Consider the following 53,753-nt stretch of genomic DNA (forward strand, 5'->3'; position numbering starts at 1 on the left):
TCGCGCCCTGTCCTGAGGGACAGGGCGCGACAGGATGCTACGTCTCGAGCTCTACCGAGCTCTCACCGTGGTCAGTCCGCCGCGATGACCGGACCGCTGCCGCTGACCGTGAACGTCTGCTCCGACAGGTGGCCGAAGCCGGAGGAGGCCGTGCCCAGCAGCGACGAGCAGGAGCCCGAGCCCGTGCCCGTCTCAGGCGTGACGACCAGCGAGCTGGACGCAGTCACAGTCAGACGACCGGCCGTGCTGCCCGCCGGGTTGATGTAGTGACCGGGCGTCGAGCCGGCGATGTGGCACAGCGGCGTGCCCGTCGCAGCCAGCTTGGCCGTGCAAGTCACGGCCGCCGAGCCCGTCGTGACGCCCGACGCGAACGTCAACGGGGTCAGCGTGTACGTGCAGGCGACGTGCGTGGCCGTGCCCGAGATCGAGCAGGGGGTGAAAGTCACCGTGCCCGACACCGTCGTGAACACAGCGGCAGCCGTACCCGTCGCGGTCGCGCCCGTGCACGTCAGGTTGTTCGTCCCGCCGGATCCAGTCACCGCCAGGATCCCGCCGGGGCCCGTGGCGGCGAAGGACGTCGCGCCGGTGTTAGTCCACGTGGTGGCGCCCGCCGTCGAAGACATGACCGCGAACAGCGACGCGAGCGCCGTGACGAGCACGACGAAACGCGAGAACTTGCTCATGAGTACTACTCCTGTACCTCGTGAGATGTGCGACGCCAACGGCGCCGCCTAGGACATTGACGCGTCGTGCGCTAGGACCAGCCAGGAATCGCACGAGACCGCTCTGCCCACCGTCCACCGCGGAGGAGGAAGGGCGGTCGCTCACGCATTCGTGAGCCGTGATGGATCACACACCGACCCACGTTCAGCCACCAGAGCCAGGCGCGCAGGATGTGCCGAACGGCAAGGAAAGGCGTCCTGACCCGCCTACCCAGTCCCGCACACGGGCCTTACCAGGGAACCGGTCAGTTCGACAGCCGCGCTGTCGAACCCGCTACACCGTAGGGAGGTGCCCGCGCGATCCCGCCCCTCCCACTCTCCCCTCAAGTCCCGGAACTACCGCCTCTACTTCTCCGGGCAGCTGATCTCCGTCCCGGGCACCTGGCTGCAGACCGTCGCGCAGGCGTGGCTGGTCCTTCAGCTCACACCCTCAGGCTCAGCGTTAGGGATCACGGTCGCGCTCCAGGCGCTTCCGGTCCTGCTGCTCGGCCCGTGGGCCGGCGCGGTCGCCGACGCCACGGACAAGCGCCGGATGCTCCTCGCCACCCAGGCGATGCAGGCGGTCCTCGCGTTGGTGCTCGGCGCCCTCACCGTCACCGGGGTCGTGCAGCTGTGGATGGTCTGGGTCCTCGCGCTCGGGCTCGGCGTGGCGCGCGCGGTCGACGTGCCGACGCGGCAGTCGTTCGTCTCCGAGCTCGTGGTCGGCGACGAGCTCCCGCGCGCGATCTCCATCAACTCGACCGTGGCCGCCGCCGCGCGCATGGTCGGCCCGGCGGCCGGCGGCACGATCATCGCCGTGCTCGGCGTCGGGCCCTGCTTCCTGATCAACGGCGCGTCGTTCCTCGGGCCACTCGCCGGGCTGCTCGCGATGGACACGGCCAAGCTCCACCGCCCGAAGGTCCCGCCCCGCCGCCAACCGCGCGCCGTGCGCGAGGGCCTGCGCTACGTCCGGCACCAGGAGGACCTGCTGATCCCGCTGTTGATGATGGCGCTCGTCGGCACGCTGGCCTACGAGTTCCAGGTCACGATCCCGCTGCTGGCCCACGAGACCTTCGGCCTCGGCGCCACCGGCTTCGGCCTGCTCTACGCCGCGATGGGCGCCGGCTCGGTCGTCGCGGGCCTCACCGTGGCCGGCCGCGTCTCCCCACGCGTGCGGACGATCACGGTGGCGGCGGTCGTCTTCGGCGCCGGGCTCGCGCTCGCCGCGGCCAGCCCGACCCCTGCCGTCGCGGCGATCTTCCTGGCGCTCGCCGGCGCGGCGTCGGTCGTCTTCTCCTCGAGCACCAACGCGACGATCCAGATGCGCGCCGCCCCCGAGATGCGCGGCCGGGTGGTGGCGCTGTACATCGTCGCGTTCATGGGCTCCACCCCGATCGGCGGCCCGCTGGTCGGCGCGGTCGGCCAGGCCGCCGGCGCACGCGCGGCGCTGGCCGTCGGCGCGTTCGGGTGCGTGGTCGCGGTGGCGCTGGGCATCCTGGCCGCGGCTCCGCGCCGTCGCGAGGCGCGCGTGCCGCTCGTGCCCGTGCGCCGCCGCCGCAACCACGCGCGCCCCGACGAGCCGCGCGTCCACGCCTGACGCTCCTGCCGCCGCCGGCACGCGCGCTCACCGTCGCGGCGCGCCCTCACCGGGTCGACGCGAGCCTCGTCAAGGGACTCATGGGCCAAGTGGCAAGGGGAAGACGCGTGACGCGCTTCGAGCGGGGTAGGCGCGTCGGTGGCCCGCATTTCCTGCCTCATCGCGCGACATTCACCACCCCGAATGTCACTTCCCAGGCCGCTCCATCGTCCGGTGCGCTGAAACCTTTGCACATGTTTCACCATCTGACCGCTCAAGATCAGGCAAACTGGTCCCAGCGACTCGGACACACGCATAGGTTCGGGGCCAAGCGGAAGACAGGAGATCCGAATGGAAGCGAAGATGCAGCTCGCCGCCAACTTGCGTCGGTTGCGCAAGGAGCGGTGTTGGTCCCAGGAGATGCTCGCGCATTTCGCCGGCCTGCACCCCACGGAGGTCAGCCGGTTGGAACGAGGTCTGCGCGAGCCTCGCCTGAGGACGGTCATGCAGGTGGCGGCCGCGCTGAAGGTCCCGGTCCAGGACCTGATCGCCCCGCCGGAGACCGCCCCGGAGCCTGAGCCGGTGGCGTAAGTCCATAGGTCTTGCCGCCCTTGCGGCGGTGTCCGCTGGAGCACCAGGAGCTTGCGGCCCCCTCCGCAAGCTCCTCAAATCCCAGAACCGGTCCGTCGAGACATCAGGACGGAATTGCCATCGGGCAGGGGATTCATCGCTCCGTTCGGGGAAGCGGCGCCGCAAGGGCAGGCAAGCCGGACAACCTCCAAAGCCGCGGCTTCGGCATCAACCGGACCACGGCAAACAGCAGACCTGACATGCCCTGCCTCCGCAGGGCATGAGCCGTTTGAGGGCGCGGGCCGCACGACGCCACCCGGCCTGAGCCAAGCGTCAAGCTCGAATGCTGGTCCAGCGAACAGCGGTCGAATACTCTGACGATTCCGTCTCGTCGTCGCGAGATGGTCCTAGCGCAGCACCAAGGGAGGCCTGCCCGGATCTTCCGTGCGGGCAGGCCTCCCGCTGTGCCTAGATCGCGTCCGGCCGCGCCGCCTCGCCCGTCCCCGGTCCGGGCACGTTGCGGAACTTGAACGGCGCGGGCTCGCGGCCGGGCTGGACGAACCAGGCCTCGCCGGTCGCGCCGCCGGCGATGATGCGCAGGACGGTCCGCGCGACGGTCTCGGCCGGGATCAGCTGGACGCCCTGGGCGTCGAGGATCTCGCGGATCGGGTCGACGATCCGCGACTCCGCGAAGCCGGGGCAGATCGCGTTGAAGGTGATCCCGTCGCCGGCCAGCGCCGGGCCCATCGCGCGCGCCAGCCCGACGACGCCGGCCTTGTTGGCCGCGTAGACCGGGTCGAACGGCACGGCGGTCAGGCCCGCCAGCGAGGCGGTCGCCACGATCGCGCCGCCGCCCCGCGCCTTCAGCGCCGGCAGCGCGTGGTGGGTCCCGAAGACCACGCCGTCGAGGTTGACGCCCATCGCCCGGCGGTAGCGCTCGAGGTCGAAGTCCTCGCCGAGGCTGAACCCGCTCGCCACGCCGGCGTTCAGGTAGGCGATGTCCAACCCGCCGCAGCGCGCCACCACGAGCTCGACCAGCTCCCGGTTGGCCTCGAAGCCCGACACGTCGCCGGCCCAGAAGTGGCCGCCGACCCGCTCGGCGACCTCGCGGGCGCCCGCCTCGTCGAGGTCGGCGACGACGACCTCGCACCCGGCCTCGGCGAGCGCCAGCGCGGTCGCGCGCCCGAGGCCGGACGCGCCGCCGGTCACCAGCGCGACCTTGTCGGCCAGCTCCATCAGGCGACCTCGAGCACGAGCTTGCCGACGTTGTCGCCGCGGAACAGCATCTGCAGCGTCTCGGGGAAGTCGTCGATCCCGCCGCGCACGACGGTCTCCTTGGTCACCATGCGACCCTCGGCGATCCAGCCCGCGATCTCGGCGGCCGCCTCGCGGTAGCGCCTGGCGTAGTCGAAGACGATGAAGCCCTCCATGCGCGCGCGGCTGACCAGCAGCGACAGGTAGTTGGCCGGGCCGCGCACCGCGGTCTCGTTGTTGTACTGGCTGATCGCGCCGCAGATCACGACGCGGGCCCGCATGTTCAGCCGGGTCAGCGCCAGGTCCAGGATCTCGCCGCCGACGTTGTCGAAGTACACGTCGACGCGGTCCGGCGTCGCGGCGCGCAGCTGGGCGGCGAAGTCGTCGGCGCGGTAGTCCAGCGCGGCGTCGAAGCCCAGCTCGTCCGTGAGCAGCGCGCACTTCTCCGGCCCGCCGGCGATGCCGATCACGCGTGCGCCCTTGACCTTGGCGATCTGACCGACCATCGACCCGACCGCGCCCGCCGCGCCGCTGACCAGGACCGTCTCGCCCTCGCCCAGCGCGCCGACGTCCAGCAGCCCGAAGTACGCGGTCATCCCCGGCATGCCCAGCGCGCCGAGGTAGGTCGCCAGGGGCGCGGCGCTCGCGTCGACCTTCAGCGCGCCCTTGCCGTCGGTGACCACGTGCGACTGCACGCCGAACATCCCCACGACGTGGTCGCCGACCGCGTAGTCGGGGTGGTTGGACTCCGTCACCTCGATCACCGACCCGGCGCGCATCACCTCGCCGATGGCGACCGGCGGCACGTAGGAGCGGACGTCGTTGAGCCACCCCCGCATCGCCGGGTCCAGCGAGATGAACCTCGTGACCCCGGCGACCTCGCCCTCGCCGGGCGCACCCGCCGGCGCGTCGACGTGCTCCCAGTCGGTCGGCTTGATCTCCCCCTGCGGCCGTGCCGCGAGGCGGATCTGACGGTTGGTGGCAGACATTGGTACCAGACAGTACCAACGCGCCCGGCCCGGTGCTAGCGTCCGGTCACGCAGACCCATGCCCGCGCCCGTGCCCGCCACCGAGATCCGCTGCCGCGTCGAGAACGCGATGGCCGCGCTGACCGCCGAGAAGGGCTACGCCGCGGTGACGATCGACGACCTCGCGCGCGCCGCCCGGATCTCCAAGCGCACGTTCTACGACCACTACGCGGGCAAGGAGGACTGCCTGCTGGCCGCCTACGAGAGCGCCGCCGGCCGGGTGCTCGACGCGGCCCGGCGCGCGGCCGACGCGGCGGCGGCACGCGGCGAGGGCGCGACCGCGCGCGTCGAGGCCGTCATCTCCACCTACCTGAAGGCCCTGGCCGCCCAGCCGGAGATGACGCGCGTCTTCCACGTCGAGATCCAGGCCGCCGGCGCGGAGGCGCTGCGCCGCCATCTGGCGGTCGACCTGCGCTACGTCGCGCTGCTGCAGCGGATCGTGCGCGAGGACGGCGGCACGCTGTCCCGCGCCGGCGCGATCGCCGCGCTCGGCGCCGTCCACGAGCTGGTCCTGCACGCGGTCGCCGAGGGCCGCACCGCCCGCCTGCCCTCGCTGCTGGCGACCGTGCGCCCGATCCTGCACGCCGTCCTGCCGGCGGCGCGCGGTGCAGGAACGCGGTCTCGCGCGAGTAACTAGCCGGATCTGGGTATCGACGCCACCGCGACAGACGGGACCGCGCCGTGTTGTCACCCATAGATAGATCCAGAATCCCATCGGGAGGGACCAGTGCACCTTGAGAAGATCCGCGCAGGGGCGGCGGCCGTGGCGGCCGCGCTCCTGCTGCCCGCGGCCGCACAGGCCGCGAGCGCACCGGGGGTGAAGACCGGCGGCGTCGCCGACCTTGCCCCGCTGTCCGTGCGGCTGACCGGGACCGTCGACCCCAACGGGGGCGCCACCACGTTCCAGTTCCAGTACGGACCCGACAGCGCCTACGGCGCCGTGACGCCCGAGCAGACGATCGGCGGCGACGGCAAGAAGGCCATCACCGCCAACGTCAACGGCCTGGCGCCCGCGACGACCTACCACTACCGGCTGATCGCCCGCAACTCCCACGGGCTGACCAAGGGCGCTGACCGGACGTTCAAGACCAAGGCCCAGCCCTTGGGCGTGACGTTCGCCGCGACGCCCAACCCGCTGCTGCCCGGCGGGACGACCACGCTCTCCGGCCAGCTGACCGGCACCGGCAACGGCGGTCGCGAGGTCGTGTTGCAGTCCAACCCGTTCCCCTACACCCAGGGCTTCAAGAACGACGGCAACAAGCTGATCACCGACCCCAACGGCAACTTCAGCTTCGGGCTCAAGACCGTGCCGTTCAACACCCAGTTCCGCGTGGCGCTGCCCGAGAAGCCCTCGGTCGTCAGCCCGATCGTCGTCGTCAGCGTCTCGGTCCGCGTCTCGACCCAGCTCGGCACGCACACCGTGCGCCGCGGCCACGCGCTCACGTTCAAGGGCACGATCACGCCGGCCGCCGACGGCACCCCGATCGCCATCCAGAAGCTGAACTCCAAGAAGCACTGGGTGACGATCTCGGGCACCGCCGCCCGGCACAGCAGCAGCAAGTCGTCGTCCTACTCCAAGAAGGTGACGATCCGCAGCGGCGGCAAGTACCGCGTCTACGCCGGCGTCACCAACGGCCTCTACGTGCCCAACACGGGCGCGACGGTGACGATCCACACCAAGTAGGTCGTCGCACGAGCACGGCGCGGGCGGGCGTGAGGGGACGCCCGCCCGTCGTCGGCCCGCGACGCTAACGGCGATCCGCACGCGGTGCGACGGCATCCGCGGCGGAGCGTGCCGGTCGGCACGTCCTGCCCGGCGCGCCCGCGGCCGCGTGGGCCGAACGGCGGGGGCTTCTGGCAAGCTCTCGCCTTCGATGATCGACGCGTTGCTCGCGCACCTGGGGTTCGAGGAGACGCCGCGAGCCGACCGCGACGGGCTGTTCGCCGTCCACGAGCGGTTCCTGCGGACGGTCCCCTACGACGGGCTGACCGCCCAGCTGGGCGAGCATGCGCCGCTGGATCCGCCGTGGCTGGTCGAGCGCGTCCTGGCCACCGGCCGCGCGGGCTACTGCTTCGAGATCAACACCGTGTTGGCCACGTTGCTGGAGGGCTTGGGCTTCGCCGTCGAGCGGCGGGAGGGCATCGTCGACGAGCGCGAGGCGCTCGCCGGCGGCGCTCCGACCAACCACCTGGTGTTGGTCGTGCGCGCCGACGGCGAGGCGTTCGTCTGCGATGCCGGATGGGGAGAGGGGTTCCTGGCGCCGCTGCCGCTGGCCGCGGGGACGTACCCGCGCGGACCGCTCTCGTGGGCGGTCGAGCGCGACGGCTCGGATGGGTGGTGGATCCAGCAGCACATGTGGGGATCGACGCCCGGCTTCCGGTTCGGGGATGACGTGGTGGACCTGGCCGCGTTCGCGCCGCATCACGAGCGGTTGGCGACGAGCGGCGACTCGCACTTCGTGCAGACGCTCGTCGTGCAGAAGCCGCTGGACGACCGCGTCGTCACGCTGCGCGCCCGCACGCTGAGCGAGAAGGGGCCGCGGGTCGACGACCGGCGCGTCCTCGCCGACGCGGACACGCTGGCGGCGACGCTGCGCGACACCTTCGGCGTCCGCCTCGACGCCGGGCGCGTCGCGCGGCTCTGGGACCGCGCGTGCGCCCAGCACGAGGCGTTCGCGGCTACGCGCTCGGCATCGTCTCCGGGGTCGGCGCCGCCGGCACCGGAGCCACCTGCGTCAGCCTGAAGCCGTTGCCGAACGGATCGCGGAAGCCGCAGTCCACGCCGTAGAAGACGTCCTCGGGCTCGCTGATGAACTCGACGCCGCGCGCCTTCAGCTCGCGGTAGGCGGCACGGCAGTCGTCGGTCTGGATGATCGTGCCGTTCAGGCCGCCCAGGGCCATCAGCGCCCGGACGTCGGGCGCCAGCTCGGGCCGCATGTCCGGGTCGATCAGCGAGATCTCGAAGTCCTGGCCCGGCGCGCCGACGGTCACCCAGCGCCACTCGCCGTAGGCGACGTCGCTGCGGACCTCGAACCCGAGCTTCTCGGTGTACCAGGCCAGCGCCTCGTCCTGGTCGCCGACCTGCGCGCAGAGGATTCCGACTCGAAGGTGGTTGCTCATGGGCCCGAAGCTACGCCTCGGGCGACCCCGGCGCTTCTCGAATCCTGCGGTCCGGCACCGCGCGCGGACGCATCCACTCGCGCCGGAAGCAGCCGGGGATGCGCGCCAGCAGCGCCGCCTCCTTCTCACGCTCGCGGTAGGCCGTCGGCGACACGCCGACCGTCCGCTTGAACGTCGCGCTGAACGAGCCCAGCGACGTGTAGCCGACCGCCGCGCAGATCTCCCCGACGGTGAGATCCGTCAACCGAAGCAGCTCCTGGGCCCGCTCGATCCGGCGCGTCTGCAGGTACTGATGCGGCGTCTCGCCGAAGACCGCCTTGAACGAGCGGCTGAAGTGGGCGGTCGACGCGTGCGCGCGCCGCGCCATCGCGGCGACGTCGGTCCGCGGATCGGCGTAGGCGAGGTCCGCGTGGTCGCGGGCGCGCAGCAGATGGCGGGCGACGGGCTGAGTGGACGCGGGCGCGGACACCCGCCAAGCCTAGGTCGTCCCGCGCGGGGTCGCCACCGGCGTGGCCCCGGCGCTACCGTCGGGGCCATGGACGTCGTCATCGCCGGTGGCCATGGTCAGATCGCGCTGCTGCTGGAGCGCCTGCTCGCGGACGAGGGGCACGCCGTGCGCGGCCTGATCCGCAACCCCGATCACGCGCCGGACCTCGAGGCCGCCGGCGCCACGCCGGTCGTGGCCGACCTCGAGGAGCAGGACGTCGACGCGCTGGCGCGGACCATCGGCGACGCGGACGCGATCGTCTTCGCCGCGGGCGCCGGCCCGGGCAGCGGCCCGCAGCGCAAGTGGACGCTCGACTACGCGGGCGCGGTCAAGTTGATGGAGGTGGCCCGCCGCAACGGGATCAACCGCTACATCATCGTCTCCTCGACCGGCGCCGACCCCGAGGCCGAGGACGACGGCGCCTTCGGCACCTACCTGCGCGCCAAGGGCCAAGCCGACCTCAAGCTCACCCAGTCGGGCCTGTCCTACACGATCGTCCGCCCCGGCCGCCTCACCGACGCGGCCGCCACCGGCGCCGTCGACACGTCGACCGGCCGGGGCGAGATCCCGCGCGCCGACGTCGCCGCGGTGATCGCGGAGCTGCTCGACACCCCGGGCACCGCGAGCGTGACGTTCGACGTCAACAGCGGCAACGCGCCCATCGCCGAGGCCGTCGGCGCCCTGGCGTCAGAGTCCTAACGGCATTCGGATAGTTGCATAGTCCACCTATGTAGGATGGGCTATGCATGTCCACCAGCCCCATCTCACCCGACACCGACGCGCTCGCCGAGCAGCTCGAAGCGGCGCTGGTCGTGTTGTGGGCCGACCTGCTGGCCCACACCGCCGGCGACCTCTCGCGCACCGGCGCGTCGGTCCTGAACACGTTGCGCGACGGCCCGCGCCGGATCACCGAGCTGGCCGCCATCCAGAACGTCGCCCAGCCGACGATGACCGTCGCCGTCCAGCGCCTCGAGACGCGCGGCCTGGTCTCGCGCGAGCGCGCCGCCGACGACCGCCGCGCCACCAACGTCGTCCTCACCGACGCCGGCCGCGCGAAGCTCGCCGGCCGCCACGCCGCCCGCGCCGCCGCGCTGCAGGCGCGCCTCGCGGCGCTGAGCGACGACGAGCGCGCCGCGCTGCACGCCGCGCTCCCCGCCCTGTCCACCCTCGCCTCCTCCCAGGACGCCGCATGACCCACGCCACCGAGAAGTCCACCACCTCGATCTTCCACCAGCCCCGCTCGGTCTACGCCGTCGCCTTCGCGTCGGTCGTGGCGTTCATGGGCATCGGCCTGGTCGACCCGATCCTCCCGTCGATCGCCGAGAACCTGAACGCCAGCCACAGCCAGGTCGAGCTGCTGTTCACCTCCTACTTCGCCGTCATGGCGGTGGCGATGCTCGTCACCGGCTGGGTCTCCAGCCGCATCGGCGCCAAGCGGACGCTGCTGGGCGGCCTCGCGCTGGTCGTCGTCTTCGCCAGCCTCGCCGGCACGTCGGACACCGTCGCCCAGCTCGTCGGCTTCCGCGGCGGCTGGGGCCTGGGCAACTCGCTGTTCACCGCGACCGCGCTGAGCGCGATCGTCGGCGCCGCGTCCGGCGGCGTCGCCTCCGCGATCATCCTCTACGAGGCCGCGCTGGGCCTCGGCCTGGCCTCCGGCCCGCTGCTGGGCGGCGAGCTGGGCGCGGTCTCGTGGCGCGCGCCGTTCTTCGGGACCGCCGCGCTGATGGCGGTCGGGTTCATCGCGATCTTCGTGTTGTTGAAGGACTCGCCCAAGCCCAAGCGCAAGACCTCGCTGTCCGAGCCCTTCAAGGCCCTCGGCCACGGCGGCCTGCGGACGATCGCCCTCACCGCGCTGTTCTACAACTTCGGGTTCTTCACGCTGTTGGCCTTCGCGCCGTTCCCGCTGGCGCTCGGCGTCCACGAGCTGGGCTACGTGTTCTTCGGCTGGGGCGCGATGCTCGCGGTGTTCAGCGTCGTCGTCGCGCCGCGGCTGCGCGCCCGGACCGGCACGGTGCCGCTGCTGACCGGCGTCCTGCTGACCTTCGCCGTGCTGCTGGCGATCATGGGCGTCGGCGTCGGCTCCCAGGGCCTGCTGATCGCCGCGGTCCTGGTCGGCGGCGCGCTGATCGGCCTGGTCAACACGGTGCTGACCGAGGCGTTGATGCGCGTCGCGCCGGACATCGACCGCCCGGTCGCGTCGGCCGCCTACTCGTTCGTCCGCTTCGGCGGCGGCGCGATCGCGCCGTGGCTGGCGGGCAAGCTGTCGGAGCACGGCAACGAGGCGCTGCCGTTCTACGTCGCGGCGGTCGTGGTCGCCGCGTCGGTCGTGCCGCTGCTGGCCGGCCGCTCGCTCGTCCGGCACGTCGACGCCGACGAGGCCGCGGCCGCGCACGCCCCGGCGGCGGCGCCGGCGATGGAGCGCCCGGTCGCGCGCCGCGTCGACGAGCCCGCGCCGCTGCTGCTGGCCGTCGACGGCTCGCCGGCCGCCGAGCGCGTGACCGCCGAGGCCGCCCGCGTCGCGCTGCTGCGCGGCCGCCCCGTGCACGTCATGCACGTGCTGGAGACCGACGTCGTCGGCGACGAGGCGATCGCGCGCGAGTCCGACGACACCGCCCGCGCGACGCTGACCGCCCGCCTGGACCAGCTGCACCGCGCGGGCGTCGACGCCGACGGCGAGATCCTCTCGGTCGCCGGCCGCCACGCCGACGTCGCCTCGCTGATCGCTCACCGGGCCGGCGACACCGGCGCGGGCGTCATCGTGGTCGGCCGTCCCGCCGAGCCGGCGTCGCTGACGGACCTCGTGACGCGCGAGGCGCCGGTCAACGTGTTGGTCGTGGCCTAGTCTCCGCGGCGCTATGGCCGCCGATCGTGTGACCCTGCCGCCCGCCCTCCGCACGCTCGTGGAGGCGGGCGGCACGTTGGTGCGGAGGTCGTCGAGCGGGCGCTTCGCGCTCGGACGGACCGCCGCGCTGGTGGAGGAGGACGCGCTGCCGGGCGCCTTGCGCGCGTGGCCGGCGCGGCTGGAGCGGGCGCGGGCCGAGGTCGCGACGCCGATCGCGTTCAAGGACGTGGAGAAGGCGCTGAAGGGCGCCTGGGGCCGTCCGCCGGGCAAGGTGCTCGACGCGCTGGAGCGCGAGCCGGTCGCCGTGACGCCGGGCGCGCAGGTGCACCGCGGCGAGCGCGGCGGCGACGGCGCGGCGGTCGCGGTGAAGGTGCTGCGGCCGGGGCTGGCGAGCGCCGTTCGCCATGACCTTGCCCTGCTCGACGTGCTCGCGGCGCCGCTGGGCGCGGTGTTCGGCGCGATGGACGCGGGCACGATCCTGCGCGAGATCCGCGAGAGCGTGCTGGACGAGCTGGACCTCGAGCACGAGGCCTCGACGCAGCGGTCGGTGCGCCGGACGCTGCGTGGCGTGCCCGAGCTGGTCGTGCCGACACCGGACCTCGAGCTGTCGTCCGCGAGCGTCCTGGTGAGCGAGTGGCTCGACGGCCCGACGCTGGCCGACGCCCGGCCCGGGGATCCGGCGGCGGTCGCGCGGACGCTGGTGGCCGCCCACGTCGCGGCGGCGCGCGCCGGGTACGTGCTGACCGACCCGCGTCCGGGCCACGTCGTCCTGCTGGACCGCGGCGGCGTGGGGCTGCTCGGCGCGGGCGTCGCGCGCCCCGCCGACCGCGATCGCGTGGCCGCGGCGCTGGACGCGCTGGTCGCCTTCCGCTCCGAGGACCAGGACGCCTTCGCGGCGATCGTCGCCGACCGGCTGGCGCTGCTGCCGTCCGCCTCCGACGCGATCAAGACCTATGGGTGGGCGGCCGTGGTCCTCGACGGCCTGCTCGGCGGCGAGGCGCGCCTGGACGCCCCCGCGCTGGCCGGCGTCGGCGAGCGCGCGCTGGAGCACCTGACCGCCGCGCTCGCGTTGGCCGCCACGGTCGCGCCGCGCCCCGCGGACCTCGCCGTGGCGCGGTCGGTCGGTCAGCTGACCGGCGTGCTGTCCCGGCTCGGGGCGACCGAGGACTGGGGCGGGCTCGTGCTGGAGTCCGCGTAGCCCGGCGCCCCCGACGCCGCCGCGTCCGGCGACCACCCCGGCCCGTGCCACGCGTGGCCGACCTTGGCCCGCCACGTCGGCGCCGCGCGGACGTCGTGCCAGAGCGCGATGTACTCGTGGAACGCGACGCGCACCGGGTTGTAGGTGTCGATGTTCGTCGTCAGCCCGTAGCGGACGCGCTCGCGCTCGGGCTCGTAGGTCCCGAACAGCCGGTCCCAGACGATCAGGATGCCGCCGTAGTTCTTGTCCAGGTACTGCTCGTTGGAGCCGTGATGGACGCGGTGGTGGGAGGGCGTGTTCAGCCACGCCTCGACCCACCGCGGCAGGCGGACGACGCGTTCGGTGTGGATCCCGAACTGGTAGATCAGCGACCACGCCTGGGCCAGCAGGATCATCCACGGCGGGAAGCCGACCAGCGGCATCCACATCCAGAACGGCGCGTAGGTCATCGGCACCCACGTCTGGCGCAGGGCCGTGCTCAGGTTGTAGTGCTGGCTGGAGTGGTGGACGACGTGCGAGGCCCAGAACGTCCGGTTCTCGTGCGAGACGCGGTGGAACCAGTAGTAGGAGAAGTCGTCGGCGAAGAACAGCAGCACCCACGTCCACCAGGCGTCGGTCGGCAGGTGCCACGGCGCCAGCTCGTACAGCGCCGCGTAGGCGGCGAGCACGACGAGCTTCCACCCGACGTTGATGATGACGTTCCCGATCCCCATCGTGATCGACGTCCGCGAGTCGCGCAGGTCGTAGCCGACCATCCCGTCGGACTCGAGGTGCTTGAACGACAGGAACTCGACGACGAGCAGCAGGACGAAGTACGGGAACGCGTAGTACAGGACCTCGGCCATGGCTCAGGCCTCCGACGGGATCGAGCGGATCAGCAGGTCGCGGGCGGCGGCGTGGGCGCCCTCCTCGTCGGCGTCGGCGACCGCCTGCGCCAGCGCGGCGACCGCGGGCGCGTCGGCGATCTCCGCGCCGACCGTGTGGGCGTCGAACGAGAGCACGCGCTGGCCGGCGACCATCGTGTTGAGCGCGAGGCGGTAGGCGAGGTTGCCCGAGCCGTCGATGATCCGGTCCCACAGCACGTCGTAGATCGCCGTGCGCGCGGCGGGGTCGTCGGTGGCCGCCAGCGCGGCGGCGCGCGCCCGCAGCTCGGCGCGGGTGACGTCATCGGCCCGCCGCGCGGCCAGCCGCGCCGCGTCGGCACCGACCGACGCGCGCATCTCGAACAGCGACCGCACCAGCCCGAGCGCCTCCGGCGGCATCACGCCCTCGGCGCCGAGCGCCAGCATCAACTCCAGCCCGCCGTGCCGTCGCCAGTCGCGCACCTTCGTCGCCCCGCCCTGCGAGATCGACACCAGCCCCGCCTGCTGCAGCCGCTTCAGCGCCTCGCGCACCGCATGCCGCGACGCCCCCAGCTCCTCGGAGAGCTGCCGCTCGGACGGCAGCGCGGCACCGGGCTCGTAGGTGCCGTCGAGGATGGCCGCGCGCAGTTCGCGGTGGATCGCCGCCGAGCGGGTGCCGGCCGCGACTGGTCCAACCAGTTCCATGCACTGGTTGTACCAGACCATGGCGCCACCTGGCAAGACCGACCCCGACCCCTTCCCGCCGGCAGAACCTGCCGGGCCGGCTCCGAGATCCGCCCGTCAAAGGGTTCCGCGACGCAGATCGATCAGCCACACTCAGTGTGCGCGTGTCGGCAGCACTGGCGCGTGACCGCGCATGGCCCGACATCGCATCCATAAACGAGTCCTAGGAGAACGACCCATGAGCAGGTTCTCGCGCATCGTCGTGTGCATCACGGCGCTGGCATCGTTGTTCGCAATCACGTCCTCGACCGCGGGCGCGGTCACCTGGACCAACTCCGGCGGTACTTCCTTCCACGCCACGGGCGGCTCGGTCTCGCTGTCGCTCGGAGGCAACCTCCTCGGCTGCTCGGGCTCGACTACCGTGGGCGACGCCCCCGTCGGCACGTTCACCGGCGCCGTCTACTCCATCTCGGGGACGATCACTTACACGCCGTGCTCGCTCATCGGCAACGCGGCGGAGATGGGCTGCAACTTCCAGTGGACTGGCGCAACCTGGACCGACGGCGCTCCCGCCATTTCCAGTGGCGCGGTCGATCTGACTTGCGTGTATCGACTCGCGACCACCGGCACCCCGATTTGCCACATCGCGGGCACCACGCCCGCCCACTACTACAACCCGACCGCAACCGTGCCGGGCCGGTTCACTTTCACTGCGTCGACCACGCTGGTCGCCACGAGCGCCTCGGGCACGTCCTGCTCGGCGTTCGGCGTTCCGTCCGGCGGCTCGGCCCCGGTCGGCCTCAACGAGAACACCATCACGATCGGCTCCGTGGCCACCAGCCCCTTCCTCACTCACAGCTGAGGCCGATCCACTCAACGCGCCCCGTCCCCGGACGGGGCGCGTTCGCCTTCCTCCAGGGCCCGCGTGGGGTCCCGGCATCACACCCTCAACGAGTCCCGACCCATGAGCAAGCTCTCGCGCATCGTCGTGATCATCACGGCGCTGGCATTGTTGTTCGCAATCACGTCCTCGACCGCCGGAGCGGTCACGTGGACGAACTCAGGCGGCACTTCTTCCACGCCACGGGCGGCCCGGTCTCGCTGTCGCTCGGCAGCGACACGGTCACCTGCTCGGGCGCCACTGCCGATGGCAGCGCCGCGATGGAGTCCACGGGCGCGGTCGTCACCGGCACTCTCTCGTTCAGCCCATGCAGCCTCGTCGGCGTGAGCTCGTTCTGGCATTGCTCGTACACCATGACTGCCACCGCGTTCGCGACCGGGGTCTCCGCGGGCGCGGTCGACCTGACTTGCGACCAGGCCCTCGTGGCCGCCCCGACCACCACGCGCTGCCACCTCGCCGGCAGCACCTCGGCCACGTACATCAACCCGTCCGGGTCGACCCCTGGCAGGATCGCTTCAGCTCGTCGGGCTCCCTGGTCATGTCCAACGGCGCGGGCGGCTGCGTCCTGGGCACGGGCTCGACCTCGATGTCCGAGTGGACGCTCACGCTCGGCAGCGTCGCCGAGAGCCCGGTGCTCGCGCGCGACGCGTGATCGAAGGCTGAACGCGGCGGCCGGCGCTTCGGTCACAGGATCGGGAGGATGCGCGAAGGACGATCATGGACCGACGCTCCGACACCGAGCTGCTGGCCGCCGCGCTCGCCGGGGACGGCGAGGCGTTCGGGGTCTTCTACCGGCGGCACGCGCGGCGGGTGGCGGCGTTCCACCTCGGCCGGATCCGCGATGCGCAGGAGGCGGCGGACCTGACCGCCGAGACGTTCGCGGCGGCGCTGGAGGCGTTGGAGCGCTTCGATCCGCGGCGCGGAGAGCCGGTCGCGTGGCTGTTCGGGATCGCGCGCCATCGGCTGATCACCGCGATGCGCAAGGGCGCGGTCGAGCAGCGCGCGCGGCGGCGGATGGGGCTGGAGCGGATCGTCCTCGACGACGCCGGGCTGGAGCGCGTGGAGGCGGCGGCCAACGCGGAGCTCGTCCGCGTCGAGCTGCGCGAGGGCTTCGGCAAGCTGCCGCCCGAGCAACGCGAGGCCATTGCCTTGCGGGTCCTGCTCGACCACGAGTACCACGAGGTCGCGGGCGCGATCGGACGGTCGGAGGTCGTGGCGCGCAAGCGCGTGTCGCGCGGGCTGTCCGCGCTGCGCGCGCGGCTGGCCGCGACGACGACCGAGAGGAGCGAGCGATGAAGGACTTCTTCGACGACCTCGAGCGCCAGCTGGTGGCGGCCACGCCCCAGCGCACGGCCCGCCTGCGTCGCGCGCGGGTCCGGCGCACGGCGGCGGTCGCGAGCATCCTGGTGGCCTTGCTCGCCGGCGGCGCCGGGATCGCCGCCGCGGTCGGCGGCGGCGGTGACCCGCGCGGCGGCCACGGCACGCCGGTCGGCCGGACCGCGGCCACCACCGGCGACCACTTCACGCGGACGACGCTCACGAGCACCACCGCGCCGGCCGACCGCGGCGCCTCCGAGATCGCGGTCCTCAACGGCACGACGGTCCCGGGCCTGGGCCGCGGCGTCGCCAACCGGCTGCAGACCGACCGCTTCAAGATCGGCAACGTCACCAACGCCGCGGCCCAGGACCAGCGCCGGACGGTGGTCTACTTCCGCACGCCGGACGACATCCCGGCGGCGACCGAGGTCGCCTCCTCGCTGCGGCTCGGCGACGCGGGCGGCGAGTTCTCGCTGCGCCACGCGCCGCGCGCGCTGACCTCGCTGGCGGGCCCGGGCGCGAGGGTGATCGTCGTCGTCGGCTCCGACCAGAACGCCCCCTCGGGCCCGTGACCCCGTAGCGTGCGTCGCCGTGGCCTGGACCCCCGCCACGGCGACGACCGCGACCGCCGACCCCACGCCGATCGACCGCCTGCTCGCGCGTCCGCGCCTGACCGCGCTGCTCGGCGCGCTGACGATCGCGTTCTCGGCCGTGCTCGTCCGGCTGGCCGAGGTCTCGCCCTCGACCGCCGCGGTCTTCCGCTGCGCCTACGCGGTCCCGGTCCTCTACCTGCTCGCCCGCGCCGAGGACCGCCGCTTCGGCCCCCGCCCCGCCCGCGACCGCCGCCTGGCCGCGCTGGCCGGCGCGTTCTTCGCCGTCGACCTCGTCGCCTGGCACCACGCGATCGAGGATGTCGGCGCCGGGCTGGCGACCGTCCTGGGCAACCTCCAGGTCGCGTTCGTCCCGCTGATCGCCTGGGCGGTGCTGCGCGAGCACCCGTCGCGGCGCGTCCTCGTCACGTTGCCGCTGATGCTCGGCGGCATCGTGCTCATCTCGGGCGCGCTGGAGTCCGGCGCCTACGGCGACCGCCCCGCCGCCGGCGTGGTCTTCGGCGTCGTGACCGGCCTCAGCTACGCCGGGTTCATCCTCGTCCTCCGCCAGGGCGGGCAGGACCTGCGCCGCCCGGCCGGACCGCTCTTCGACGCCACGTGGGTCGCCGCCGTGGGCGCGCTGCTCATCGGCGCGGCCTGGGGCGACCTCGACCTCGTCCCGAGCTGGCCCGCTCACGGCTGGCTGCTCACGCTCGCGCTGACCTCGCAGGTCGTCGGCTGGCTGCTGATCTCCGCGTCGCTGCCGCGCCTGCCCGCCGCGCTGACCTCGGTGATCCTCACCGTGCAGCCCGTCGGGTCGGTGCTCCTCGGCGTGATCGTCTTCACCGAGGCGCCGTCCGCGCTCCAGCTGGCCGGCGTCGCGGCGATCCTGGCCGGGCTGGTGCTGACCTCACGCCGTTCCGCGGGTAGTACCGTAGGAGAATCCTGATGGTGATGAAGGTCGTGCGTTTCTGGATGCCGGCCGCGATCCTCGTCGCGGGGATCGTGCTCGTCGTCGTTCGCGGGGGTGACGAGACCTCGCTGGAGGGCTGCGCCGCCCTCTGGGGCGCGGGCCTCTCCGTCGCTCTGCTGAACTGGCTTCACCGCATGGGCGTCAGCGGCGATCGCAGTCGCGCGCGGGAGGACGAGGCGCGCGCCTACCTCGCCCGTCACGGACGCTGGCCCGACGATGCGCCGCCGCGGCAGGGGTCCTGACGCGCCGGCACCGGACCTTCGCGCTCCACTTGGCCCCCTCGTGTGTCGTTAACGCGAACAGGGCCATCTCATGCTGAGCGACGTCTTCCGCACCGCCGACCACGCGCTGGAGCTCCTGCTCGACCGTGCCACGAGCGTGAACCCGTGGCTGGCGGGCCTCGGCTGCGTCCTGTACGTGCTCGCGCAGGCCGTGCGCCCGCGCGGCTGGCACACGATCCTGCGCGCCGCCTATCCGGACGCCAAGGAGCTGCGGCCGCGCAACACCTCCGCGGCCTACCTGGCGGGCGCGGGGCTCAACGGCGTGATCCCGGCGCGCGGCGGCGACATCGTCAAGCTGTGGCTCGTCCACCGGCGCATCCCGGGCGCGCGCTACCCGACGCTGGCGGCGACGTTCCTCCCCGAGACGATCTTCGAGACGCTCTTCGGCACCGCGCTGGTGATCTGGGCGCTCGCCCGCGGGTTCCTGCCGGTCCCGACGTCCTCGGGCGAGCTGCCGCACGTCGACGTGACGCTGGTCATCGAGCATCCGGTGATCTCGATCTGCGCGGTCGCGGTCGGGACGCTCGGCGCCTGGGCGCTGTACCGCGCGCTGCGCCGCCGGATCTCCGACCTCACCTCGCGCCTGCGCCAGGGCGTGGCGATCCTCGGCCAGCCGCGGCACTTCGTCACCGGCGTGGCGAGCTGGCAGGCGCTCGGCCGCCTGATCCGCCTCGGCTCGATGGCCGCGTTCATGGAGGCCTTCCACCTGCCGGTCACGCCGTCGACGGTCGTCCTGGTGATGGCCGCCCAGGGCGGCGGCCGGATCCTGCCGCTGGCGCCGGCCAGCGCCGGCCTGCGCCTGGCGATGCTGTCCTACGGGTTCGTCGAGACGACCGGCCACGCCGTCGACATCGCCGCGATCACGACGTTCACCTTCGGCGTCGGCGCGCTCACGATGCTCGCGGGCCTGATCGTCGGGCTGATCGCGCTCGGCGCCGAGCTCGAGACGTGGTCGCCGCTCGGCGCGCTCCGCGCGGCCAAGGACGCCGTGGCCCGGCACCGGCAGGCCAGCGCCGAGCCGAGCAAGGCGTAGGACGCGCTACTTGATCAGCACCGGCGTGCCGACCGGCGTGCGGCTGAAGAGGTCCTTGACGTCCGGGACGTGCATGCGGATGCAGCCGTGCGAGGCCGCCGACCCGATCGAGTAGTCCTCGCCGGTGCCGTGGATGCCGACGCCGTTGACGATGCCCATCCAGCGCGACTTCAGCGGGTTGGCGGCGCTGCCGCCCTCGACCGTCGTGCCCTGCAGCTCGCCGGCCCACGGCGAGTTGGGGACCGACCACACCGGGTCGACCTGCTTGTTCTGGATGGCGAAGAGGCCGGACGGCGTCGGGTAGGCGGGCTGGCCGACAGCCACCATGTAGGACTTCTTGAACTTGAGGTTCTTGAAGAGGCGCAGCTTGAAGTGGGCCTTGTCGACCGTGATGATCGTGTTGTACTTCTTGGCCAGGTCGTTGGCGTTGACCGCCGGCGACGTCTTCTTCAGCTTGGCGTGCAGCGTGCGCGGCGCGTTGACGCCGTCGTCCAGCGCGGCGTTGACGTCGCGCTCGACCTTCGCCGTGTCCAGCGCGCGGCCGTGCGTGGCGCGCGTCCGGTAGATGTGGGTCAGCGCGATCTTCACGCGCGCGTCCTTGGCCGGCTTGGCGACCTTGCCGGCCACGCCCGCCACCCAGGCCTTCACGGCCGCGTGCGAGTGCGACAGCTTCAGCCCGACGTCGCCCGGCGCCTTGGCGCGGATCGCGCGCTTGGCGGTCGTCAGCGAGTCGAAGACGAGCTTGGCGTCGGCCGCCTTCAGCGTCCACGGCTTGCCCGAGGCGCCCAGGACGAGGTCCGCGCTGACCTTCGGGCCGATCGTCGCGTCGAGCTTGGCCTGCGCGTCGGCGAGCGTCAGGCCGGACAGGTCGACGCCGCCGGCGGTGACGCCCGCGGGGACGTTGGTGGGATCGGCCTTGGTCTTGGCGGCGGCGGGGGCGGTCGCCGGAACCGCCGCCGCGAGGGCGGCGACGAGCAGCACGGGGAGGGCACGGGCGCGAGACATGGCGGCCCAGGCTAGCGATCGTTCGCGCGCGAACCCGCAAGAGGTTGTGCGGCGAACTACGCGGCTGTCGCCCGGCGACGCCGAGACGCGCCAGGGCGAGCGTCGCCCGCCTCGTGCCGGGCGAAGAACTCGTCGATCCAGCGCCACGTGGACCCCACGGCCGCGCGGCCGGTCAGCACGCCGAGGTGGCCGCCGGGCCCGGACTTCAGCTGGACCTCGGGCGCGCCGGTCAGCAGCGAGCCGACGTGGTGGACGGCCTTCTGGGGCGCCAGCACGTCGTCCTTGCCGGCCACCGCGAGCACGGGGACGCGCACGTCGGCGAGGTCGATGTCGTGGTCGCCCAGCTCCAGGCGCCCGTCGGCGAGGTCGTTGACGCGGAAGAACCGGTGGTAGAGCTGGCCCATGGTCCGCCCCGGGTAGGCGGTCATGTTGTTGGTGAAGTGATCGACGGCCTCGATCTGGGCGAGGAAGTCGCGGTCGTGGAGGTTGAGGCCCACGGCCAGCGGCTTGGTGAGGTACTTGTCCAGCGAGGACAGCTGGAACGCGCGCTTGACCAGCGGCGCCGGCGCGCCGCCCATCGCGCGGTAGGCCAGCGTCGCGAAGAGGCCGTTGGTGACGTTGGCCATCTGCCGGATCGGCGCGAAGATCCTCAACTCGGCGAAGTCGAACGGGCTGGCGACGACCGCGATCGAGTTGACCGGCAGATCCGGCCGGGCGGCGAGCGCCAACAGCGACATGATGCCGCCCAGGCACCAGCCGACGATCTGGACGGGCTTGCCGCCCGCGTCGGCCGACGTCCGCTCGATCGCGCGCGGCAGCACGTCCTGGACCCAGTGCTCCAGCCCCAGCTCGCGGTCGGAGAACCCGATCGTCCCGTACTCCACCAGGTAGGTCGGGTGCCCGAGGCCCAGCAGGTGCTCGGCCATCGAGCAGCCGCGGCGCAGGTCGAAGCAGCTGGTCGGCGCGGCCAGCGGCGGCACCAGCAGCACCGGCAGGTGGCGCGTGCGCTCCTCGCCCGCCAGGTACTGCAGCAGCGTGCCCTGCGGCGCCTCGTCGATCACGCGCGCGGGCGTGCGCCGCAGGTCGGCGACGCCGCCCTTGACGAGCAGGTCGAACGCGTTGGCGGCGGCGTGCATGACGCCGTCGGGGGTGGGGATCAGCGAGGGAGCCATCAGGACCGCACGGCGTGCGAGCGCGGCCGCGGGAGGTTCGCATCGACCATCTACGAATTGTGGCGCATCGTGAACCTCTCAAGCTCCGTGACGAACCGCTCGGGCGCCTCGACCTGCGGGCAGTGCCCGACGCCGTCGAGCAGCACGTAGGTCGTGTCGGGCAGCGCGTCGAGCACGTGGCGCGACCCCTCGTGGCGCACCATGCGGTCACGGTCGCCCCAGATCAGCAGCACCGGGACGGCGATGTCGGCCAGCGCGAAGCCCTCCAGGGTCAGCTCCGGCAGCAGGCGGCGGCCGTTGGCCAGCACGGTGGCGACCGCGTCGCGCTCGCGCAGGTGCTGGGTGAACGACGACACGACCTCGGCGGCCGCCGCGCGCGGCGCCGCGAAGGCGAGCGCGCGGTAGACCTCGCCGACGACCGTCCGCACGAGCGCCTCGGGCAGCGGCACCGGGGCGGCGAGCAGCGCGCGGACGAACGGGTCGCGCTCGATGACCCGGAACCAGCCCGGCATGTCGAGCCCCGCGGGCGCGACCGGGACGATCCCGGCCAGCGGCAGCCCGTCGTCCTCGCCGGCGCGCAGCGCGACCGCGCCGCCCAGCGAGTTGCCGGCCAGGACGACCGGCGCGCCCCCGGCCTCCTCGGAGGCGTGGCGCACCGCGGCCGACGCGAACGTCCGGTACTGCTCGAGCACCGGCACGCCGTCCTTCAGCGCGTCGGCGCGCCCGTAGCCCGGCAGGTCGACGGCCAGCGCGCGGCGGCCGCGGCGCCCCAGCAGGTCCAGCGCGCGGCGCCACGTGTCGGCCGAGTCCGCGAAGCCGTGCAGCAGCACCAGCGGCGGGCCGTCGCCCTCCAGCTCCAGCGCGCGCGTGGTGACGCCGTCGAGCGTCAGGCGGTGCTCGACGAGCGGCTCGTGCATCGCCCCATCATCACCCGGCGGCCTGCTGCGGCCGGCCGTGGGCGACGAGGTCCTTGCTGCGCACGAGCACCAGCGAGCCGACCGCACCGGCCAGCGCGACGACCGCGGCGATGACGAGGATCTCGTTCAGCGCGCCGGTCCAGCCGGTGAGGAACGCGTCGTGGAACGGCGCCGGGACCGCGCGCGCGTTGCCCTGGGCCAGCAGCTCCGACGGCGGCAGCGACGGCGTCGGCTGGGCGTGCAGCGCGTCGATGATCCGGTGCGTGATCGTCCCCTGGAAGATCGCGCCGAGGCCCGCGATGCCGGTCGCGATGCCGACCTGGCGGAACGTGGAGTTCACGCCCGAGGCCATCCCCGCGCGGCGCGGCTCGACGACGCCGACGGCGGTCGAGGCGATCGCCGGGTTCGTCAGGCCGACGCCGAGGCCGCCGAGCAGGAAGCCGGGCAGCAGCGCGGTCCAGCCCGAGTTCTTGTCCAGCCCCGACATGAGGATCAGCCCGATCCCGACGCAGCCCAGGCCGACCGCCAGCAGGTAGCGCACCGGCACGCGCTCGGTGAGGTTGCCCGACAGCGCGGCGGCGAAGAACGACAGGACGGTCGTCGGCAGGAACCGCAGGCCGGCGTCCAACGGGCCGTACCCGAGGATGTTCTGCATGAACAACGTCAAGTACAGGAACATGGCGAACATCGACGCCGACAGCGTGAACGCCGCGATCGACACGCCGACGAACGTCGGCTTGCGGAAGAGCGTCAGGTCGAGCATCGGATGCTCCAGGCGCTGCTCGATGACCACGAAGGCCACCAGCAGGACGACCGCGCCGACCAGCAGGCCCACGATCAGCGCGCTGCCCCAGCCCTCGCCGTTGCCGCGCACCAGCGCGAAGACCAGCGCGAACAGCGCCGCGGAGAACGTGACCAGGCCGGCGACGTCGACCGGCGCGGGGTGCGGGTCCCTGGACTCGCGGACCATCCGCAGCGTCACCGCGATCGCGGCCAGGCCGATCGGGACGTTGACGTAGAAGATCGACTGCCAGCTGACGTGCTGGACCAGCACGCCGCCGACCAGCGGGCCGACGGCGACCGACGCGCCGGTCGTCGCGCCCCAGATGCCGAACGCGGTGCCGCGCTCGCGGCCGCCGAACGAGGCGGCCAGCAGCGCCAGCGAGGTCGCGAACATCGCCGCGCCGCCGACGCCCTGCAGCGCGCGGGCGAGGTTCAGCGCGGTCGGGGACTGCGACAGGCCGCAGAGCAGCGAGGCGAGGCTGAAGAGCGCGAGGCCGGCGACGAAGATCCGGCGGCGGCCGAGCCGATCGGCCAGCGAGCCGGCGGTCAGCAGGAACGCGGCGAGCGTCAGCGCGTAGGCGTCGACGACCCACTGGAGGTCCTCGAAGGAGGAGCCGAGATCCCTCTGGATGTCGGGGAGCGCGACGTTCACGATCGTGACGTCGAGCAGGAGCATGAACGTCGCGACGCACACGGCGCCCAGGGTCCACCAACGATGCGGGTCGGGCTGCATGTTGCGCAGTGAACTACCCGGAGCGCTCCCGGGCAACCGCGCCGTCGAAGACCGTGCCCGCGGCGGCGCGCAGATGCCGGCGCAGGACGTCGGGCCCGTCGCGCTCGATGTCGGCCACGAGCTGGACGTGCTCGTCGCCCAGGCGCTCGAACGTGTAGTACGGGCGCACGTAGAGCAGGAAGAGCCGCGTCTGGGCGCTCAGGCGGTCGTGGACGGCCTCGATCCGCGGCGAGCGGGCGGCGCGCACGATCGTCGAGTGCAGGTCCGCGTGCGCACGCGAGACCGTCGACCAGGTGGGTCGCGCCCGCGAGCAGGCGCGCCGCAGCACCTCGGCGGACTGGTGGACGCTGGGCGGCAGCCGGTCGCCGTGCTTGGCCAGCGCGAGGTGGGCGGCCTCGACCTCCAGCGCGGCGCGCAGCTCGTAGAGCGCGAGGATCGCGTCGGCGTCGAGGCCGGCGACGCTCGCGCCGCGGTTGCGCTGGATCGTCACCAGGCCCTCGTCGGCCAGCGTGCGCAGCGCGGCGCGGACCGTGTGGCGGGCGGCGCCGTGGGTGGTGACGAGGTCGGCCTCGACCAGGCGGGTTCCGGCGGGCAGCCCGCCGTCGAGGATCTGCTCGCGCAGGGTCGCGGCGACGCGGTCGACGGCGGTGGTCGTGCTCATGCGGGGATCTCCAGGACGGGACGGCGGCGGCGCGGCGCCGCCAGCACGACGAGCCCGGCCAGGATGATGAAGATGCCGGCGATCGCGACCACGCCCGGGCGCTCGCCCAGGACGACCGCGCCCAGCAGCGCGGCGGTGACCGGCTCGGCCAGCGTGAGCGTCGCGACCTCGTTGGCGGGCAGGTGGCGCAGGCCGGAGGCGAACAGGATGTAGGCGATGGCGGTCGGGACCGCGCCCAGCCACAGCGCCATGGCGGCGCCGCCGGCGGTCGCGATCCACGCGACGTCCCCCAGGACCAGGACGGGGGCCAGCAGGACCGCCCCGAGCCCGAACAGCCGCGCCATCACCGGTTCGACCTGATGGCCTTGGTCGAGCAGGCGCTTGGAGGCCAGCGTGAAGCCGGCGTAGGCGGCGCCCGCGCCGACCGCGAGCGCGACGCCGGGCGCGCTGACCTCGCCGCCGCCCTCCAGCGCGAGCATCGCCACGCCCGCGCAGGCCAGCGCGGTGGCGACGGCCCACGCGCGGCCGGGGACGCGGCCGTCCAGCAGCCAGCCGCCGAGGCCCGCCAGCGCGGGCGCCGAGCCGAGCGCGACGACCGTGCCGACCGCGACGCCGGTGTCCTTGACGGCCGCGAAGAAGCACAGCTGGTAGGCGGCGACCCCGACGGCGCCGATGGCCAGCGGCACACGCGACCAGGCGATGCGGGTCACCGCGGACGTCGTATGGACGTCGGCAGTGACCCGGGACCGGGTGGTGGCCCACTCGTAGGCGAGCAGGAGCACGGCGCCGACCGCGATCCGCGCCGCGCCCACGGTCATCGACGAGGCGCCGTCCGGCCCGAGTGCTTGTGCCGTGCCGGTCGTGCCGAAGCAGACGGCGGCGAGGAGGACGAGGAGGCGCGGCATGGCGGCGACGATTGTTCCACAATTTGTGGAGATGCTGCAACGAAGGCGCGGAAGCCGGAGGTCCGTCCGCCGAGCGTGTCACCTTGCCGCCGTGCTCGTCCGCGACCTCCGACACGGCTCCGATCTCGACCAGGTGCTCCTGGTCCGCGAGGCCGACCGGCGCCGTCGTCGCGACGGGAGCGAGTTCCTCAAGTTGGTGCTGGGCGACCGCACCGGCGGGGTGCCCGCGATGGTCCGGGAGGACGTCGCGCGGGCGCTGGAGCTGTGCCGCGCGGGGTCGCCCGTGCACGTCGTCGGCCGCTACGAGGTCCACCCGCGCTGGGGCGCGCAGATCGAGATCAACGTGCTGAAGCCCGCGCTGGACGGGACGTTCGACCCGGCCGAGCTGCACGACGGCCCGCCGCACGACGTCGACACGATGGAGGCGGAGTTCCGCGAGGTCATCGCCACCGTGCGCGACCCGCACCTGGCGCGGCTGCTGCACACGTTCCTCGGCGAGGGCTCGGAGACATGGGCGCTGTACCGCGTCGCCCCGGCCGCCAAGCGCTTCCACCAGGCCTACCTGCACGGGCTGCTGGAGCACTGCCTGACGGTCGCCAAGGCCGTCCACGCGACGAGCCAGGTCTTCCCCGGCATCGACCACGACGTGGCTGTCACCGGCGCGTTGTTGCACGACATCGGCAAGTTGGAGGCCTACACCTGCGAGGCGCCGATCGACATGACCGACTCGGGCCGGCTGCTCGGCGAGATCCCGCTGGGCTACTACCGCGTGCGTCGCGTCATCGAGGACCTCGACGGCTTCCCGCCCGCGCTGGCCCAGTCGGTGTTGCACATCATCTTGAGCCACCACGGCGCGCTGGAGCACGGCTCGCCGGTCGTGCCCTGCACCCGCGAGGCGACGCTCGTCCACATGATGGACAACCTCGGCGGCCGCCTCGGCTCCTTCGACCGCCTCGAGAAGGAGCTTCCGCCCGGCGCCGTCTGGTCGGGCTTCGACCGCGCGCTCGGCGGCGGCGCCTACTTCGGCTCCGCCGGCACCGACGCCTCGGCGATCACGGCACAGGACCGCCGCCCGCCGCAGGCAGCCTGAGCGCCGTCTCGACGCCGATCCGGGGCTCAGGAGCGCCTCTCAGAGTTCTGACGACAAGCGATCCTCTCGCTCGTCATCGAGGATGTCCTTCATCTCGCGCCCGGCTTGGGCGATGCGGCCGAGGTACTCGGCGCGTCGGGACTCGTCGAGGGTCGTGTGGCCGCGGTCCAGCAGCTCGGCGAAGCCCTGCACGATCGTCAGCGGCGTGCGCAGGTCGTGCACGAGCTTGGCCAGGCGCTCGTTCGGGTCCTCGGGCCAGGGGACGCCGTCGGTCCCGGGGCTCATCGGTCGTCGCGCGAGGAGTCCAGCGCGATCTCGCCGCGCTCCAGCGCGATGGCGATCGCGTGCACCCGGTTGCGCGCCTGGAGCTTGCGGATCACGTTGCGCACGTGCGTCCGGACGGTCTCGACCGAGACGCTGATCTTGTCGCCGATCGCCTCGGCGGTCATGCCCTCGGCCATCAGGTGCATGATCTCGCGCTCGCGCGGCGACAGCTGCGGCACGTGCGCGGTGGCGCGCGGCGACAGCAGGATGCGGTCCAGGCGCGGGTCCACGTAGGAGCCGCCGCCCGCGACGCGCTCGATGGCGGCCATCAGCTCGTCCATCGACCCGGCCTTCAGCGCGTAGCCGCGCGCGCCGGAGTCCAGCCCGTCGTAGAGCAGCTCGGCGTCGGAGTCGCCGGTGTAGAGGATCACGCCCAGCTCGGGGCGGCGCGCGAGCAGCTCGCGCGTGAGGTCGATCCCGGAGCCGTCGGGCAGCTGGATGTCGACGATCGCGACGTCCGGCTCGGCGTGCTCGACGAGGTCGACGCCGGCGGCGACGTTGCCCGCCGCGCCCACGACTTCCAGCCCGCCGTGCTGCAGCAGGGCGACCAGCCCTTCCCGCAGGGCCTCATGGTCGTCGACGATCACGAGCTTCGTCATTGGGGCCGAACCGTACACGTCGCCTACCCGTCATGGCATCTCTGGACGCCCTGGACGTCACCGCACCGAATCTGCGGAAAGAGCGCGGGGAGTTCTGCAACGAACGGCCCATCGCGCGGGTCGGGGCCGTATCGTCGTCTGCCTATGGCGAAGGACACCGAGAAGCTCATCCGGCAGCTCTCGCTCATCTCGTACCTGATGGCCGAGCGTCGCCCGGTCACCGCGCTCGAGATCCGGCGGGACGTCGAGGGCTACTCGGGCATGAACGAGGACGCCTTCGCCCGGCGCTTCTACGCCGACCGCGCCGAGCTGGAGTCGCTGGGGATCCAGCTGACCGTCGAGAAGCCCGCCGACGGCGTCGCCGAGCAGGAGAACTACTCCCTGCGCCCCGAGAACTTCCACCTGCCCGCGATCGCCTTCACCGACGAGGAGCTGGCGTCGCTGCAGTTCGCGCTCAACCTGCTCGACGGCGAGTTCGCCTACGCCGAGCCGCTGCGCCTGGCGCTCCAGCAGATCACCTGGGGCCGTCCGTCGCCGCTGAACGCGCCGGACCGCGGGTCGATCGCGCTCGGCGTGACCGCGTCGGCCGGCGGCCACGACCTCTCGCAGCGCCTGGCGAAGATCGAGACCGCGATCTTCCGCAACAAGACGATCACGTTCGAGTACTACACGATGGAACGCGACGTGGTCGAGGCCCGCAAGGTCGACCCCTACCACCTGCTCTTCCAGGGCGGGCAGTTCTACCTCCTGGGCCGCTCCCACGAGCGCGACGCCATCCGCGTCTTCCGCCTCTCGCGCATCCAGGGCAAGGTCGCCTACGCGACCAAGGCCGAGCACGACTTCAAGCGCCCCGCCGACTTCGACCCGCGCGCCTACGCCGGGCGCGCCGACTGGCAGTTCGGCGACGCGGTCGGCACCGCCGAGATCTGGATCTCCGGGCGCATCGCCTGGCAGGTCGAGCGCCACTTCGGGCGCTTCGGCCAGGTCCGCCCCGCGGAGGACGGCTCCGAGGACCGCATCTTCACCACCGAGTACGCCTCGGTGCGCCAGCTGGCGGCCTGGGCGCTGCGCCTCGGCGAGCACGCGCGCATCCTCGGGCCCGACGAGCTGGTCCGCGAGGTCGCCGAGCGCGTCGAGCGCCTGCACGACCTGCACGCCGGCGAGCTGGAGCTGGCCGCGCCGGTGCCCGCCGCGGCCGGCGGCGAGGACGAGGCCGAGAGCGGCACGTCGTCCAAGCGCGAGACCGCGATCCGGCCGGAGCGCTTCGCGCGGCTGGTGACGCTGGCGTCGATCCTGATCGAGGCCGGGCGCAAGCAGCAGCTGCTGCCCTTCGCGCAGGTCTGCGAGAAGCTCCAGGTGTCCGACGCCGAGCTGCGCGAGGACATCAACGTGCTCAACGTCGTCAACTTCGGCGGCGGGTCCTACGTCCTGTACGCCGACATCCGCGACGACGGCATGATCGACGTCGACCCCGAGCCCTACAGCGACAACTTCGACCGCCCGGCGCGCCTGCTGCCGGTCGAGGCCAAGGCCCTGGTCGCGGCGATCGACCTGATCGGCGACCACCTGCCCGAGGGCGCGCTGAGCAGCGCCCGCGAGAAGATCGTCGCGGCGCTCGGCGCGGACCCGATGGAGCAGGGCCTCCAGGTCGCCAGCGGCACCGGCGACGACTCCGAGATCGCCCGCGTCGTGTCGCGCGCGATCGCCTCGTCCCAGCTGCTCAAGTTGCAGTACTACAAGGCCAACGAGGACCAGTTCACCGAGCGCGTGGTCGAGCCCTACGCCTTGATCAACGGCCGCGAGGGCTGGTACGTCGCCTCCTTCGACCCGGCACGCGAGGCCGTCCGCCACTTCCGGCTGGACCGCGTCAAGACCGCCGAGGTCCTGGACGAGGCGTTCACGCCGCGGCCCGAGGTCGATCCCGCCGCCGACGTCGAGGGCTGGCCGCGCACCGGCGAGGTCGAGGCCTCCCGCGTCGCCCGCGTCTGGATCTCCGCCGACCGCGCCCGCTGGTCGCGCGAGCAGCGCCGCGTCGCCCAGGAGCTGGCCGACGGCTCGGTGGTCGTCGAGCTGCCCTACAAGGGCACCGACTGGCTCGTGCGCGAGGTGCTCGCCGAGGCCGGCGACGCCGCGGTCGTCGCGCCCGCCGAGGCCCGCGAGGCGGTCCGCGCCGCGGTCGCGCGCCTCACGCCCGCGGTGCGCTAGCCGCCATCACCGTCAGCCGCGGCCCGTCATAGGCGCCGCGCCCGGTCCAGTCCGCGACGCGGCGGGTCAGCTCCAGCGGCCCGTCGAAGCTGACCTGGCCCGCCTTCATGGAGGCGCCGACCGAGGTGCGGCCGGCCAGCCACTTCGCCAGCCACTCCGAGGTCGTCGTCACCACGAGGTCGTCGCCGCCGTCGCCCGGCGGGTGCTTGCAGACCTCGGCGCACGGCGTGTCGAGCAGCAGCCAGTAGCGGCGATGGTGGGGGCCGTGCAGCTCGAAGCGGATGACCGTGCGGCTCGCGGGCAGGTCGGCGGGCAGCAACGACTTCGCCAGCAACCGCAGGACGCTGCCCGCGTCGACGTCGGCCGGGACCAGCTCGATCCAGCGCTCGCCCCACATGCCCAGCGCGTCGCAGACCGGGCGCAGCGCCTCGCCCGCGGGCGTCGGGACGTAGTGCACGGTGCCGTCGCCCTGCGGCCGGCGCTCCACCAGCGCGTGGTGCTCGAGCATCCGCAGGCGCTCGGTCAGCACCTGGCGCGAGATGCCCGGCGCGTGCTCGCGCAGCTCGGTGAACGTGCGGCAGCCGAGCAGCAGGTTGCGCACGATCACCGGCGTCCAGCGCGTCGCGAAGACCTCCGCGGCGCGGCTCATGGGGCAGAAGTCGCCGCTGTCGGCCATGGTCCTGCGCAGTGTGCGCCGGTCGCCGCGCTCGGGCAAGTCCGGATTGCGGACTGGACGGGGCCGCGCCGGCGGCGGAGCCTGCGGCGCATGACCAGCACCCTCCCCATCACCCCGGAGCAGCTCAAGGACGGCCACCGCGTGATCTGGGCCTCCGGCGACTACGCCGCGGTCGCCGACACGATCGACGAGGCGCTCCCCGCCGCCCTGCTGGCCGAGCTGCCGCCGCTCAGCGGCGCCGACGTTCTGGACGTCGCCACCGGCACCGGCAACCTCGCCGTCCGCGCCGCGTCCGCGGGCGCGCGGCGCACGGTCGGCCTCGACCTCGTCCCCGAGCTGCTGGACGTCGCCCGCGCCCGCGAGCACGCCGATGGCGTCGAGTGGGTCGTCGGCGACGCCGAGCGCCTCCCGTTCGGCGACGGCATGTTCGACGTCGTCGCCTCGGTCGTCGGCATCCAGTTCGCGCCGCGCCACCAGGTCGTCGCCGGCGAGCTGCTGCGCGTCCTGCGCCCCGGCGGCACGCTCGGCCTCGTCAACTGGACGCCCGCCGGGCTGGTCGGCCAGATGTTCGCCGTCCTGGGCCGCCACCTGCCCGCGCCCCCGGCCTTCGCCTCGCCGCCGCCGCTGTGGGGCGACCCCGACCACGTCGCCGCGCTGCTGGACGGCGGCGTCGGCGCCCTCACCGCGCGACGCGGCGTCAACACGTTCCGCGCGGCGTCCGCCGACGCCTTCGCGGACTTCTTCGAGGACAACTACGGCCCGATCCACACCGCCAGGAACAAGCTCGGCGACGCCTGGGCACCGTGCGGCGACGGGCTTCGCGAGGTCTACGAGCGCCTCGGCCGCCGGACCGACGACGGCCCCGGCTGGGCGGTCGACAGCGAGTTCGTGGTGATCACCGCGCGACGCGCCTGACCCGTCGGCCAGGTCACCGGCGCGCGAGGTCGTTAGCCTCCTGCGCCGGTGAGCCGACGCGATCAGATCAAGATGACCGAGGCGGAGGTGCTCGCGTTCCTCGAGGAGGAGCGCGTCGTCACCTGCGCCACCTTCGGGCCCAACGGGTGGCCGCACCTGATGCCGCTCTGGTACGTCCTGCGGGACGGCCGCGTCTGGGCCTGGACCTTCGCCAAGTCGCAGAAGACCAAGAACCTGGAACGCGACGCGCGCGCCACGCTCCAGGTCGAGGCCGGCCGGGACCAGTACCCGCAGCTGCGCGGCGTGATGCTGGAGACCGAGGTGCGGATCCACCGCGAGACGCCCTTCGTCACCGACCTCGGGCTGGAGATCTTCGCCCGCTACGGCGGCGCGAGCGTCGAGGACCTCGACCCCGGCGTGCGCGCCATGGTCGAGCAGCAGGCCGCCAAGCGCGTCGGGCTCGAGTTCGTCGAGGTCCGCCGCGCCACCTGGGACCACCGCAAGCTCGGAGGGGTGTACTAGGCGATGACGCCGCTGAAGGGGCTGATCCTGTCGGGGGGCAAGGGCACGCGCCTGCGCCCGATCACGCACACGAGCGCCAAGCAGCTCGTGCCGGTCGCCAACCGCCCGGTCCTGTTCTACGGGATCGACGCGATGGCCAAGGCCGGCATCGAGGAGATCGGCATCATCATCGCGCCGGAGACCGGCGAGGAGATCAAGGAGGTCGCCGGCGACGGCTCGGCCTTCGGCGTGAAGATCACCTACATCCTGCAGGACGAGCCGGCGGGCCTCGCGCACGCGGTGCTGACCGCCGAGCCGTTCCTGAAGGACTCGCCGTTCGTCATGTACTTGGGCGACAACCTGCTGCAGGGCGGCATCGACGACCTCGTCGCGGCGTTCCGGTCCAACGAGCCGGACGCGCTGATCCTGCTGACGCCCGTGCCCGACCCCGAGCACTTCGGCGTCGCCGAGCTGGACGGCGACCGCGTCGTCGCGCTGGCCGAGAAGCCGCCGGAGCCCAAGACGAACCTGGCGCTGGTCGGCGTGTACATGTTCACGCCGCTGATCCACGACGCCGCCCGCGCGATCGAGCCGAGCGCCCGCGGCGAGCTGGAGATCACCGACGCCATCCAGCACCTGGTCGACACCGACAAGCGGGTCGAGCCGCACGTCGTCCAGGGCTGGTGGAAGGACACCGGGCGCCTCGACGACATGCTGGAGGCCAACCGCCTGATCCTCGACCGCTTCGAGCGCCGCGTCGACGGCGAGCTGATCGACTCCCAGGTCGAGGGCCGCGTCGTGATCGAGGCGGGCGCGACGCTGACGCGCTCGACCGTCCGCGGCCCGGCGATCATCGGCGCGGGCGCGAACCTGACCGACTGCTACATCGGCCCGTACACGGCGATCGGCGAGGACTGCGTGGTCGAGAAGGCCGAGGTCGAGCACTCGATCCTGCTGACCGGCTCCTCCGTCCACGACCTCGACGGCCGCATGGAGTCCTCGCTGCTGGGGCGCAACGTGCACATCCGCCGCAGCTCCGGACAGCCCCGCGCGTTCCGGTTCATGGTGGGCGACAACTCGGACATCGGGATCCTCTAGTGCGCCTGCTCGTGACCGGGGCGGCCGGGATGCTCGGCCATCGCGTCGTCAGCGACGCGCGGACGCGCGGCTGGGAGGCCGTCGGCGTCGACCTGCCCGACGGCGACCTGACCGATCCCGAGGCCGCGATGGCGATGGTCGAGGAGCACGCGCCGGACGCGGTCATCCACTGCGCGGCGTTCACCGACGTCGACGGCGCCGAGGAGCGCGAGGGCCTCGCGCAGGCCGTCAACGCCGACGCCTCCGCCAACGTCGCGGCCGCCGCGGCGGCGCTGAGCGCGCGGGTCGTGGGCGTCTCCACCGACTACGTCTTCGACGGCACGTTGACCGGCCGTCCCTACGTCGAGTCCGACCCGACCGCGCCGATCGGCGCCTACGGCCGCACGAAGCTCGCGGGCGAGATCGCGTTGGCCAACCACAACCCCAACCACGCGATCGCCCGCACCGCGTGGCTGTTCGGGGTCGGCGGCAAGAACTTCTGCGACACCATGCTCACGGTGGCCGAGGGCCGCGACGCCGTGCGCGTCGTCACCGACCAGGTCGGCTCGCCGACCTGGACCGGCCACCTCTCGCCCGCGCTGCTGGACCTCGCCGCGAGCGACGCCGTCGGCGTCTTCCACACGGCGGGCGGTGGGCAGGTCTCCTGGCACGGGCTCACCGTCAAGCTGTACGAGTTGGCGGGCGTGACCGCGCGCGTCGACGAGACCACCGCGGCCGAGTTCGCCCGTCCGGCCCCGCGGCCGGCCTGGAGCGTGCTGGCCAGCGAGCGCGACGAGACCCCGCGGCTGCCGCCGTGGGAGGAGGGCGTCGCGGCCTACTTGAACGACAGGAACGGAGGCGGATCGTGAAGCTGCTCGTCTGCGGCGGGGCCGGGTTCATCGGCTCCAACTTCGTGCGCCAGCGCGTCACCGAGAACGGCGACGAGGTCGTCGTCCTCGACAAGCTCACCTACGCCGGGCGCCGCGAGAACCTCGAGGACCTCGGCGACGCCGTCACGCTCGTCCACGGCGCGATCGAGGACCCCAAGAAGGCGGGCGAGGCGATCGGCGACGGCGTCGACGCGATCGTCAACTTCGCCGCCGAGACCCACGTCGACCGCTCGATCAGCGGCCCGGACGCGTTCGTGGAGACCAACGTCCGCGGCTCCCTGACCCTGCTGGAGGCCGCGCGCGAGCGCGAGGTCCCGCGCTACGTGCAGATCTCCACCGACGAGGTGTACGGGTCGATCGAGGAGGGCTCCTTCACCGAGGAGTCGCCGATCGTCCCGTCGTCGCCCTACTCCGCCTCCAAGGCGGGCGGCGATCTGCTCGTGCAGTCCTACTTCCACACCTACGGGCTGGAGACGGTGATCGCGCGCGGGTCCAACAACTACGGGCCCTACCAGTACCCCGAGAAGCTCATCCCGCTGATGATGCTCAGCGCGCTGCACGACGACAACCTGCTCGTCTACGGCGACGGCCTCAACGTCCGCAACTGGCTGTTCGTGGAGGACTTCGGCCGCGGGATCTCCCACATCCTGGCCCACGGCGCGCCGGGCGAGGTCTACAACGTCGGCGGCCCGACCGAGTCCACCAACCTGGACGTCGTCAACGGCATCCTGGAGCACACGGGCAAGGACGAGTCCCTGATCAAGTTCATCGAGGACCGCAAGGGCCACGACCGGCGCTACTCGCTGGGCAGCGAGAAGGTGAAGGCCTTGGGCTGGTCGGCCCAGGTCGACTTCGAGGAGGGCCTGGAGCGGACGCTCTCGTGGTACCGCGACAACCCGTCCTGGTGGCAGCCGATCGTCGACTCGGCGGACTTCCGCGAGTACTACGAGCGCCACTACAAGCGGCCGCTCAACTGGCGCGCAGCGGCGCGGTAGCGCCGAACAGCTCCGGCGAGGGGATCCCGATCACCTCGCCGGCGAAGCGCTTGGTCGTCCCGTAGACGACCCACGTCGTGTCGACCTCGCCGATCAGGCGGTCGAGCTTGAGCTGGTCGGGGAAGCGATCCAGCCACTCCAGGTGCGTGAGCGCGGCGTCGAACTCGCCGCGCAGCAGCGCCTCGGCGGCGTAGGGCTTGGAGATCTGCGGGACCTTGACCTCCCACTCGGAGAGGTCGACGTAGCCCTCGGTCGCCTCGACGATCCCGAGCGAGCGCGCCGGGCCGTCGAGGTCGGCGCGCGACAGGATCGCCAGGGCCTTGGTCGGGTAGATGAAGGTGTCGACGACGAACACCTCCTCGTAGTGGCGCTCGGTCACCTCGTGCACGCCCGGATGCGCGCTGCACTGGACCAGGAACGCGTCCTGGCGGCCGCGGATCCGGTCGAGGCCGTCGAAGAAGTCGGTGATGAACTCGAACCGCACCTCGTCGTCGGGCAGGCCCTGGAAGCGCGCGTAGTTGGCGACCGCGCGGTGGTGGCAGGTGCCCTCGGGGCCCAGCGTGACGAAGGTGACCATGCCTGGGTGGTACCGGCCGCGGGCGGCGGCCGCCAGAGCCAGGCGGCTGTGGACGGGCGGGCGCTACGCCTGGCCCAGCGACGAGATGCGCCAGGCCTTGCCGACCTTGGTCAGCGTCAGCGTGTCGGTCTGCTTCTTCTTGCCGGCCGCGTCGGACTCGACGAGCGCGGTCGCCGTGGTGCCGTCGATCGTGACCTTCTTGACCTGCAGCTCGAAGGAGTCGGCGTCCTTGAGCGGGTCCTTCAGCGCGTCGGCGCAGGTCGCCGTGGGGTTGGCCTTCTTGATCTGGGCGACCAGGTCGGCGGCGAGGATCTGGTCGCAGATCTTGTCGCGGTCGCCCTTGGAGGCGGCCGACTGCAGGTTCTCGACGGTCTGCGCGACGGCCTTCTGCTGACCCTGGAAGTCCTTGGCCGAGTCCTTGGACGTCTGGCCGCACGCGGACAGCGTCAGCGCGGCGGCGACCAGGACGGGCAGAACACGAAGGGGAGCGGCGGCCATCAACCATCACCCTATCTAGGATGCGTCGCACGTAATGGCCCAAGCCCCACGCACCACCACCCCCACCGTCGTCCCCCGCGGCCGCCACGCGCCGCCGCTGGAGGTTCGGCTGACCGTCCAGCGCCGTCGCCTGTTCGAGGCCGCCGCGACCGTCTTCGCCCAACGCGGGTTCGCGGACGCCACCGCCGAGGCGATCTCGCGCGAGGCGGGGATGTCGAAGGCGACGTTCTACGAGCACTTCGCCAACAAGGAGGAGGCGATCCTCGCGCTGTTCGACGAGGCCGCCACCGAGGTCATGCGCCAGATGGCGCTCGCCTCCGAGCAGCAGACCGAGACCTACCCCGAGCACCTGGCCAACGGCACGCGCGCGTTCCTGCGCACGCTGGCCGACTGGCCGGACGCCGCGCAGACGCTGCTCGTCGAGATCATCGGCGCGGGCCCGCGCGCGACCGAGCGACGCGACGCGATCCTCGACGCCTTCGCCGACGCGATCTACCGCGACAACGAGCGCACGGCACCCAAGTACGGGGCGCCGCGCTTCGCCTCGCGCGACGACGCGTTCGCCTGCGTCGGCGCGATCGTCGAGCTGGCCTCGCGGCAGCTGCGGACCAAGAAGCCGCGCGACATCCGCGAGCTGGAACCCGTGATCGACCGGCTGATGTTGGGGATCCTCGAGCAGGCACGATGATGGTCAGCGGATGCCTCGTCGAGAGGTTCCCCAGGATCCTCGAGCAGGCACGATGATGGTCAGCGGATGCCTCGTCGAGAGGTTCCCCAGCATCCTGGAGCAGTCCCACACCGCGTGAGCCCGGGCGCCCACGCCGATCTCGCGGTCCTGGAGGCGGAGGTCACCGCCTGCCGGCGCTGCCCGCGCCTGGTCGCCTGGCGCGAGCAGGTCGCGGCCGAGAAGCGCGCGTCGTTCAAGGACGACATCTACTGGGGCCGGCCGATCCCGGGCTTCGGCGACCCCGACGCGCGCGTGCTGATCCTCGGCCTGGCGCCCGCCGCGCACGGCGCCAACCGCACCGGCCGCGTCTTCACCGGCGACCGCTCCGGCGACTTCCTGTTCGCCTCGCTGCACCGGACCGGCTTCGCCAACCAGCCGACGTCGGTCTCGCGCGACGACGGCCTGGCGCTGAAGGACGCGTGGATCACCGCCGCGGTGCGCTGCGCGCCGCCGGCCAACAAGCCGACGCCCGCCGAGCGCGACGCGTGCCTGCCGTGGACGGTCGCCGAGCTGGACCACATCGCGCAGGTGCGCGTCGTCGTCTGCCTCGGGCAGTTCGCCTGGGACGCCGCGCTGCGCCTGCGCGCCGCGCTCGGCCACGCGCCGCCGCGGCCGAAGCCGAAGTTCGGGCACGGCGCGCTGTGGTACGACGACGACCTCGCGAATCCGGGCTGGGCGTTGTTGGGCACCTACCACCCGTCGCAGCAGAACACGTTCACCGGCGTGCTGACCGAGGCGATGATGGACGACGTGTTCACCACCGCCCGCGAGGTCGCGGGGCTGACGTGATCGGCTGAGGACGGGGCGGTCGTACCCTGAGGGGATCGTGGCCGCGCTCGACGCCTTCAGCCCCCAGACGCAGGAGTGGTTCGCCCGCGCGTTCGCGGGGCCGACGGCCGTGCAGGAGCAGGCCTGGCCGGCGATCGCCACCGGCGAGCACGTGCTGATCAGCGCGCCGACGGGGTCGGGCAAGACGCTGGCGGCGTTCCTGTGGTCCTTGGACAAGCTCGCCCGCGAGCCGCGCGCAGAGGGCGGCGGCACCGGCATCCGCGTGGTCTACGTGTCGCCGCTGAAGGCGCTCAGCTACGACGTCGAGCGCAACCTGCAGGCGCCGCTGGTCGGGATCGGCGCGGACCTGAAGGTCGGCATCCGCACCGGCGACACGCCGCAGCGCGACCGCATGCAGATGGGGCGCACCCCGCCCGACGTCCTGATCACGACGCCCGAGTCGCTGTACTTGATGGTCACCTCGCAGGCGCGCGACGTGCTGCGCGACGTCGAGGCGGTCATCGTCGACGAGATCCACGCGGTCGCGTCGACCAAGCGCGGCGCGCACCTGGCGCTGACGCTGGAGCGTCTCTCCGCCCTGGTGGCGGAGGAACACGGCGGCCGCGACCCGCAGCGGATCGGGCTCTCGGCGACGCAGAACCCGCTGGAGGAGGTCGGCCGCTTCATGGTCGGCCCGCGGCGGACGTGCACGATCGTCGACGCGGGCGTGCGCAAGCCGCTGGACGTCAAGATCCAGGTGCCGGTCGAGTCGATGGTCGAGCCGGAGCAGAGCGCGCCGTCCGATCCGCTGGAGCCGACGCCGGGCGGCTCGGAGGCCACGCGCAAGTCGATCTGGCCGGCCATGTACCCGCAGCTGCTGGAGCTGGTCCAGGCGCATCGCTCGACGATCATCTTCGTCAACAACCGGCGCGGCGCCGAGCGCTTGGCCTTGCGCCTGAACGAGCTGGCCGAGGAGGAGATCGCGCGCGCCCATCACGGGTCGCTGGCGCGCGAGGAGCGGCTGGTCGTCGAGGAGCAGCTCAAGGCCGGGCAGCTGCCGTGCCTGGTGGCGACCTCGTCGCTGGAGTTGGGCATCGACATGGGCGCGGTCGACCTGGTGCTCCAGGTCGAGTCCCCCAAGTCGGTCTCGCGCGGCCTGCAGCGGATCGGCCGCGCGGGCCACTCGGTCGGCGACGTCTCCAAGGGCCGCATCTTCCCGAAGTTCCGCGCCGACCTGCTGGAGTGCGCGGTCGTCGTGCGGATGATGCGCGAGGGGCGGATCGAGCCGACGGTCGTGCCGCGCAACCCGCTGGACGTGCTGTGCCAGCAGATCGTCGCGATCGCCGCCGGGACCGAGGCCGACGAGGACGGCGCCCCGGTCCCGGTCGACGACCTGTACGCCTTGGTCACCAGGACCTACACCTACGCCGAGCTGTCGCGCGAGCTGCTGGAGAACGTCCTGGACATGCTCGACGGGCGCTACCCGTCGCAGGAGTTCGGCGAGCTGCGGCCGCGCATCGTCTGGGACCGCGTCGCGGGGACGATCCGGCCGCGTCGCGGCGCCCGGCAGCTGGCGATCACCAACGCGGGGACGATCCCGGACCGCGGGCTGTACGCCGTCGTGCTGCCCGACGGGCGCCGCGTCGGCGAGCTGGACGAGGAGATGGTCTACGAGGCGCGACCGGGGCAGACGTTCCTGCTGGGCGCGTCGTCGTGGCGGATCGAGGAGATCCAGCGCGACCGCGTCGTCGTGACGCCCGCGCCGGGCGTGCCGGGCGCCGTGCCGTTCTGGCGCGGCGACAGCGTGGGCCGGCCGAAGGAGCTGGGGCAGGCGATCGGCGAGTTCTCGCGCTGGGCGGTCGACCAGCAGGCCGAGACGCTGGTCGCCGACTACGACCTCGACGAGCTGGCCGCCAAGAACCTGCTGGACTTCCTGCGCGAGCAGCAGGAGGCCACGCGCGTGGTGCCGAGCGACCGCACGATCGTGGTCGAGCGCTTCCGCGACGAGATCGGCGACTGGCGGTTGTGCGTGCTGTCGCCGTTCGGCGGGCGCGTGCACGCGGCGTGGGCGCTGGCGCTGAGCGCGCACATCCGCGACGAGGTCGGGCTGGAGTCCGACGCGATCTGGTCCGACGACGGGATCATCGTCCACCTGCCCGACGCCGACGAGCCCCCGGGCGCCGACCTGGTGCTGCTGGATCCGGACGAGGTCGAGGATCGCGTCGTCGGCGAGCTGGGCGCGAGCGCGCTGTTCGGCGCGCGCTTCCGCGAGAACGCGGGCCGGGCGCTCCTGATCCCGCGGGCCTACCCGGGCAAGCGCACGCCGCTGTGGCAGCAGCGGCTCAAGTCGCAGTCCCTGCTGGAGGTCGCCAAGCAGTACAGCGACTTCCCCATCATCTTGGAGACCTACCGCGAGTGCCTGCGGGACGTGCTCGACGTCCCGGGCCTCGTGGACCTGCTGACCGGCCTGCACGCGCGCGACCTCGGCGTGGTCGAGGTCGAGACCCGCACCGCGTCGCCGTTCGCGTCGTCGTTGTTGTTCGACTACGTCGCGACCTACATGTACGAGGGCGACACGCCCAACGCCGAGCGGCGTGCCGCCGCGCTGTCGCTCGATCGCGACCTGCTGCGCGAGCTGCTCGGCCAGGACGAGCTGCGCGAGCTGATCGACGCCGACGCGCTGGAGTCCGTGGAGGCCGACCTGCAGCATCGGTCGACGCGCACGCAGGCGACCGACCGCGACGGGCTGGCCGACGTGCTGCGGCGGGTGGGCGACCTGTCGCGCGACGAGGTCCGCGCGCGGGTGCTCGCCGATCTCGATTGCGACGGCATGGTGTCCGCCTTGGTCGACGAGCGCCGCGCGGTGCGGCTGCGCGTCGGCGGCGAGGAGCGGTTCATCGCGGCCGACGACGCCGGGCTGTACCGCGACGCGTTCGGGGCCGTGCCGCCGGGCGGACTGCCGGCCGCGTTCCTGGAGAGCGTCGAGCGGCCGATCGAGAAGCTCGTCGCGCGGTACGCGCGCACGCACGGGCCGTTCACGACCGAGGACCTGCGAGCGCGATGGGGCGTGGACGTGTCGTCGGCGCTGGCGTCGCTGGAGGCCGCGGGCGACCTCGTGCGCGGCGAGCTGCGCCCCGGCGGGACCGACCGCGAGTGGTGCGACCCCGACGTGCTGCGTCGCATCCGCCGCGCGTCGCTGGCGGTGCTGCGCAAGGAGATCGAGGCGACCGACCAGCGTGCGCTGGCGGCGTTCCAGCCGTCGTGGATGGGCGTCGACCGCCATCCGCCGGCAGGCGCCGGGATCGACCGCCTGCGCGAGATGTTGGTGCCCTTGCAGGGGCTGGCGCTGCCCGCCGACGTCTGGGAGCGCGACGTGCTGCCGCGCCGCGTGGGCGCGTACTCGCCGACGTGGATGGACCAGCTGTGCGCCGCCGGAGAAGTTGTATGGGTCGGAGCGGGCGCGCTGGGGCGCAACAGCGGGCGCGTCGCGCTGTACTTCCGCGACGACGCCGAGATGCTCGGACGGCCGTGGGTGCGCGGCGGGGTCGAGACGCCGTCGTTGCCCGAGCACGACGCGCTGCGCGCGCGGCTGCAACGCGGCCCGTGCTTCTTCACCGACTTCCTCGCCGAGCTGGACCTCGCGCCGGAGATGGTCCAGGAGGCGCTGTGGGATCTCGTCTGGGCGGGCGAGGTGACCAACGACGCGTTCGCGCCGCTGCGCGCGCCGCGGCTGACGCTGGCGCGGGCGCAGAAGTCGGCCATGGCGGCTCGGGCCGGGCGCGGCATGCGCGCCGGGACGCGGTTCGGCTCGCGGCGCGGCATGGGCGCGGCGGCCCAGCAGGTCCAGGGCCGCTGGGCGCTGACGACGTCGATCTTCCGCGCCGAGGTGGATCCGAGCGCGCGCCGTCGCACGATCGCCGAGCTGCTGCTGGAGCGCTACGGGATCGTCACGCGCGAGCACGTGCTGGCCGAGGGCGTGCCGGGCGGGTTCTCGGGCTTGTACGACGCGCTGAGCACCCTCGAGACGCTCGGCGTCTGCCGCCGCGGCTACTTCGTCGAGGGCCTCGGCGGCGCGCAGTTCGCGCTTCCGGGCGCGGTCGAGCGGCTGCGCACCCAGAGCGACCGGGCCGAGGAGGCGCCGCCGATCGTGTTGGCCGCGACCGATCCGGCGCAGCCCTACGGCGCGGCGCTGCCCTGGCCGAAGCGCCGGGACGACGTGGACACGGCGCGCGCGAAGCCGGCACGGGCGGCGGGCGCCTACGTCGTCCTGGCCGGCGCCGAGCCGGTGGTCTACGTCGAACGCGGCGGCCGCGGCATCCAAGTGCTGGTGGAACGCACGGACCCGCGCCTCCGGCCCGCGCTGGACGCGCTGGCCGCCTTCATCACCGGCGACCGCAAGCTGAAGCTGTCGCTGGAGCGCGTGGACGGCGACGCGGTCGTCGGGTCGGACCTGGAAGGACTGCTCATCGAGGTCGGCTTCCGGGCGGGGCCGCGGAAGCTGACGCTGAGCGCCTGATCGCGGACGCTGACGCTCGGCGCGTCCGCCTGGCGCCTACGGCTCCTTCTTGCCCGGGTTGAACAGGCCCTTGGGGTCCAGCGCGCGCTTCACGGCCCGTGCCGCGTCGACGGCCGCCGGCGACCATTGCCGTGACAGCTGCCCGGCCTTCAGCAGGCCGATGCCGTGCTCGCCGGACGCGGTGCCGCCCAGCTCGCGGGCCAGGTCGAAGAGGTCGTGTGCGGCGGCGTTCGCGCGCGTTCGCATCTCGTCGTCGCCCGGGTCCAGGAGGAACGAGGAGTGCAGGTTGCCGTCGCCCGCGTGGCCCCAGGAGCAGCCCTCCAGGCCGTGGCGCTCGCCGATGGCGATCGTGCCCTCGATCGCGTCGGCCAGCCGCTCGACCGGGACCGCGATGTCCTCCGAGAGCTTCTCGCCGCGGGCCGCGCGCACCGCGATCGACACGCCCTCGCGCCAGCGCCAGACCTCGGCGGCCGGCGGGGACACCGCGCCGGACCCCAAGGCCTCCAACAGCTCGTCGCGATCGTGCGCCGACTCGGCTTCGCAGACCACCAACAACGCGGCGTCCGCGTCCAGGAACGGCGGAGGCGCGGCCGTCAGGCAGCGCCCGTCCAGGTACTCGACGGCCGCCGGGACGACGCCGCTGCCCAGCACCGCGTCGATCGCCGCGCAGCCCTCGCGCACGCTGCCGAACGCCGCGGCCACCGGGAACGCCTCGCCCGGCGCGGGCACCAGCCGCAGCCACGCCGCCGTCACGATCCCCAGCGTCCCCTCGGACCCGATCAGCAGCGAGCGCAGGTCCAGCCCCGCGACGTCCTTGCGCACCGGCCCGCCGAAGGACACCACCTCGCCCGGCGCGAGCACCGCCTCGACGCCCGTCACCCACCGGCCCGTCACCCCGTACTTGAACGCGTGCGGGCCGCCGGCGTTGGTCGCCAGGTTGCCGCCCAGCTGCGACTGCTCGGCCGCGCCGGGGTCGGGCGGAAACAGCAGCCCGTTCTCGCGGGCGCGCCGCGCGACGGTCGCGGTCGTCACGCCGGCCTCGGCGTGCATCCGCCACAACAGCGGGTCGAACGAGCGGATCGCGTCGAGGCGGTGCAACGCGATCGCCACCGCGCCCGCGTCGTCGGACCGCGGCACGATCCCGCCGCTGTAGCCCGAGCGGCCGCCGACCGGGATCATCGGGACGTCGCGGTCATAGCACCACGCCACGACCGCGGCGACCTCGCGCGCGTCGGCGGGCGCCACCAACGCGCCCGCGCGCCCCCGCAGCCCCGACGCGTCCTCCAGCGTCACGTCGGCTTCGACGTGGTCCGCGCCCACGATCGCGACGAGATCGGCGTGCACGTCCCCACCGTACCCTTGATGCAGGAGATGCCCGAGGGCGACACCATCCACCACGCCGCCAACCGGATCCGGCCGGTGCTGGCGGGCGCGGTCCCCGACGCGATCGCCACGCCGCACCCGCGCTTCGGCAAGGACCGGTGGCCCGAGCGTCTCGGCGGGCGCGCCGTGGAGGATGTCACCGCCCACGGCAAGCACCTGTTCCTGCGCTTCGAGGGCGACCTCACGATCCACTCGCACCTGCGGATGACCGGCGCGTGGCGCGTGCACCCCGCGGGTGCGCGGTGGGCGCGCTCGCCGCGGCGCGCGTGGCTGGTCATCGCCAAGGACGGCACCGACGTCGTCCAGTTCGACGGCCCCGTGCTGGAGCTGCTGACCGAGACGCGCGTGCGCTTCGACCGCCGCCTCGCGCTGCTCGGGCCCGACCTGATCGACGAGGACTTCGACGAGCGCGAGTTCCTGAAGCGGTTGCGCGGCGACGACCCGACGCGGGGCATCGGCGACGCGCTGCTGGACCAGCGCACGATCGCGGGGATCGGGAACCTCTGGAAGGCCGAGGGCTGCTGGCGCGCGGAGGTCGACCCGTGGCGGCCGACCGGCGAGGTCGGCGACGACGAGGCCCTGCGGATCGTCCACGAGCTGCAGGGCCCGATGCGGCGGTCGGCGCGCGACGGCCACCAGACGCGCGATCGCAACGTGTACAAGATGGAGGGCCGGGCGTGCCCGCGCTGCGGCGTGAAGATCCTCGCGCGCGGGCAGGGCGACGACAACCGGACGACATACTGGTGCCCGGGATGTCAGAGATGAGCACGCAGCAGGGGCGACACCGCAGCCGGCGGATCGGCCACAAGGGCGCCGACCACATCGCGCCCGGCAACACCACCGCGAGCTTCGACGCCGCGCTGGCCCACGGCTGCGACATGGTGGAGTTCGACGTCCTCGACGAGCGCGCCGAGGACGGCTCGCGCACCGGGCGGCTCGTCCTCGCCCACGACCTCAAGGACGCCAAGCGGCCCGACGTCCTCACGCTCGAGGAGGGGCTCGACCACCTGGCCGGCGACGCGTTCGCGGGCGTCGAGCTGGACGTCGACCTCAAGACCCACGGCTACGAGCAGCGCGTCATCGAGGCGCTGCGCGAGCGCGACCTGGAGTCGCGCACGCTCATCTCCACGATGGAGACCGTGTCGCTGCCGGTCGTCCGACGCCACAGCGACACCGTGCGGCTCGGCTGGTCGGTGCCCAAGGTCAAGCGCAACTACCTGGCCAACCCCATCACCAAGCCGCTGGCGATCGCGGTCGTCGCGCGCCTGCGCCGCACCGTCCCGCGCATGGTCGCCAAGGCCATCCGCGCCGGCGAGGTCGACGCGGTCATGTCGCACTTCTCGCTCGTCACGCCGCACTTCGTCCGCACCGTGCGGCGCGCCGGCGGCGAGCTCTACGTCTGGACCGTCGACGACGCCGACGCCATCCGCCGCTTCGAGGCCATGGGCGTCACCGGCGTCATCACCAACGACCCGCGGCTGTTCGAGGGCGAAGGAAGCGCGCCGCCTACGGCGTGACCGTGCACTCGGCCGCGCTGAAGCCCTTGGGGTCGGCCCCCGAGGTGCCCTTGTGGCCGGAGCGGGTGCGCTTGGTGGCGGAGCGGACGACCTTCTTGCCGACGCGCCACTCGTAGCTGACGATCCCGCGCAGGCGGTAGGTCTGGCCCTCGGGCGGCGGGGTCAGCGAGAAGTTCCAGCCGGACTCGCGGCGCTTGTACTTCGCCGAGCCGACGGGCTGGAAGCCGGAGTCGACGGTCGCGTCGGTCGGCGCCCACTTCTTCTCCGAGGCCTGCCAGTACTGGACCTGGAAGCGCATGTACATGCGCTCCTTGGGCTTGCCGGAGCCGGGCATCGAGGCGCGGATCCCGATCGTGTCCGGGTGCTTGGCCGTGTCGCAGATGTTGATCGTCGACCACAGGTCGGGCGACCGGTCGACGGTCGGCGCCTTGGCGGCCTGGGCGATGCCGGGCGCGACGGCGGCCAGGGCGGCGACGACGGCGGCGGCGGGAAGGAAGGCGGCGCGCAGCGACACGCGCGCAGCGTACCCAGGTGTGATGGATCGGCCGGTGGGACGTAGTGTCGGCGTGGGATCTGTCATGGAGCTCTCGACCTCCGAACCGACGACGGCCCGGTTCGATGCGCTCTACCGCGCGACGGCGTCGGACGTGTTCGCCTACGTGATGACGCTCGTGCGGGACCGCGCGTCCGCCGAGGACGTCACCGCGCTGACCTTCGAGCGGGCCTACCGACGCCAGGCGTCGTTCGACCCGGGCAAGGGCAGCCAGCGGGCGTGGCTGTTCGGCATCGCCCGCAACGCGGCGCTGGACGAGCTGCGCGCGCGCAAGCGCACGACCGCGCTGCTCGCCGACCCGGAGGACCCGGCGGCGGCCTCCGACGCCACCGCCGACCACGACGACGACGCGGCCGTGCGCCGCGCCACCGTCCGCGCCGCGCTCGCGCAGCTCTCGCCGCGCGAGCGCGAGCTGATCGCCCTCAAGTTCCACGCCGGGTTGAGCAACGTCGAGATCGCCAAGGTCCTGGGCATCTCGGCCGCCAACGCCGGCACCCGCGTGCACCGCGCGGTGACCCGACTCCGGAAGGCCTGCCATGCGCCGTCGTGACGCGCTCCCCGACCCCGAGGTCGACCACGGCCTGCGCGAGCTGGAGGCCGCGCTGGCCGGCGAGCCGGCCGCCGACCCCCAGCTGACCCGGCTGGTCGCCGACGTGCGCGCCGCGGCGCCCGCGCCGGACCCGCGGTTCCTGGCGTCGCTGGACGCCCGCGTCCACGCGGGCTTCCCGCGCGAGGAGGACACGCCGCGGCGCCCGAGCCGGCGCGCGGCCCTCCGGGCGCGGTTCCTGCGCCCCACGCTGCTGGCGCCCTCGGCGGCGGCGACGCTCGTCGCCGCGCTCGTCGTGGTCGGGATCGCCACCAGCGGCGGCGGGGACGACCGGACCGACCGCGGCTCCGCGTCGTCGTCCGCGGCCGCGTCCTCGTCGGACGAGGCGGCGAAGGCGGGCCGGACGGCGACGATGGCGCCCGGCGCGGCGCGCGACGAGGCGGCCCCGTCGACCGGCCCGGGCGCGCGGCCCGCCGTGCGGACGCAGTCCGCCGGGACCACCGCCGCGGCGGCCGTGCCGATGCCGACCGTGCCCTCCACCACCCCGCGCAAGGTGCAGCGCGCGGCCGAGCTGACGCTGACGCCCGCCCCCGCCGACGTCCAGGACACCGCCGACGGCGTCGTGCGCGAGACGCAGGCCGCCGGCGGCTACGTCCAGACCTCGTCGATCCGCACGCGCGAGGACGGCGGCACCGCGTCGTTCACGCTGCGGATCCCGTCGGCCAAGCTCGACGACACGCTCGCGAGCCTCTCCAAGCTCGCGCACGTCGGCTCGCTGAGCCAGTCCTCGACCGACATCACCGCGCAGACCGCCTCGGCCGCCGACCGCCTCTCCGACGCCCGCGCCGAGCGCCGCGCGCTGCTGCAGGCGCTGGGCCGCGCGACGACCGACCGCCAGATCGCGAGCCTGAAGGCGCGGCTGCGCGACAACCGCTCCGAGATCGCCCGCCGCCAGGGCGCACTGGACGCCCAGCGCCGCCGCGCGGACCTCGCGACGGTCGCCGTCGAGATCGACAGCGCCGGCCAGGCCGCGGCGCCCAAGAAGGGCGACGGCGCCTGGACGCCGCGCGACGCGCTGCACGACGCGGGCCGCGTGCTCGAGGTCGCGGGCGGCGTCGCGCTGATCGCGCTCGCGGTGCTCGCGCCGCTCGCCGTCCTGGTCGGGCTGGCGGCGCTGGCCGGCCGCGCGGTCCGGCGCCGCCGCCGCGAGTCCGCGCTGGACGGCGCCCGCTAGCGTCACCCCGCGCCCACTGTGCGACGGCCGTCACACAAAGGCCATAGACTCGGAGGCCGTGCCGCCTCAGTCCAGTGCCCAGAGCATCGAGCTGCTTGCCCAGGTGCCGGTGTTCGAGGCGCTGGCACCCCCGGACCTCGCCCAGGTCGCCGACGTCGCCGTCCCCCGCCACTTCTCCGGCGGCACCGTGATCTTCCGCGAGGGCGACACGTCGGACACGTGCTACGTCGTCGGCCGCGGCCACGCCCGCGCCGTGCGCGAGAACGTCGACGGCCGCACGATCACGCTCGCCCACTTCGGGCCCGGCGACATCTTCGGCGAGCTGGCGATGTTCGACGACGAGAAGCGCAGCGCGACGATCGAGACGCTCGACGAGGTCGAGGCGATCGCGATCCTCGGCCAGGACTTCCGCCGCCTGCTGCGCGAGCACCCCGACATCGCGGTCAAGCTCGTCATCGGCCTCGGCCGCCGGCTGCGCGAGGCCAACGAGCGGCTGGCGCGGCAGTCGTTCCAGACCGTGCAGTCGCGCGTCGCGGGCGTGCTCGGCCAGCTCGTGCGCCAGGCGCAGTCCGAGGGCGCCGGGGAGCGCGACGTGCTGGTGACGATCACCCAGGCCGACATCGCGCAGCTGGCCGGGTCCTCGCGCGAGTCCGCGTCACGGTTCCTCGCGGTGCTGGAGCGCGCGGGCGTCGTCACCCAGGGCCGCGGGCGCGTGACCGTCCACGAGCCGTCGGCGCTGGAGCGCTACGTCTACTGATGGCCGGGGCGGGCGGGAAAGGGTCCCCCAGCGAGTGGTCGGCCGGCGGCGTCGTCGTGCGCGGTCGGGAGTGCGTGGTCATCGTGCCGACACGGCGCGCGGCCAACGGCGACAAGGTCCTCGCGCTGCCCAAGGGCCACGTCGACCCGGGCGAGACGCCGGTCCAGGCGGCCGCGCGCGAGGTCCGCGAGGAGGCGGGCGTCGACACCGAGCTGGTCGGCGAGCTGGGCGCCGTCCGCTACTGGTACATGCGCAGCGGCAAGCGGATCGCCAAGCAGGTGGACTTCTTCCTGTTCACCTACGCCGGCGGCGACGTCGCCGACCACGATCACGAGGTCGAGCGCGCCTGCTGGATGCCCCTCAGAGAGGCCGCTGAGCGCCTGACCTACGACGGCGAGCGCGACATGGCCGCCCGTGCCCTGTCGCAGATCACCTCCGACGAGTAGTCTCCGACGCCGGATGCAGGTCCTGAACTTCTACTCCACGATCTTCGCCGACCAGCTCAAGCGCGGTCGCAAGACCGCCACGATCCGGCTCGGCGACAAGTCGCACAAGTACAAGAAGAACCAGGCGGTGCTGGTCACGATCGGCTACCAGCACTCGCCGCGCGAGAAGATCTTCGACGCGGTCATCGACCAGGTCGAGGTCAAGCGCGTCCGGGATCTGACGCCGCGGGACATCGAGCACGACAACCCCGAGTTCCGCCGCCACGAGGAGATGATCCACTTCCTCGAGCAGATCTACGGCAAGAAGGTCACGATGGAGGACATCGTCACCGTCGTGCGCTTCTCGCAGATCATCGTCCACCCTCCGTCGTTCACCGATGCCCGCCTGGGCATCGGAGGGGCGCAGAACTAGCGCTGCGCGCCATCGCGCGCGCCACGGGCAAGGGGGCTTTCCGTGTTGCGAGTGTTCATCGCCGACGACTCGCTCGGGTTCGGCACGCTGGCGTCCGCCTGGCTGGAGGCGCATTCGGACATCGAGGTCGTCGGCGCCGCCCGCTCGGCGCCGGAGGCGATCGACGGGATCCGGGGCACTCGGCCCGGCGTCGTGATCCTCGACCGGCTGCTGCCCCAGCCCGAGCATTCGCAGGAGGTCCTGCGCTGCATCCGCGCCGAGCTGCCGGACACCGCGGTGCTGCTGGTGTCCGGGATGCCCAGCGAGGACCTGGCCGACGAGGCCGCGGCCGCGGGCGCCGACGGGCACGTCTCCAAGGCGGCCAACGCCGAGACGTTGGTCCGAGCCGTGCGGCAGGTGGCCGCGCCGCGCGGCGACGAGGAGGACGTCGCCGAGACGTGAGCACGGCGGCCTTCGACGTCAGCGCCGCGCGCGCGGCGCTCGAGGCCCGTCATCCGGAGTGGGTCCCGCGCGCGCTGCACGCCGCGCTGGACGACGTCGCCGCCGCGCATCCCGGCCGCGCCGCGGTGCTCACCGACGAGCGCGCGGTCACCTACGCCGAATTGGCGGAGTGGTCGGCGCGGATCGCCCGCGGGCTGGTCGCCGCGGGCGTGGAGCCGGGCGACCGCGTCGCGGTGGTCCTGCCCAACGCGCCGGCGTTCGCCGCCGTCACGCACGCGATCTCGCGGGTGGGCGCGATCGGCGTGCCGCTCAACGTGCGCCTGCAGCCGCGCGAGCTGGCCGAGCTGCTGGCCCAGCACGAGGTCGCGGCGCTGCTGGCGGTGGCGCGCTTCCGCGACGCGGGCATCGCGGGCGCGCTGGACGGGATCGCGCCGGGCTGGGAGCGCGAGGGCGGCGGCGCGGCGCTCCCCGCGCTGCGCCGCGTCGTGTTGGTCGACGACGGCGACGACGCGCCGGGCACGCGCCCGGAGGCCACGCGGCTCGGAGCCTTCGAGCGCGACGCCGACCCGGCGCTCGACGCCGAGCTGGCGCGGCGCGCGCGGGCGGCGTCGCCCGACGACGTCGCGACGATCTTCACCACCTCGGGCACGACCGGCCATCCGCGCGGCGCCCAGCTGACCCACGACATGCTGCTGCGCAGCGCCTACGGGTCGGCCTACACGCGCGGGTTCGAGGACGGCCGCCGGATCCTCTTCGCGCTGCCGCTGCACCACGTCTTCGCCTACGTCGAGGGGATGCTCGCCGCCCTGCTCGCGGCCGGCGCGATCGTCCCGCGCCTGGCCTTCGAGCCGGTCGACACGCTGGAGGCGATCGCGCGCCACCGGGCCCACGAGGTGCTGATGGTGCCGACGATGTCGCTGGCCGTCGTCGACGCGGCCGCCTCCGGCGCCTACGACACCTCCTCGCTGCACGCGGTGATGTCGGCGGCCGCGGCCTGCCCGGCGCGCCTGTGGGCCCAGCTGGCCGAGACGCTCGGCGTCAGCGAGCTGGTCACCGGCTACGGGATGACCGAGACCTCGGCGGCGACGACGTTCACGCTGCCCGGCGACCCGGTCCAACTCCTGGTGGAGACCGTCGGGCGCCCCAAGCTCGGCGGCGTGGCCGGCGATCCGGCGCTGGACGGCATGTTGTCGTCCTACCGGACGATCGACCCGGACACCGGCGCGGCGCTGCCCGACGGCGCGGTCGGCGAGCTGGTCGCCACCGGCCCGATCGTGACGCGCGGCTACGCGGGCGACGCGCACGGCGACGCGCAGGCCTTCGACGCCCGGGGCTGGCTGCGCTCCGGCGACCTCGGCCGCGTCCGCCCCGACGGCTACCTGGAGCTCACCGGCCGCGGCAAGGACACCTACAAGTGCGGCGGCGAGCAGGTGATGCCACAGGAGGTCGAGGCGATCCTGACCGAGCTGGACGCGGTCGAGCAGGCGCACGTCTGCGGCCTGCCCGACGAGCGGATGGGCGAGATCGGCTGCGCGTTCGTCGTCGTCGCCGACGGCGCGGACGCGCCCTCCGAGGAGGCGCTGCTGATCCACTGCCGCGATCGGCTGAGCCGCTTCAAGGTCCCGGCGCACGTGCTGTTCGTCCGTGCGGACGAGCTGCCGCTCACGGCCTCGGGCAAGGTGCGGCGCTTCGTGCTGGTGCAGCGCGCGCGGGCGACGCTGGGGCGATGAGCGCGGTGCGCGGAGCGGCGCTCACCGGGATCGGGCACGCGGTCCCGGCACGGGTCGTCGGCAACGCGGAGATCGCCCAGCGGCTCGGCGTCGAGGAGGCGTGGCTGGAGCGCCGGTCCGGGACCCGCGAGCGCCGCTACCTGGCCGACGGCGAGCGGCTGGCCGACCTGGCCGCCGAGGCGGGCCGCGCCGCGCTGGCGAGGGCGCGCGTGGACGGCGGCGCGATCGACATGGTGCTGATCGCGACCACCAGCCCCGACGAGCTGAGCCCGCACGCCTCGACGTGGGTCACCGGCCTGCTCGGCGCCGACGGCGCCTCGACGCTCGACGTCAGCGCCGCGTGCACGGGCTTCCTCACCGGCCTGAGCGTCGGCGCGAGCGCGATCGAGGCCGGGCGTGCCGAGAAGGTCCTGGTCGTCGGCGCCGACGGGCTGTCGCGGTACCTGAACCGCGACGACCGCGACACCGCGATGCTCTTCGGCGACGGCGCGGGCGCGGTCGTGCTGGAGGCCACTGACGCGGAGGCCGCCGACGTCGGGCCGATCCGCCTGCACTCCGACCCGTCCGGCGGACCGCTGATCAACCTGCCCAACGGGGGCACGATCTGGATGGACGGCCGCGCGGTCTTCCGCCGCGCGGTGGAGCTGATGACCGACGTCACCCACGAGGCCCTGGAGGCCGCGGGGATCGCGCTCGGCGACGTCGACCTGTTCGTCTACCACCAGGCCAACGGGCGCATCCTGCGCGCGGTCGGCCACGAGCTCGGGCTCGACGACGCGCGCGTGATCGACACGATCCCGCGCTTCGGCAACACCTCCGCGGCCTCGCTGCCGATCGCGCTGTCGGCCGCCGACGAGGACGGGCGGCTGGCGCCGGGCGCGACCGTGCTGCTGGCCGCCTTCGGCGCCGGCCTGGTCTGGGGCGGCGGGGTCGTGCGCTGGGGCGTGCGGCCGCGCGACGCCTGACCGAGCGCTTGCACCGACGACACTCATCGTTGACCGTGCTTGCCTTTTGGGTCGCGCCCGGCGTAGGTTCGTCGGCGACGTTCGCGCGAACGGTCCCTGTTCAGGTTCACGCGGCGTCGTCTCTGTCCGAAACGAGGAGGACCATCTCATGTCCCATGCCGCTCGCCGGCCGTTGCTGGCGGCTGCCGTCGCCGCGACCTCCCTCGCCCTGTGCGCCCCCGGCGCCCAGGCCGCGACGAAGGTCTCGAAGTCCGAGAAGGCGCAGAACACCGCGATCAAGAAGGCCCAGAAGTCGGCCACCAGCGCCGGGAAGACCGCCAAGTCCGCCTCCAAGGACGCCAAGAAGGCGCTCAAGGACGCGGCCAGCGGCATCGCCAACGCCAAGACCGCCGACGACAAGGCCGCCGCCGCGCAGAACGGGCTCAACGTCCTGTTCGGCCAGGTCCCGGCCGTGCTCGACGGGCTCACGAAGCTCGCCTCCGGCCTGACCGCGGCGGGCGAGGGCCTGACCAAGCTCGGCGACGCGTTCGCGGCGCAGGAGTACGGCGTGGTCAAGGTGCAGTTGGGCGGCAACGACGTGCCCGGAGCGATCCTGACGTCGTCCGACATCCCGGACGACACCAACGCCGCGACGCTCAGCGGCACGGTGCTCGTGCCCGTCCCCGCCGACGTCACGAGCGCGACGCCGATCACCCTCCTGGCCGGGGTGCGCTCCGGCGAGTCCGACGGCACCGGCCCCGACGATCCGGTCGCCTCGGCCGGCATCGTCACGCTGACGACCGCCGGCTCCCCGGGCCTGATCATCGGCGGCGGCAACGCGCCCCTGCCGGCCACCGTGCCGATCACGTCGAAGGCCAACGCCGCCGCGGGCGGGGCGCCGGTCTACCCGATCCCGTTCAAGGCGCCGCGCGTCGACGCCACGCCGAACCCGTTCTCGTTCCCGACCGACAAGGCCATCGACCTGACGGACCCGGCCACGCTGCAGGACTTCACCGGCGCCGGGTCGGGACCGTTCACGGTCGCCAACCCGACGGGCCAGACGGCGGTCGCGACCGTCACGCTCACCGTGCGGTTCAACGACCTCACGGCGTCCGCGACGGACGTCACGGCCTAGCGGCCGGCTCCCGCGCGACTCAGCGGTGCGACGGCGGCGGTACCGAGGAGACCGCCGCCGTCCCGCCCACCGGCTCGGCGAAGACCGGCGGCAGGTCGGGCGTCAGCGGCGGGAACGCGGTGTTCAGCGGCGCGGATCCGGAGGACCCGGTCCCGCGCGCGGTCGCGCCGCCGGCCGCGGGCTGGGCGCCCGCCCACAGACCGCCGCCGAGCATCGCCGCGCCCCCGACGAGCGCCATCCACACACCCTGCTCGACGTGCAGCCAGTCGGCGACCTGGCCCGGCACCGGCTTGTGGACCACGTGCCAGACCGCGAGCGCCAGGACGCCGAGGCCCGCCAGGGAGGCGGCGCGCGCCGCCAGGCCCGCGTCGACCCGCAGCCCGCTGATCGCGCCCGACGCCGCGAGGATCACCGCCGCGACCCCGATCGCCAGCACGGTGATCCCGACGTCGGCGCCGTTGAGCACCTCCCATCCGGACACCGAGACCTGGTCGGGGATCGAGCCCGCCACCGTCCGCGCCATCTGCCCGAACAGCCCGGGATCGCTCCCCAGCGGCCCGCCGGCGCCGAGCATCTCGCGCAGCTCGGGCGGGAACCGCACCGAATACCACGGCCGCCACAGCGACCCGACGGCGATCAGCGCACCCACGAGCGCCAGGAAGTGGCCTGCACGCAGCCCTTTCTGCTCCATAGCCCCGTCCATCGACCGTTCGCGGCCGAACT

At 73.4% G+C, this 53,753-nt stretch carries 58 protein-coding genes; 36 read left to right on the plus strand and 22 right to left on the minus strand.

What is annotated here, in order from left to right; genetic code table 11:
• Positions 1–71 precede the first annotated feature (71 nt).
• Positions 72–683 (minus strand): hypothetical protein, encoded by a 612-nt coding sequence (locus VFG42_RS01510; RefSeq protein WP_324904507.1) that lies wholly within the window; start codon positions 681–683, stop codon positions 72–74.
• 328 nt (positions 684–1,011) lie between these two features.
• On the opposite strand from VFG42_RS01510, the gene VFG42_RS01515 reads away from it, so the two are divergent.
• Positions 1,012–2,298 (plus strand): MFS transporter, encoded by a 1,287-nt coding sequence (locus VFG42_RS01515; RefSeq protein ID WP_324904509.1) that lies wholly within the window; start codon positions 1,012–1,014, stop codon positions 2,296–2,298.
• Positions 2,299–2,640: 342 nt separating this feature from the next.
• On the plus strand, positions 2,641–2,868 hold the full coding sequence (locus VFG42_RS01520) for a helix-turn-helix domain-containing protein (protein WP_414642304.1): 228 nt from the start codon (positions 2,641–2,643) through the stop codon (positions 2,866–2,868).
• 447 nt (positions 2,869–3,315) lie between these two features.
• On the opposite strand, the gene VFG42_RS01525 is transcribed toward VFG42_RS01520, so the two are convergent.
• Both VFG42_RS01525 and VFG42_RS01530 read right to left on the minus strand, forming a co-directional pair.
• Positions 3,316–4,083, minus strand: a complete 768-nt coding sequence (locus VFG42_RS01525; protein WP_324904513.1) for an SDR family oxidoreductase — start codon at positions 4,081–4,083, stop codon at positions 3,316–3,318.
• The gene (locus VFG42_RS01530) at positions 4,083–5,090 is read right to left on the minus strand and encodes an NADP-dependent oxidoreductase (RefSeq protein WP_324904515.1); all 1,008 of its coding nucleotides are present in this window, start codon (positions 5,088–5,090) and stop codon (positions 4,083–4,085) included. Before VFG42_RS01530 ends, VFG42_RS01525 begins: the two co-directional genes overlap by 1 nt.
• Before the next feature lie 70 nt (positions 5,091–5,160).
• Between VFG42_RS01530 and VFG42_RS01535 the strand changes: the two genes are divergently transcribed.
• The 3 genes from VFG42_RS01535 (at position 5,161) to VFG42_RS01545 (ending at position 7,873) form a co-directional block, all read left to right on the plus strand.
• Positions 5,161–5,766, plus strand: coding sequence for a helix-turn-helix domain-containing protein (locus VFG42_RS01535; protein ID WP_324904517.1), 606 nt, complete (start codon positions 5,161–5,163; stop codon positions 5,764–5,766).
• A 126-nt stretch (positions 5,767–5,892) separates the two neighbouring features.
• Positions 5,893–6,813, plus strand: coding sequence for a hypothetical protein (locus VFG42_RS01540; RefSeq protein WP_324904519.1), 921 nt, complete (start codon positions 5,893–5,895; stop codon positions 6,811–6,813).
• A 190-nt stretch (positions 6,814–7,003) separates the two neighbouring features.
• A complete protein-coding gene (locus VFG42_RS01545) occupies positions 7,004–7,873 on the plus strand; it encodes an arylamine N-acetyltransferase family protein (RefSeq protein WP_324904521.1) in 870 nt (289 codons plus the stop codon).
• Here the strand turns inward: VFG42_RS01545 and VFG42_RS01550 are convergent.
• Together VFG42_RS01550 and VFG42_RS01555 are read right to left on the minus strand one after the other, a co-directional pair.
• On the minus strand, positions 7,809–8,249 hold the full coding sequence (locus tag VFG42_RS01550) for a VOC family protein (protein ID WP_324904523.1): 441 nt from the start codon (positions 8,247–8,249) through the stop codon (positions 7,809–7,811). The genes VFG42_RS01545 and VFG42_RS01550 overlap by 65 nt on opposite strands.
• 10 nt (positions 8,250–8,259) lie before the next feature.
• Entirely contained in the window at positions 8,260–8,718 is a 459-nt protein-coding gene (locus VFG42_RS01555) for a helix-turn-helix transcriptional regulator (protein ID WP_324904525.1), read from the minus strand.
• Between the two features lie 66 nt (positions 8,719–8,784).
• Here VFG42_RS01555 and VFG42_RS01560 point away from each other — a divergent pair, with 66 nt between their 5' ends.
• The 4 genes from VFG42_RS01560 to VFG42_RS01575 are packed head-to-tail and all read left to right on the plus strand — an operon-like array spanning position 8,785 to position 12,776.
• Positions 8,785–9,435 (plus strand): SDR family oxidoreductase, encoded by a 651-nt coding sequence (locus tag VFG42_RS01560; RefSeq protein WP_324904527.1) that lies wholly within the window; start codon positions 8,785–8,787, stop codon positions 9,433–9,435.
• A 47-nt stretch (positions 9,436–9,482) separates the two neighbouring features.
• Positions 9,483–9,929, plus strand: a complete 447-nt coding sequence (locus tag VFG42_RS01565) for a MarR family winged helix-turn-helix transcriptional regulator (RefSeq protein ID WP_324904529.1) — start codon at positions 9,483–9,485, stop codon at positions 9,927–9,929.
• Complete coding sequence (locus VFG42_RS01570; protein WP_324904531.1) at positions 9,926–11,578, plus strand: MFS transporter; 1,653 nt, start codon at positions 9,926–9,928, stop codon at positions 11,576–11,578. The genes VFG42_RS01565 and VFG42_RS01570 overlap by 4 nt, the downstream gene beginning before the upstream one ends.
• Positions 11,579–11,591: 13 nt before the next feature.
• Positions 11,592–12,776, plus strand: coding sequence for an AarF/UbiB family protein (locus VFG42_RS01575; protein WP_324904533.1), 1,185 nt, complete (start codon positions 11,592–11,594; stop codon positions 12,774–12,776).
• Here the strand turns inward: VFG42_RS01575 and VFG42_RS01580 are convergent.
• Complete coding sequence (locus VFG42_RS01580; protein ID WP_324904535.1) at positions 12,704–13,621, minus strand: sterol desaturase family protein; 918 nt, start codon at positions 13,619–13,621, stop codon at positions 12,704–12,706. The genes VFG42_RS01575 and VFG42_RS01580 overlap by 73 nt on opposite strands.
• A gap of 3 nt (positions 13,622–13,624) precedes the next feature.
• Positions 13,625–14,323, minus strand: a complete 699-nt coding sequence (locus tag VFG42_RS01585; RefSeq protein WP_324904537.1) for a winged helix-turn-helix domain-containing protein — start codon at positions 14,321–14,323, stop codon at positions 13,625–13,627.
• A 217-nt stretch (positions 14,324–14,540) separates the two neighbouring features.
• Between VFG42_RS01585 and VFG42_RS01590 the strand changes: the two genes are divergently transcribed.
• Positions 14,541–15,164, plus strand: coding sequence for a hypothetical protein (locus tag VFG42_RS01590; protein ID WP_324904539.1), 624 nt, complete (start codon positions 14,541–14,543; stop codon positions 15,162–15,164).
• Between the two features lie 184 nt (positions 15,165–15,348).
• Here the strand turns inward: VFG42_RS01590 and VFG42_RS01595 are convergent, their stop codons facing one another.
• Complete coding sequence (locus tag VFG42_RS01595; protein ID WP_324904541.1) at positions 15,349–15,678, minus strand: hypothetical protein; 330 nt, start codon at positions 15,676–15,678, stop codon at positions 15,349–15,351.
• A gap of 242 nt (positions 15,679–15,920) precedes the next feature.
• Between VFG42_RS01595 and VFG42_RS01600 the strand changes: the two genes are divergently transcribed.
• The 5 genes from VFG42_RS01600 (at position 15,921) to VFG42_RS01620 (ending at position 19,397) form a co-directional block, all read left to right on the plus strand.
• Positions 15,921–16,499, plus strand: a complete 579-nt coding sequence (locus tag VFG42_RS01600; protein ID WP_324904543.1) for an RNA polymerase sigma factor — start codon at positions 15,921–15,923, stop codon at positions 16,497–16,499.
• On the plus strand, positions 16,496–17,092 hold the full coding sequence (locus VFG42_RS01605; protein ID WP_324904545.1) for a LytR C-terminal domain-containing protein: 597 nt from the start codon (positions 16,496–16,498) through the stop codon (positions 17,090–17,092). Before VFG42_RS01600 ends, VFG42_RS01605 begins: the two co-directional genes overlap by 4 nt.
• Positions 17,093–17,111: 19 nt before the next feature.
• Entirely contained in the window at positions 17,112–18,059 is a 948-nt protein-coding gene (locus VFG42_RS01610; protein ID WP_324904547.1) for a DMT family transporter, read from the plus strand.
• Positions 18,059–18,325 (plus strand): hypothetical protein, encoded by a 267-nt coding sequence (locus VFG42_RS01615; protein WP_324904549.1) that lies wholly within the window; start codon positions 18,059–18,061, stop codon positions 18,323–18,325. Before VFG42_RS01610 ends, VFG42_RS01615 begins: the two co-directional genes overlap by 1 nt.
• Positions 18,326–18,395: 70 nt before the next feature.
• Positions 18,396–19,397 (plus strand): lysylphosphatidylglycerol synthase transmembrane domain-containing protein, encoded by a 1,002-nt coding sequence (locus tag VFG42_RS01620; protein ID WP_324904551.1) that lies wholly within the window; start codon positions 18,396–18,398, stop codon positions 19,395–19,397.
• Between the two features lie 6 nt (positions 19,398–19,403).
• Here VFG42_RS01620 and VFG42_RS01625 read toward each other — a convergent pair whose 3' ends face one another.
• The 6 genes from VFG42_RS01625 to VFG42_RS01650 are packed head-to-tail and all read right to left on the minus strand — an operon-like array spanning position 19,404 to position 25,573.
• Entirely contained in the window at positions 19,404–20,402 is a 999-nt protein-coding gene (locus VFG42_RS01625) for a L,D-transpeptidase family protein (protein ID WP_324904553.1), read from the minus strand.
• Positions 20,403–20,458: 56 nt separating this feature from the next.
• On the minus strand, positions 20,459–21,574 hold the full coding sequence (locus tag VFG42_RS01630) for an alpha/beta fold hydrolase (protein WP_324904555.1): 1,116 nt from the start codon (positions 21,572–21,574) through the stop codon (positions 20,459–20,461).
• Positions 21,575–21,624: 50 nt separating this feature from the next.
• Complete coding sequence (locus VFG42_RS01635; RefSeq protein ID WP_324904557.1) at positions 21,625–22,491, minus strand: alpha/beta hydrolase; 867 nt, start codon at positions 22,489–22,491, stop codon at positions 21,625–21,627.
• Positions 22,492–22,501: 10 nt separating this feature from the next.
• Positions 22,502–24,007 carry an MFS transporter gene (locus tag VFG42_RS01640; RefSeq protein WP_324904559.1) on the minus strand — a complete coding sequence of 502 codons (1,506 nt, stop codon included), beginning with the start codon at positions 24,005–24,007 and terminating at the stop codon, positions 22,502–22,504.
• Between the two features lie 13 nt (positions 24,008–24,020).
• On the minus strand, positions 24,021–24,668 hold the full coding sequence (locus tag VFG42_RS01645; RefSeq protein WP_324904561.1) for a GntR family transcriptional regulator: 648 nt from the start codon (positions 24,666–24,668) through the stop codon (positions 24,021–24,023).
• Complete coding sequence (locus VFG42_RS01650) at positions 24,665–25,573, minus strand: DMT family transporter (RefSeq protein ID WP_324904563.1); 909 nt, start codon at positions 25,571–25,573, stop codon at positions 24,665–24,667. The genes VFG42_RS01645 and VFG42_RS01650 overlap by 4 nt, the downstream gene beginning before the upstream one ends.
• 91 nt (positions 25,574–25,664) lie before the next feature.
• Between VFG42_RS01650 and VFG42_RS01655 the strand changes: the two genes are divergently transcribed.
• The gene (locus tag VFG42_RS01655; protein WP_324904566.1) at positions 25,665–26,663 is read left to right on the plus strand and encodes a 3'-5' exoribonuclease YhaM family protein; all 999 of its coding nucleotides are present in this window, start codon (positions 25,665–25,667) and stop codon (positions 26,661–26,663) included.
• A 39-nt stretch (positions 26,664–26,702) separates the two neighbouring features.
• On the opposite strand, the gene VFG42_RS01660 is transcribed toward VFG42_RS01655, so the two are convergent.
• Positions 26,703–26,948, minus strand: a complete 246-nt coding sequence (locus VFG42_RS01660; protein WP_324904568.1) for a histidine kinase dimerization/phospho-acceptor domain-containing protein — start codon at positions 26,946–26,948, stop codon at positions 26,703–26,705.
• Positions 26,945–27,586 (minus strand): response regulator transcription factor, encoded by a 642-nt coding sequence (locus tag VFG42_RS01665; protein ID WP_324904570.1) that lies wholly within the window; start codon positions 27,584–27,586, stop codon positions 26,945–26,947. The genes VFG42_RS01660 and VFG42_RS01665 overlap by 4 nt, the downstream gene beginning before the upstream one ends.
• A 144-nt stretch (positions 27,587–27,730) precedes the next feature.
• Between VFG42_RS01665 and VFG42_RS01670 the strand changes: the two genes are divergently transcribed.
• Positions 27,731–29,791 (plus strand): helix-turn-helix transcriptional regulator, encoded by a 2,061-nt coding sequence (locus VFG42_RS01670; protein ID WP_324904572.1) that lies wholly within the window; start codon positions 27,731–27,733, stop codon positions 29,789–29,791.
• Here VFG42_RS01670 and VFG42_RS01675 read toward each other — a convergent pair.
• Positions 29,772–30,440: a helix-turn-helix domain-containing protein gene (locus VFG42_RS01675; RefSeq protein ID WP_324904574.1), complete on the minus strand. Its 669-nt coding sequence runs from the start codon at positions 30,438–30,440 to the stop codon at positions 29,772–29,774. The genes VFG42_RS01670 and VFG42_RS01675 overlap by 20 nt on opposite strands.
• 117 nt (positions 30,441–30,557) lie before the next feature.
• Here VFG42_RS01675 and VFG42_RS01680 point away from each other — a divergent pair, with 117 nt between their 5' ends.
• Genes VFG42_RS01680 through rfbB form a run of 5 tightly spaced genes read left to right on the plus strand, consistent with a single transcriptional unit; the run spans position 30,558 to position 34,845 of the window.
• Positions 30,558–31,382, plus strand: coding sequence for a class I SAM-dependent methyltransferase (locus VFG42_RS01680; RefSeq protein WP_324904577.1), 825 nt, complete (start codon positions 30,558–30,560; stop codon positions 31,380–31,382).
• 48 nt (positions 31,383–31,430) lie between these two features.
• Positions 31,431–31,904 (plus strand): pyridoxamine 5'-phosphate oxidase family protein, encoded by a 474-nt coding sequence (locus VFG42_RS01685; protein ID WP_324904579.1) that lies wholly within the window; start codon positions 31,431–31,433, stop codon positions 31,902–31,904.
• A gap of 3 nt (positions 31,905–31,907) precedes the next feature.
• On the plus strand, positions 31,908–32,981 hold the full coding sequence (locus VFG42_RS01690) for a glucose-1-phosphate thymidylyltransferase (RefSeq protein WP_324904581.1): 1,074 nt from the start codon (positions 31,908–31,910) through the stop codon (positions 32,979–32,981).
• Positions 32,981–33,829: a dTDP-4-dehydrorhamnose reductase gene (gene rfbD / locus VFG42_RS01695; protein ID WP_324904583.1), complete on the plus strand. Its 849-nt coding sequence runs from the start codon at positions 32,981–32,983 to the stop codon at positions 33,827–33,829. The genes VFG42_RS01690 and rfbD overlap by 1 nt, the downstream gene beginning before the upstream one ends.
• Complete coding sequence (gene rfbB, locus VFG42_RS01700; protein WP_324904585.1) at positions 33,826–34,845, plus strand: dTDP-glucose 4,6-dehydratase; 1,020 nt, start codon at positions 33,826–33,828, stop codon at positions 34,843–34,845. The genes rfbD and rfbB overlap by 4 nt, the downstream gene beginning before the upstream one ends.
• Here the strand turns inward: rfbB and VFG42_RS01705 are convergent.
• Both VFG42_RS01705 and VFG42_RS01710 read right to left on the minus strand, forming a co-directional pair.
• A complete protein-coding gene (locus tag VFG42_RS01705) occupies positions 34,820–35,422 on the minus strand; it encodes a hypothetical protein (RefSeq protein ID WP_324904587.1) in 603 nt (200 codons plus the stop codon). The two genes, rfbB and VFG42_RS01705, sit on opposite strands and share 26 nt — an antisense overlap.
• Before the next feature lie 63 nt (positions 35,423–35,485).
• Positions 35,486–35,920, minus strand: coding sequence for a nuclear transport factor 2 family protein (locus VFG42_RS01710; RefSeq protein WP_324904589.1), 435 nt, complete (start codon positions 35,918–35,920; stop codon positions 35,486–35,488).
• Between the two features lie 34 nt (positions 35,921–35,954).
• Between VFG42_RS01710 and VFG42_RS01715 the strand changes: the two genes are divergently transcribed.
• The 3 genes from VFG42_RS01715 (at position 35,955) to VFG42_RS01725 (ending at position 41,931) form a co-directional block, all read left to right on the plus strand.
• Positions 35,955–36,608, plus strand: coding sequence for a helix-turn-helix domain-containing protein (locus VFG42_RS01715; RefSeq protein WP_324904591.1), 654 nt, complete (start codon positions 35,955–35,957; stop codon positions 36,606–36,608).
• 66 nt (positions 36,609–36,674) lie between these two features.
• Positions 36,675–37,436 carry a uracil-DNA glycosylase gene (locus VFG42_RS01720; protein ID WP_414642305.1) on the plus strand — a complete coding sequence of 254 codons (762 nt, stop codon included), beginning with the start codon at positions 36,675–36,677 and terminating at the stop codon, positions 37,434–37,436.
• A 37-nt stretch (positions 37,437–37,473) separates the two neighbouring features.
• Positions 37,474–41,931 carry a DEAD/DEAH box helicase gene (locus tag VFG42_RS01725; protein WP_324904595.1) on the plus strand — a complete coding sequence of 1,486 codons (4,458 nt, stop codon included), beginning with the start codon at positions 37,474–37,476 and terminating at the stop codon, positions 41,929–41,931.
• Between the two features lie 36 nt (positions 41,932–41,967).
• Here the strand turns inward: VFG42_RS01725 and VFG42_RS01730 are convergent, their stop codons facing one another.
• The gene (locus tag VFG42_RS01730) at positions 41,968–43,275 is read right to left on the minus strand and encodes an FAD-binding oxidoreductase (protein ID WP_324904597.1); all 1,308 of its coding nucleotides are present in this window, start codon (positions 43,273–43,275) and stop codon (positions 41,968–41,970) included.
• A gap of 18 nt (positions 43,276–43,293) precedes the next feature.
• Between VFG42_RS01730 and VFG42_RS01735 the strand changes: the two genes are divergently transcribed.
• Positions 43,294–44,079 (plus strand): Fpg/Nei family DNA glycosylase, encoded by a 786-nt coding sequence (locus VFG42_RS01735; RefSeq protein WP_324904599.1) that lies wholly within the window; start codon positions 43,294–43,296, stop codon positions 44,077–44,079.
• The gene (locus VFG42_RS01740; RefSeq protein ID WP_324904601.1) at positions 44,076–44,831 is read left to right on the plus strand and encodes a glycerophosphodiester phosphodiesterase; all 756 of its coding nucleotides are present in this window, start codon (positions 44,076–44,078) and stop codon (positions 44,829–44,831) included. Before VFG42_RS01735 ends, VFG42_RS01740 begins: the two co-directional genes overlap by 4 nt.
• On the opposite strand, the gene VFG42_RS01745 is transcribed toward VFG42_RS01740, so the two are convergent.
• Positions 44,821–45,345, minus strand: coding sequence for a hypothetical protein (locus tag VFG42_RS01745; protein WP_324904603.1), 525 nt, complete (start codon positions 45,343–45,345; stop codon positions 44,821–44,823). The genes VFG42_RS01740 and VFG42_RS01745 overlap by 11 nt on opposite strands.
• A gap of 64 nt (positions 45,346–45,409) precedes the next feature.
• Between VFG42_RS01745 and VFG42_RS01750 the strand changes: the two genes are divergently transcribed.
• From VFG42_RS01750 to VFG42_RS01790, 9 genes are all read left to right on the plus strand, one after another.
• Positions 45,410–45,934 (plus strand): sigma-70 family RNA polymerase sigma factor, encoded by a 525-nt coding sequence (locus tag VFG42_RS01750; RefSeq protein ID WP_324904604.1) that lies wholly within the window; start codon positions 45,410–45,412, stop codon positions 45,932–45,934.
• Entirely contained in the window at positions 45,921–47,165 is a 1,245-nt protein-coding gene (locus VFG42_RS01755) for a DUF4349 domain-containing protein (protein WP_324904607.1), read from the plus strand. The genes VFG42_RS01750 and VFG42_RS01755 overlap by 14 nt, the downstream gene beginning before the upstream one ends.
• Before the next feature lie 58 nt (positions 47,166–47,223).
• Positions 47,224–47,922 (plus strand): Crp/Fnr family transcriptional regulator, encoded by a 699-nt coding sequence (locus tag VFG42_RS01760; protein ID WP_324904609.1) that lies wholly within the window; start codon positions 47,224–47,226, stop codon positions 47,920–47,922.
• The gene (locus tag VFG42_RS01765; RefSeq protein ID WP_324904611.1) at positions 47,922–48,368 is read left to right on the plus strand and encodes an NUDIX hydrolase; all 447 of its coding nucleotides are present in this window, start codon (positions 47,922–47,924) and stop codon (positions 48,366–48,368) included. Before VFG42_RS01760 ends, VFG42_RS01765 begins: the two co-directional genes overlap by 1 nt.
• A gap of 13 nt (positions 48,369–48,381) precedes the next feature.
• Positions 48,382–48,780 carry an ASCH domain-containing protein gene (locus VFG42_RS01770; RefSeq protein WP_324904613.1) on the plus strand — a complete coding sequence of 133 codons (399 nt, stop codon included), beginning with the start codon at positions 48,382–48,384 and terminating at the stop codon, positions 48,778–48,780.
• Between the two features lie 42 nt (positions 48,781–48,822).
• A complete protein-coding gene (locus tag VFG42_RS01775; RefSeq protein WP_324904615.1) occupies positions 48,823–49,221 on the plus strand; it encodes a response regulator in 399 nt (132 codons plus the stop codon).
• Positions 49,218–50,951, plus strand: a complete 1,734-nt coding sequence (locus VFG42_RS01780; protein ID WP_324904617.1) for a class I adenylate-forming enzyme family protein — start codon at positions 49,218–49,220, stop codon at positions 50,949–50,951. Before VFG42_RS01775 ends, VFG42_RS01780 begins: the two co-directional genes overlap by 4 nt.
• On the plus strand, positions 50,948–51,916 hold the full coding sequence (locus tag VFG42_RS01785) for a beta-ketoacyl-ACP synthase 3 (protein WP_324904619.1): 969 nt from the start codon (positions 50,948–50,950) through the stop codon (positions 51,914–51,916). Before VFG42_RS01780 ends, VFG42_RS01785 begins: the two co-directional genes overlap by 4 nt.
• A gap of 148 nt (positions 51,917–52,064) precedes the next feature.
• Entirely contained in the window at positions 52,065–53,030 is a 966-nt protein-coding gene (locus VFG42_RS01790) for a hypothetical protein (protein ID WP_324904621.1), read from the plus strand.
• A gap of 19 nt (positions 53,031–53,049) precedes the next feature.
• Here VFG42_RS01790 and VFG42_RS01795 read toward each other — a convergent pair whose 3' ends face one another.
• Positions 53,050–53,721, minus strand: coding sequence for a hypothetical protein (locus VFG42_RS01795; RefSeq protein WP_324904623.1), 672 nt, complete (start codon positions 53,719–53,721; stop codon positions 53,050–53,052).
• Between the last annotated feature and the right edge of the window lie 32 nt (positions 53,722–53,753).

Origin of the sequence: Baekduia sp. (assembly GCF_035685985.1) — a bacterium.
Lineage (GTDB): Bacteria > Actinomycetota > Thermoleophilia > Solirubrobacterales > Solirubrobacteraceae > Baekduia.

What these genes read in the sequence shown, in the direction of transcription:
- VFG42_RS01675 (WP_324904574.1), bottom strand. Translation starts at nt 30,440, where the DNA reads ATGAGCCGCGCCGCGGAGGTCTTCGCGACGCGCTGGACGCCGGTGATC.
- VFG42_RS01710 (WP_324904589.1), bottom strand. Translation starts at nt 35,920, where the DNA reads ATGGCCGCCGCTCCCCTTCGTGTTCTGCCCGTCCTGGTCGCCGCCGCG.
- VFG42_RS01565 (WP_324904529.1), top strand. Translation starts at nt 9,483, where the DNA reads ATGTCCACCAGCCCCATCTCACCCGACACCGACGCGCTCGCCGAGCAG.
- VFG42_RS01550 (WP_324904523.1), bottom strand. Translation starts at nt 8,249, where the DNA reads ATGAGCAACCACCTTCGAGTCGGAATCCTCTGCGCGCAGGTCGGCGAC.
- VFG42_RS01510 (WP_324904507.1), bottom strand. Translation starts at nt 683, where the DNA reads ATGAGCAAGTTCTCGCGTTTCGTCGTGCTCGTCACGGCGCTCGCGTCG.
- VFG42_RS01620 (WP_324904551.1), top strand. Translation starts at nt 18,396, where the DNA reads ATGCTGAGCGACGTCTTCCGCACCGCCGACCACGCGCTGGAGCTCCTG.
- VFG42_RS01715 (WP_324904591.1), top strand. Translation starts at nt 35,955, where the DNA reads ATGGCCCAAGCCCCACGCACCACCACCCCCACCGTCGTCCCCCGCGGC.
- VFG42_RS01690 (WP_324904581.1), top strand. Translation starts at nt 31,908, where the DNA reads ATGACGCCGCTGAAGGGGCTGATCCTGTCGGGGGGCAAGGGCACGCGC.
- VFG42_RS01585 (WP_324904537.1), bottom strand. Translation starts at nt 14,323, where the DNA reads ATGGAACTGGTTGGACCAGTCGCGGCCGGCACCCGCTCGGCGGCGATC.
- VFG42_RS01635 (WP_324904557.1), bottom strand. Translation starts at nt 22,491, where the DNA reads ATGCACGAGCCGCTCGTCGAGCACCGCCTGACGCTCGACGGCGTCACC.
- VFG42_RS01645 (WP_324904561.1), bottom strand. Translation starts at nt 24,668, where the DNA reads ATGAGCACGACCACCGCCGTCGACCGCGTCGCCGCGACCCTGCGCGAG.
- VFG42_RS01605 (WP_324904545.1), top strand. Translation starts at nt 16,496, where the DNA reads ATGAAGGACTTCTTCGACGACCTCGAGCGCCAGCTGGTGGCGGCCACG.
- VFG42_RS01740 (WP_324904601.1), top strand. Translation starts at nt 44,076, where the DNA reads ATGAGCACGCAGCAGGGGCGACACCGCAGCCGGCGGATCGGCCACAAG.
- VFG42_RS01520 (WP_414642304.1), top strand. Translation starts at nt 2,641, where the DNA reads ATGCAGCTCGCCGCCAACTTGCGTCGGTTGCGCAAGGAGCGGTGTTGG.
- VFG42_RS01665 (WP_324904570.1), bottom strand. Translation starts at nt 27,586, where the DNA reads ATGACGAAGCTCGTGATCGTCGACGACCATGAGGCCCTGCGGGAAGGG.
- VFG42_RS01615 (WP_324904549.1), top strand. Translation starts at nt 18,059, where the DNA reads ATGGTGATGAAGGTCGTGCGTTTCTGGATGCCGGCCGCGATCCTCGTC.
- VFG42_RS01670 (WP_324904572.1), top strand. Translation starts at nt 27,731, where the DNA reads ATGGCGAAGGACACCGAGAAGCTCATCCGGCAGCTCTCGCTCATCTCG.
- VFG42_RS01650 (WP_324904563.1), bottom strand. Translation starts at nt 25,573, where the DNA reads ATGCCGCGCCTCCTCGTCCTCCTCGCCGCCGTCTGCTTCGGCACGACC.
- VFG42_RS01600 (WP_324904543.1), top strand. Translation starts at nt 15,921, where the DNA reads ATGGACCGACGCTCCGACACCGAGCTGCTGGCCGCCGCGCTCGCCGGG.
- VFG42_RS01630 (WP_324904555.1), bottom strand. Translation starts at nt 21,574, where the DNA reads ATGGCTCCCTCGCTGATCCCCACCCCCGACGGCGTCATGCACGCCGCC.
- VFG42_RS01795 (WP_324904623.1), bottom strand. Translation starts at nt 53,721, where the DNA reads ATGGAGCAGAAAGGGCTGCGTGCAGGCCACTTCCTGGCGCTCGTGGGT.
- VFG42_RS01680 (WP_324904577.1), top strand. Translation starts at nt 30,558, where the DNA reads ATGACCAGCACCCTCCCCATCACCCCGGAGCAGCTCAAGGACGGCCAC.
- VFG42_RS01530 (WP_324904515.1), bottom strand. Translation starts at nt 5,090, where the DNA reads ATGTCTGCCACCAACCGTCAGATCCGCCTCGCGGCACGGCCGCAGGGG.
- VFG42_RS01570 (WP_324904531.1), top strand. Translation starts at nt 9,926, where the DNA reads ATGACCCACGCCACCGAGAAGTCCACCACCTCGATCTTCCACCAGCCC.
- VFG42_RS01590 (WP_324904539.1), top strand. Translation starts at nt 14,541, where the DNA reads ATGAGCAGGTTCTCGCGCATCGTCGTGTGCATCACGGCGCTGGCATCG.
- VFG42_RS01560 (WP_324904527.1), top strand. Translation starts at nt 8,785, where the DNA reads ATGGACGTCGTCATCGCCGGTGGCCATGGTCAGATCGCGCTGCTGCTG.
- VFG42_RS01720 (WP_414642305.1), top strand. Translation starts at nt 36,675, where the DNA reads ATGCCTCGTCGAGAGGTTCCCCAGCATCCTGGAGCAGTCCCACACCGC.
- VFG42_RS01580 (WP_324904535.1), bottom strand. Translation starts at nt 13,621, where the DNA reads ATGGCCGAGGTCCTGTACTACGCGTTCCCGTACTTCGTCCTGCTGCTC.
- VFG42_RS01770 (WP_324904613.1), top strand. Translation starts at nt 48,382, where the DNA reads ATGCAGGTCCTGAACTTCTACTCCACGATCTTCGCCGACCAGCTCAAG.
- VFG42_RS01765 (WP_324904611.1), top strand. Translation starts at nt 47,922, where the DNA reads ATGGCCGGGGCGGGCGGGAAAGGGTCCCCCAGCGAGTGGTCGGCCGGC.
- VFG42_RS01640 (WP_324904559.1), bottom strand. Translation starts at nt 24,007, where the DNA reads ATGCAGCCCGACCCGCATCGTTGGTGGACCCTGGGCGCCGTGTGCGTC.
- VFG42_RS01750 (WP_324904604.1), top strand. Translation starts at nt 45,410, where the DNA reads ATGGAGCTCTCGACCTCCGAACCGACGACGGCCCGGTTCGATGCGCTC.
- VFG42_RS01755 (WP_324904607.1), top strand. Translation starts at nt 45,921, where the DNA reads ATGCGCCGTCGTGACGCGCTCCCCGACCCCGAGGTCGACCACGGCCTG.
- VFG42_RS01660 (WP_324904568.1), bottom strand. Translation starts at nt 26,948, where the DNA reads ATGAGCCCCGGGACCGACGGCGTCCCCTGGCCCGAGGACCCGAACGAG.
- VFG42_RS01575 (WP_324904533.1), top strand. Translation starts at nt 11,592, where the DNA reads ATGGCCGCCGATCGTGTGACCCTGCCGCCCGCCCTCCGCACGCTCGTG.
- VFG42_RS01735 (WP_324904599.1), top strand. Translation starts at nt 43,294, where the DNA reads ATGCAGGAGATGCCCGAGGGCGACACCATCCACCACGCCGCCAACCGG.
- VFG42_RS01790 (WP_324904621.1), top strand. Translation starts at nt 52,065, where the DNA reads ATGTCCCATGCCGCTCGCCGGCCGTTGCTGGCGGCTGCCGTCGCCGCG.
- VFG42_RS01705 (WP_324904587.1), bottom strand. Translation starts at nt 35,422, where the DNA reads ATGGTCACCTTCGTCACGCTGGGCCCCGAGGGCACCTGCCACCACCGC.
- VFG42_RS01625 (WP_324904553.1), bottom strand. Translation starts at nt 20,402, where the DNA reads ATGTCTCGCGCCCGTGCCCTCCCCGTGCTGCTCGTCGCCGCCCTCGCG.
- VFG42_RS01525 (WP_324904513.1), bottom strand. Translation starts at nt 4,083, where the DNA reads ATGGAGCTGGCCGACAAGGTCGCGCTGGTGACCGGCGGCGCGTCCGGC.
- VFG42_RS01785 (WP_324904619.1), top strand. Translation starts at nt 50,948, where the DNA reads ATGAGCGCGGTGCGCGGAGCGGCGCTCACCGGGATCGGGCACGCGGTC.
- VFG42_RS01545 (WP_324904521.1), top strand. Translation starts at nt 7,004, where the DNA reads ATGATCGACGCGTTGCTCGCGCACCTGGGGTTCGAGGAGACGCCGCGA.